The following is a 57,671-nucleotide window of genomic DNA, read 5'->3' as shown; positions in this document are numbered from 1 at the left end:
CCTACTTCATCAGTAATATTTTAAAATCTTATCTGTTAGATAAATTCTATTAGGTAGATTGGCCCCTTGGTGAACTTCTTCAATTAAACCATGATTCTTTAGCTTCTTTTTCAAAGAAATTACTTTACTTTTACCTGACTGAAGAGACTCCATTAGCTCCTCTATAGGGTAACATACAAAAGTATTTCCGTTTTCATCATATGCTTTTAATTCAAAGTCAACCGCTCCTCTTAAACGATTTAATAAAAGCATGTAGAGAAAAATGCCACTACTTTTCAAATCATTAAACTGTGGATTATCTATTATTGGACGAGGAAGAAAGAATTGTCCTGAATCTGTTGCTGCTGAAGAAAATTCTGGAATATCTGATAAATTTGATAAGTATTTCATTATTCCTTCTCCATTTCAAGTGATTTTTCATCTGAACTGGAGATATTAGACTCTGCCTCGTGCAACTTTCTAAGAAGTTCCTCTTTCTCTATCTTTTTCTTTTTTTTCATATCATGAGTATAATCTTTCTCTAGTTGTGGTTCTTCATCGTCATTATCATTTTTCTTCTTTATTTCTTTACTAAAATCTATCATGAAAATCATCCTTTCTAATATCTCATTGCTTAATTTTTCTCTGCATCTTTTCCCATTCTCTTATAATCAGATTCTCAAGATAAGATGAAGCTGATTTTTCACCGTGATACTCTACTAAAGCATCTAGCATATCGTATCGAACATTATGATGCAGAGAGAAAGGAAAACGTTGCTTTTTGTTATAGCTTTCAGGAGACTTTCTAGCCTCCTGATTTTGTTTTCTCGACGAAGGAGTCTTTTCTCTCTTTGGTGTACTCTGGAACGTTTGTTTTACTTGTGCGAATCGATTCTCTGTCATGCTACCTCTCCTTCTAACACACTCAAAATATTTTCATATACGTAGTTTATATTATCATAAAACTTTTGATGTGTCTCTTGTTGGTTAGCTGTCATCTCTTCATGCTGCTCAAAGACACTCTGACTGATTACAAGACTCTTGGCCATGAGTTCTTTCTCCTGGATAGATCCCAAGTAAGCCTGATCTTCTTCAACAACTTCTAAAAATTGTTTACAGGTGTCTGTTACATTGTTTCCAACGTACTTAATCTTATTTCCAATAAGATAAGGTTCTGCTTTAACATAGCTTTTCTTGGTAATAACTTCGATAGCTTCGCTCTTAATGAAGTCTACAAAATTTTTCAAAGATAACCAGGCACGAAAACCATTAAGAGAGGCATCAGAAACAGCCAAGACAATATCTGATACAGCAATAAAATTTGCTGTAACTAAACTCTCATCATTGTGCGTATCAATTAGAATGACATCAAATTGCGCTTCTAACTCTTCGTAATGTTCGCTAAACCACATAAACAACTGGAGATACTTGTTGTTTCGACTAGCAAGATCTAACTGCTCATCTGTCAAACGCTCATCGCCACAAATCAAACTGAGATTTTCTGATATTGGAACAATTTCATACTCTCCAGTTGTAAATATATCATAGACCGTTTTCTCACATTTTACATCAAATGTTCTTGTCAAATTACATTCCCAAGCTCCATCAATGAGTAGTGTTCTAAGTCCCTTAACACGTGCCAACCAATCCCCTTCATTAAAAGTATCTGTAGTCTTACCACCGCCACCTTTTCCTAAGTTTGTAGTCTGAATCTTCATGATTCCCTCCTTGGATAATTGTATATTTTGTTATATAACTTTTTATATACTTAATTATATCCAAAACAACTTTATTTGTCAACATAAAAGCACAAAAAGTTATATAACTTTTTGTGCAACTTGTTATCCGTATGTACCACCTATATTTCCGCCAACATAGGCTTTTAGCTGGATTTGTTGAACCGTAGTATTGAAATTTCCAACGAAATAGCTGTTCTCTTCTCCATTTTTAGTTAGAACAACCAAAAATTGAATCACATCATCTGATTCAGTTGGCATCACTTCCAATTGTTCAGGTTGAAAATCATACTGATTCGTCAGAAGAGCCATCGCAAAGGTTTGAATCATCGCATTCTGTGTCATAGATAAATGATTCTCAATTGTTCCCTTGACATTTGGCAGAAAATTCGTCTTTTTTATATCTGCTACTGCTTCTTCAAAGGCTTTTAACACTTCCTTTTTATCTTCCAGTGCTGCCTCTGCATAGGGACGTTCTAGTTTTAGCTTAGCTGTCCGATAATGCTTTTCATCTGCTGTTTCCTCTTTGGAAGACGGTTCGTTTTGAGCAGTTCCTGAAGAACTCACCTGAGCTGGTTCCTCTATTTTGGTTTGTTGAGATGGTCTGAAACTCGACACAATCCCTATTCCTGCCAAAATCAATAGAACACCTGCTACAATCGATACAACCATATTCTCTTTTATCCAATCAATCATCTTATATCCTCCTTTTAATTTGAACTTAATTTAGCTTCTCTGTCATCTGGATAAGCAAAAGAGATTACCTGTTCTTGCTGTTGTGATTTAGTCCAAATACGATAATTCCATGTATATGGAGTTTTGAACTGATCCCAACCACTCAGAGCTGTATTTTGTTCTACAAACAAGATGGAGCCATTCTCAAAAACATGACATACAATTCCAGTATGCCCATATCCTCCGCCTCCTACCTGTGAAGAAAAAATAGCGCCTCTTTTAGGTGTATTCTTAACTGAATTTCCAAATATTGCAGCCCATGCAGCCGCTTGATCTTTCCCGTTTCCCTGTACTGATCCAGAATGGCCCCATAAGTGATTTCCCATGCTAATTGTAAGATTCACACATTGACCAGCATCCTCGTCATTTCCAGGATTGTACCATCCTGTAGACTTGGCATAATCCATGCCTAAGCTCTTAGGATCAATAATGAATGGTTTCAAGCTATCTGGTAAGTCTTCTGGTTTATACCCCCACGCAGTCGCATCCGAAGGGACAGTTCCCGTTCCATCGGTACTGTTACCTGACTCTCCACATCCACTTCTTTCAGCTGAAGTAGATACCGCACTATCTGAAGAACTGATATCTTGTGCACTGGATCCTTCATAAGGTTTCTCGCCATGAGCAGCAATAGCTTCCTTATCAAGCCACTGATACTTCGTACCTAGCTTTTGATACATATCAGTTAGTTTGCTCTTATAAGTGCCATCTGTAGCCCATCCACCATTTGCTATAGCAGATAAGGTTGCAATACCATTTATATTGTTTATAGCCCCTTTATAAAGTGTCTGGTGAGCCATAAACTCAGCTTTCCCTACAATTCCTGCATCATAGCTAGAGAACCAAGTATAAGATCCCCCTGTACCGTCTCCAACGTTTGCTCCAGGCTTTGTTCCTGTGAGATCAATACTGTCTTCACCATACGTCGCAATAGTGACTGGAAAATCGCTTTTTCTTGAGGTTTTAACACCTCCCATGTTATGAGCCTTCCAGAAGGAAGTGCCATTAGGATTCGTAAAATTGAAGCCATTCTCTATCATTGTTTGAGTGATAGAGGCTGAAGGTAGGAAACCTCCTGCCTTCCAAGACAGGATATAGGCTTCCTTATGCTTTTTTACAAAGTCATCGATGGAACCATCAGCTGAAGAAACTGTTGAGTCGCTGGTTGAAGATGTTGTTTCGACGGCACCACAATCATTTCTTCCATTATTAGTTACAGCTCCCATTATCCCAACTAACATGGTTATCCCAACATTGATAATTAATAGGAGAGCCACAAAAGGAATGAGGATCTTCAGTTTAAATATTTTTTTCATGGATACCTCGCTTATTTACCACAATCCTAATATTGTTCGCAAAATTCCATAAAAAACTAAAAATACAATAAATCCTATTCCAATCTTCTTGAGTCCCTTCAAAAACTCCTTATCTCGTTCCTTTTGTGCTTCCAGGCGTTTTGGATCTGATTCTCCTTCTGAAGCGAAATAATCTCTTTCTTGTTGCATGCGATATTTACGAATCAACACATATTGATCAAATCTCTGCTTAGTCCTTGCAATCATTCCTAGTTTATTTTTGGCCATCCTGGTTTTCCTTCCTTTCTTATTCAATACCACCATAGCGCTCAACTTCAGGAGCTAACAGCTGTTGGTTAAAGACCAGGTTTCCTACTCCTGCAATATTCATGAATAACTGTCCTTTCGTCAGACGAGGCAAAGTCTCTAGTTCAGACTGATTCATTGATCCAGACAAGGCGTTAGCTAGTAGAGGAACACTGGTTTCATCCGTCTGAGCAAAAACTCTATATTGCATCAGACCAAAAATTCTCTGGACTGCCGTTACGTATGGATCCTTATGAGTGCCAATCCCTGTCTCAAACAGAATCCCTCGTAGAGAATTAACGGACAATACAACACCAGCAAAGTTTTCCCCCATTGTATCAATCATATCAGCCAGGAGATTAACACTACTTTCATGCTTTGGATTAATGAGTGTCTGTGCCCCACTAATATTAACAATATAGTGTTGCATATCCATCTCTGTTAAGCTAGGGTTCCTTTTCAGTAATTGCTTACAACGTTTACCATTATTAACAATATCTGCTGAGACAAGTGAAAGAACCGAGAATATTTGAACATTTAACAAATGAGGAGCATTCTTCAATCCTGAGAAATCAAATGTCACAACTTGCTCTGAAGAGATATCTTGGAATTCTGTTGTTCCCTCGAAAATTTCTGCATTTGTTGTCAATAGTTCGTTAAACGTATTATAAATACGCTTAACAGCTTTGATTTCAGCCATATCCGTGCTAGAACTTTGTTCTAGTCGACGTTTGTAGGCATCAACAAACAAAATAAAATCAGACAGAATAGGATACTGTTCCTTCACAATATCCGTCGCTTTCAGTTTTTCTGGATTCAACGAAGGATTTCGAGCCCACAAATCTTCTTCAATATAGAACTCATTCAAGAGAGTTCCAAATGTGATTAAATCATCTCCTGTCACTTCGTTATTCAGGAGTTTATAGATACTCTTCAGTTTCTCGATGTGAAGGTTGTAAGATTTCTTCTTATCAATTTCAGTTCCTGCTTCATTGGTTACTGTTGGAAATACCTGGAAGATATTGATACGGTTAGCTTCACCTGATAAATCAAGAATCAATCCATGTTGTTTTCGTGTCTGATCAAGAAATTGGCCAGTAGCATCAAAGTTACGAATATAATGCCCCTTCGCATAGAGACCGTCTGTGTGTTTCATAAGAAAAGATCGCTGTCCCATCTTTGGATTTCCAGATAGGATCATAAAGGATCGTGTTCTTTTCTCGTCACGTTCTAGAAAATTGAAATTTACCGCTCCATTTGTTGGAGTCCATCCCAGATAGAAACCTTTCTCATCTTCTAGCTTCGTATGATTAAAGAAATATCCACCAGCTATTGAGTGAGCTGGAGTCGGTATTCCTCTTCGATGATTGGGCAAATCAATCTGATATTCAGCTGGAATAAATGGGGAATGGTATTCAAAATCTAATTCTCCAGATAGAATAGTGGATTTGAATTTCGACGTTTTGTCTTTGACTTCTTCAACCCTCTTAAATAATTCTTCTTTGGTTGATGCAAACACAAAGACACGAATATACATCCCATACATAGCTATATTTCGCTTATCAATTTCACGGCTTAGTTTATTAAGATTATCAATCTCATCTAGTTCTTTCCGATTATTGGTTAGTTTGCTATTGTTTGTAATCCGTGTTGACTTCTCTTCAATAGAGTCCTCAATCTCTTTTTGAAGCTGTCTATTATCTTCCTTATACAGTGACAGGAAGGAACGTGTCCCAGGAATCAACAACAATTCAGAAAGCCAAAAACGATCCATCCCTTCAGTTGGATATTCATAATAGTGTAAGACTGTATGATATCCATCACCACTTATCCAGGAGCGGTCATCCTTTTGAAAATCAATATTTCCTTGCGGTTGAATCTGGCTAAGAAAGGCAAGGTCATATCCTTCATTTTTTAGTTGTCTTTGTCTACGTTTTGATAAATCAGGCATGCTATCTCTCCTACACTTTCTCATTCATATTGTTGTATTGCTTTATAATCTGAATTTTCTTCCTGTAGCTGATATCTTGCGGAACAAAATCATTATTGCCATAGGTTTTAGCCTTCCGAACCAATTCGTCCAATTCGGTTGTTGTAGGCGCAAATAACCACAATATAAACTCTGTATTATAGACCTCTTGTCGGATATTTTCTTCAACTTTAATTTGGATTTGAAGCCAAATCTCACGATCTTTGAGTTGTAAAAAACGTCTATCGTTTACTGATAACTTAGACATATCTTGTCGTACTAAATCCAAATGATGGCGCAAGTCAGAAATTTGCGTGTCTGTATTTGTTGGCAAAGTTGTCGTCTCCACTTGGATATTCGGTCCAAATCGAGTCAACCAAGTTTCAAAATTTTCAATAGTTCTCATAACCTCGTTATAAGACATCGATCCTAAATCTTTACCTGGTATCTCCATCAGCTGCAAGTAGCCATAATCAACTAACTGGATATAAGCCTGGCTGTTTGGAATGATTGATTTTACATCTAACAACTCAACGCAAGAATGTAAATCAAAATATTCCTGCGTTTGTTTCTTCGTTTCTTGAATACGTCCCAGCGGACGTTTCTCATTTTTGGGGGATTGAATTTGTTTAATCGCCATTATGGTTTTCTCCTTCTGATATAATTCAAGCTGATATAACGTTTTCTTCTTCGTCTGAAGAAAAGAAACATGCTGTGCCAATTCTTTTTGCCACCGTTGGCAGGCAACACAAGATATAAACTCATAACTGGTGTCAACAAAATGAATGCGAACATCTGTATCCACTGGCTTTTAGGAAAGATTTTTAAGCCAACGCTCAAAGCGATTACGCCAGTAATTCCTACAAAAGCAATATCTAGAATAAGAAGACCTATAATCTTGATTTTGGCATAGATATCTCTAGGTACACCGTATTTTTCACCGTACATTGATTTCTCCTTTACATTTGTTTTGACACTCACATTATAATGAATAATCGAAAATATCTTTTAAAGGGACAATAGCATTTTTGCCATTATCTTTCAGGAAGTAATTACACAAAAAGTTATATACTTTTTTGCACAATAAAAGAAGCCTCAATCTTGAGACTTCTTAACTAAATCAAAGAATGATTCTTCAGAAAGAAAAGTAATCAATTGGCCTTCTGATAGTCTTCTAAGCGCTGCATCATGCTTTTTAGACCTTTTATCTAGATCAAAAAGATTCAACTGCTTGTGTCCTAAAACCAATATATCTGTCCTAGAAGATATATAATTTTGAACGACAGCTCCTTTACTTTCTAAAAATCGTATGGCTTCTTCTCTAGTTAGAGGACGTAGGCTTCCTGTGATAACAATGTTCTTCCCTGTTAGATCCATAGTTCCGCCTATTCTTCTTCGTCGTCACTCTCAGCGCCAGTGATATGACGTCCTCCCTGCATACGCTGACCTGCTTGTTGCATTTGTTGGTTCATGTAGTTCATTTGATTCATACTCTGTTGAAATTTTTGTTGAGAAGAATCAGGCTGTGCTGGTGGTGGTGTCGATTCTGAAACTGGCGCATCTGCAGGTGGATTTGAATCTTGGATTGGGGACTCCATTCCTTCAGCTGAAGAAGTTGAATCAACAATAGGTGCATCCGTTGTTTCTGGATCGATTGGTGGCTCAGGAATGTCAACTGGTCCAAATTGATCAATTCCAGGAACCGCATCGTTTTTCAAAGCGTTATAGGTCGCATTTTGAGCAGAGGCGGCTTTATCATCCAAGTTATTTAAAGCATTGCCAACTGCACCTTTCGTATTTTGCATGGCTTCAAATGCTTTCCATTCTGCTAAATCAACCATATTACTTACACCACCTTTGGCCGCATTCATCAAGCCCTGGTCTTTTACAGAGTTCAAAGCACCTTGAATACCACCTCCAGTTCTTGCAAGGCTATTCCCCAGAATCTGACTTCCTTTAGACAGGGCGTCTGGAGCTTTTTTAGCCATATCCATACCAAATTGACCAAGCGCCATACCCCCATTAAAGACACCTCCTGCTCCAGCCGCAAAGGCATTGCCCATCATCATAGCTCCGAGCAGTTGTTGAGCTGTTTCACTATGACCCGTTGAAACTCCAAGCCAGCGCTCGATCATGGCCACTCCTTGCATTGCCGCAAAGAATACCCCCACATAGACAAAGGCAGCTGCGAGACACTGTTCCCACATGTTCAGCCCATCAAAGAATCCGCCAGAAAGCTTAGATACTGCTGAAACAGAAAGGATTGGCAAATCTCTGAAAATCTCAAGTGTTACACGCATAATAATAACTTCAAAGAAAATTCCTGCGAAGGCACCACCAATCGTTCTTAACAACTCTTTGTATTTCTTTGAGTTTGATAGGGAGCTATAACCAAGAATCGGAGAAATCATTGCTTCAATCAGAATATCAAAAACTGATTTGACGAGCTTAATGATCATGCTGACCAAGAGAATAGCTAGGATTATATACTGGAGGAACATTCCTATCCAGTTGACTTTATAACGCATATAAACCGATTCAAAAGCACTCAATTGATTAATGACTCGGTGTTCTGTAATGCTTTCAACCCCTGTATTATTGGAATTCAACTTATGGAGGAACAAGCCTTTAATTCCTGCTATTTTATCGTTTTTCTGTATATCATCTAACATTTTTGGATTTGTCGTACCATAGTTTGCCCCAAAATCAATCTTGGTCGCAAAATCTGCCGTATCCCGTTGGTCAGGGTTATCCGTGATATTATTGACAGGGGTAGAACCCTCCTGAACGGGCTTGATATAGCCATAATCATCCATTGGAAACAACTCTGTAGAAAAATCTTTGTATATCAAGACTTTTAGGTCTACTACATTATTTTTCATGGGCTGAAGAGCCAAGGAGGAAGTTGGTTGACTACCAGATGGCGCTTCGCTGGAGACTGTCTGGATAGACATGGCATCCTGTGCCACTGCTGTTGAGATGGTGGTCAAAGCTAAAGGCAAAACCGTGGTTACTGCAGTTACCAAAAGGAAATTAATAATAACCCCCTTATACTTTACTGGCTTAGTAAAAACGCCTGCGATAGCCGACACAACCAAAATCAGAGTAAACAAGGACGTTCCTAATATCTGAAACCAGTAGAAAAATTGACCAATGACTGTCTTCTGATCCCCCAAATATCCGAAAAGCCCAAAGAGCTTGAACATATTATTAAAAACATGTTCTAGACTGGAAATGATTTGATAAAAAGCTTTAACGATCCCTCCTGGTAAATAGGATAGATATGCCATAAATGCAGGAGTCGGTTCTAAATAGTTTCCCCAGTAGGAATAGAATTCCACCAGTTTTTTGGCATTCTCGCCTGTGATTTCACCATTGAGTTCCTTGACCTCATTCACCAAATCTGAAAAGGTTTGATAGTGCACTAAAGGTACCTTCTTTCTTTTTAAGATACCCCTATCATATTCGATAATGACAAAATCGTTTTTAAAGGGACAATGAAATTCTGACAACAAAAAAGCCTCAAGTAATTGAGACTTTTCTAAATTAATCTGCTGTTCCATTGAAATCATAGAAAGCATTATCTTCTTTATAGCCACGACGTAGCTCAATGATTCGGATTTTTTTACCACCCTCAGTCAAGACGACTTGATAATAAGCCTCTGCTTCTTCAGGCTTACCTATATCCCTATAATCAACAGCGATTGTAAAATTGTCTTTGCCTTTCAGTTGACTTTCTAAACTAACAATAGTTCCCCTGAAAGAGGCTGGAATTGCCTTAACTTGTTCTTCTGAAAGCACACTGTAGTTAATACTTTCACCGTCGTTATTTGAAATGGTTCGCTTTTCTTTGTCAAATTTTAAGGTAGTTCCTACTCCACCTTTAAAATCAAGACTCTCATAACCATCTTCCTGTGAAAAGCCTGTATAGCTATCTTTTAGCACATTTTTAGCAATAGAATCAGGTGATTTTTGACCACAAGCTCCAAGTATAATCAAGGCTAAACCTACTAAAACAATTCTTAAAAAGTACTTTGCTTTCATCATTTATCTCCTAACCATTCTTTATTTTATTATAGCAAACAGCTTTTTTTCTTGCAAGTATTTATATAACTTATTATATATCTTTTTAGATAACTTCATCCGCAAAGAAATCATCTCCATCATCATAATAATCATAGTCACCTTGAATGACACTAGCTACAGCCGCCTGGAATAGTTCATCTGTAGATGTAAATGATTGGGATTGTACCTTTTGTCCTTTACTATGACGACCTGATAGTTTAGGAGTTTCTCCATTGTTGCTGAGGAGAGGCATGGTCAAACGTTGCCTCCAGTCTATGATGTTGTTGAAGGCTGTACCTGCATCAACTGCGATCTCCTGAAGTTCTAGCTCACGGTGCGCACTTTCGACTGGAATATCCGCAAGAGTCATCGATGTATCAAACTCCTCTTGTAAAAACATGTACTTGTAAGGGAAGCTGTTCTTATCATGTGCGAAGATTGGATCCGTTGTGACCTTACGTCCAACATTATCCCGTCCCTTGACACCACGTAAGATAACTGCTTCTCCTTCCTGAAGTTTGGCCAATTGCGTTGGTGTCAACAATTCTTGTTTTGGATTCTCGACAGCTACGTTTGGATTGGCTTCGTCCAGGATATTGCTGGAGCGTCTTCTGCGAGTAATAGTTCGTGTACCCAACTCAGCACTAAATCTCTTATTGGTATCTGGAGACGTCGTTTTGACGTAAACTTTCAATGAACAGTTATCCAGAATCGTTTGCGCAACATTTTCACCATAGACATTAACCAATTGTTCCAAGTTTTGAATCCAAAGATAATAGAGAATGTTTTGCCCCAATCCGATAGAAATTTTCGTATCCATGTGAGGAATGGCTGGAATGTTTGTAAACTCATCCAAGATGTGAAGAATACGATTGATACATTTCCGCCCATTTGTTAAGGCAAGGTCATAGTTGGCATTGTACAACTGATCCAAGAACAAAGAGACAATCCCATTGTACTCTGTGCGGTTTGGTGGGGTTACCAGATAGATGATTCTTGGTTTATCGGAGTAAATCAACTCAATATCTGACTCTTGGAGAAGATTTTGGGTATCTTCTTTATCCTTTAAGACGGTTATATCGATATGATCTAAAATTGGCTTTTTGGTATACTCATCGAGTTCTAGCATTTCACCATCTCTTCGATAGACTTTCTCAGCTGAGAATTGGAAGACCCGATCCCGAACTGGAGACTTACCATTTTTCTTATGATTAAAATCAATCGTAACCGTAAACTGATCTGGAAGTTTAGGTTCGATGGCATAAGTCAGATAGCCTTCTCCATCAATAAGAGTTGTCGCTTGCTTCACATAGTCGACGTGCTTTTCAACTTTGCCCCATTTCTTCAAGCCTGTAATGGTTACCTTAGCAGTCTTATGCTTGAACTCATTTTTTAATTGACTGTTGGTGCTTGATCTGAACTTAACAGACAATCGACGTGGGAAGGCAAAAGACTCTAAATCAATCGAGTTTTTGGAAGTGAGCTTCGCCACGTTGTCTTGCAAGAACAGGTTGATTCCTGTCATCATGCTAGAGTAGACATTTCCTTTGGTCTCATCACCACCAAAGTCTGAAGCACGAAATTCGATATCCGCCATTTGTCTAAATTTCGAGAATTGTTTTTGATTGACTTGTCTCAAATTATCAAAATAGACTGTGATTTTTGACTTCTTCGACACTTGTTGTTCTCTAGTTGGATTCTCAACGACTTCCCCCGTTCCATCCACAAAGACTTCTTCTGATCCCATTGTCGCCAAGAATTTCGCAACGTTTGGGATGGTAATGGTGTCCCAGGCATCTTCTTCACCATTTTGAACGGTTTCATTAGCCCGATCCATCAAAGCCATTGTAAGGGCGTTAAACAAGGATATAGAAGACTTACGGAAGTATTCCGCATTTCCCTTCTCACCACCTTTTTGTTTGGGAAAAATGGATTCTGCGACTGCATTGACATAGGTTTGCGTTTTCTCATAGTAACCTTTCTTGGCGGCTGCAATAGCTAGAGCCAAAGGATTGTAGGACATAGACCAATCCATATTTTGGAAAGAAAGCACATCAACTTCATAGCCACGTTGCCTCATCGTTTTGTACGATGCTTGGTAGTGTTCCCCTTTCGGGTCTCCCAGAACCATCGATGGCTGCAACTCCGCACGACTGTTGATATCAATCGCTGTCGTAATCTGACCTTCCCCCTTACCTGAACGAGTCATCCCAATCCCTAACAGATTCGTCGGCTTATCTTCAATGTAATAATATCCCGAAGGAAAAGATTGCATGCCCAAAATACGCTCCGCATTGGTCACGTATCGACTGATTGTCTTATTTTGCCATAACATTTGCGTTCGGAGTGTTTGCCCTGCTAAATCATGAGTCAGTTCATGAAATACTGGAGCCCCACCTTCACCTGGATAAGTTAAAGCTTTATTCGGAATCTTTTTGTATTGACGACGAATTTCATCAATCGTCACAAATCGGTCATCTCCCTCTTCATTATTGTTATAGTCTCGAAACTGCTCGAAGTTTATCCAGGCAGATTTCCAGGCGATAACTAAACCCAATAGAAAGATTGGAAATGCTAAAATCGGTGCTATCAAGAAGACTTTAGCGTTCAATAAACTTTGAAATAAGAGGCTGTTTAAGTCAAAGTTTACGGCCTTACTAGCATCTTTGAACGACCAAATACTAAAATAGAGAAAGCGGATTGTAGCCCTCAAAACAGTAACCAGGTAATTGGTTAAGATAAAAGCAATAAAGCTAAAACCTAATCCCATATAAACAAAACTACGGTAACTTTTAAAATAAAGAATGGGTTTCATTTCTTTATCAAAACGTTTCCGTTCTCGTTTAACAAAAGGGAGGGTATAGAATATCCTGAAGAAAAGATTCCAAAGAATGAGAGAGACAAGCGCAAAGATTTTAGGTAAGAATGACTTCATCCCATTGAGTAGCCCTCTAACTGATTGTCTCCAAACTTGTTTCCAATCAATTCCTTTACGATTTTTCCAACCTATTTTTATTGCCTGGCTTAGACTACTCTTTCCTGCTAATAACCTTTGATAGCTTCTTAAAAAATACGGCTGGAAGAGTTTGAATAGGTAATAACCTGCTACCCCTAGAAAAAGGAAGGTAGTGAGCCAACTAGCTCGAATCGCTTGGATAAGGGTATAAAATACTACTTCAAATAACTCAAACAAACGACTACCCCCTTACACCTTCCAAAAACCATTCCATTTTTCGAGTATAGAAGCTCGAAAAGAGAAATATGTGAAACTGTAGCCTTGGAGAGGCTTTCTCATAACGGTGAAAGTAACTTTCTAACCATTTCTCTCCATCCAACTGAAGAACATTCAATCGACTGGATCGACTTTGTTCTAGGTAATTGGTCACCTGAAGAGATTCCGCAATCAATTCATCAGACAGATAATTGTATTTTTGTCTTGCCATTGTTGCACTCCTTTCTTATTATTTCTTAATTCCCCTCTATTCTAAAGGATAATATCAAATTCTTTGTTAAAGGGACAAAAGACATTGTTATATCATAAGTTATATAACTTTTTATACAATAAATGAACAACAAAAAAAGCACACAAATGTTCTTGTATGCTTTCAATCCTTTAGAATGGGGAATCCGCATCCATTGGTTCAGGATAGGATGTAGGAATAGAACTTGGTATCGGCTGAGAAAAGCCTTGTTGTTCCTGCTTACGTCGGTTCGATGCTTCCTTATTTTCAAGGAAAGTGATTCCTCCTTGTTGGTTTGGTGAAATAAACTGATACATCCGACGTTGGCCTTGTTCATCATTATATGGTCGTTGGATAATTTCTCCTTTTAAGAGGATTGGAGATCCTTTAGATAGGCTCTGAGCCATCAATTCCGCTTGTTTCCCATAAACTTGTACATGGAAGAAACTAGGGATTGGTTTATTTGTATCATCAGTCATACTCGAATCACAAACAAACTCAAATTTGAAACTGGTATGACCATTTTTGGTTCGATCTACTGCATCATTTGGAATGAATGCAACACGTCCAGAAGCGATAAATACTTGCATTTTTTCTCCTTTCAATAAAGACCACAAGAGAGTCTTTATTCAACTTGTGGTCATCCTTTCATTTTAGTTCGTCAAATTAGTTTTCTTTCGACTTACGAAGGCCTGCAAGACTCAACAATCCCAAAATCATTCCCACAACTGGAAGCATGCTTGCTGATGTTCCAGTGTTTGGTAAACTATTTTCTTGTTTCTTATTCCATGCACGATTATAGGAAACAGGTGATTGAGAAACAGTCTTAGGTTTAACTTGGTAAGATACAAGTTTACCAGTTGCATCATAGACTTCAATAGGTGTGTTACCTGCTTCAAGGATCGCTTTCTTTTGCGCTTCAAGTTCAGCTAAACGCTTAGCTTCTACCTGCTCGCTATATAAGGCGAAGAGTTTATCATAAGCCTCTTGGTCGATTTTCTGTTCTTTCAACAACTTGTCAAGGTTCTCTTGTGCCTCTTTCAAGGCAGTCACTTTCTCTTTAAGAGTAGTTTCTTTTTGAGCAAGGACTTCCTTAGTTTTAGCTAAGTTAGGCTCTGCATTGAGCAAGGTTTCAAGGTCAGCCTTGGCTTGTTCAAGCGTCTTATTAGCTTGTGCTACTTTTTCTTTAGCAAGGTCAAGATTGTTTTCTGCAGTCTGTACTAGTGCTTTGAGTTCAGCTAATTTACCTTGTTCAGATGCTAGGTTGTTCTTAGCATTAGTAAGGTTACGTTCTTTTTGAGCAAGGACATTCTTAGCATTAGTAAGATTTTCTTGTTTTATTTTCACATCAGCAGTCAAAGCCTCTAGTGCCTTCTCAGCATTTTCTAAGCGCTTGTTAGCATTAGCAAGGTTGTCTTGTGCCTTTTCAAGTTTGCTTTGAGCAGTCGGCGTTTTCAAAGGCGTAGCTTTAAGAGCATCCAATCGTTTTTGAATTGTTTCCTGCTCCCCTTTAGCCTTGATATTCGCAAGCGAAGCACTTGTTTTTTCACGTTGTGCCTGAGAGTTTACAGTCTGAGCATTTAATAAGGAAGTTTTAGCAGTATTATAGGCTTTTACAATGCTTTCTGCTGTATTATTGTTAGGTACTTCAGTTTTATCCAACTTGTTTCCAGTAACTTGATTATCAAAAACTGATATGAAGTGTGCGCTTGTACGTCCTAGATTCTTAGAAATATCTAAAGCAAAATATTCTTTAGTAGCACCTCGAACAGAAGATACACCTGTTAGGTTTTGAGCATGCATCCACTCCCAACCATTAAAAAGTAAGTTAGAAATACTTTTATAAACCCACTTTTTAGCATCATTCATTGTATGGATTTTATCACCATCATTGCTACTGTTGAGATTTTCAAGGTATTGTTGAGTATCATCCTCATAAGTAGGCAATCCATACTTACGAGCCACGTTATTTACTGCTTTACTATCGTGACCTTTTCCGAATCCCCAATCATCAGCTACGTAACCATCAGTCACTTCGTCAGCAACTTGAAGCATGCCTTTTGTTACAACAGTCTTAGGTGTTCCAAAGCGCTCACGGATTTGGTTAAGTAGATCACTCGCAAATAGAGAAAGCTCTGTCATTTGCTCTGTTGTCAAGTTATTAGCATCAACACTGATAACTTTATCATTGGCATTTTCTTTGAATTTATTCAAATTCAAATTTTCTTGGTTGACCGATTTTAAGATAGACTCTACTTTCTCTCTATGTTCTTTCCACTTATCACGTTCATCCAAAATGTCATAAGGATTATTTACATAGGATTTCAAGGCGTTAACATATTCATCAGTAACTTGGAAAGTGTTAATAGACTTATAGCTAGCTTCAGCTACAGTAAAGGTATCCTGTGCTTTTTCAAGAGCAGTTTGTGTCTGGTCAGCTTTATTAGTAGCATCAGTCAATGTAGACTCTGTGCTTGCTACTACATTACTAGCTTCTGTCAACTCGTTTTGGACGCTTGAAATTGCATCTTCAAGATTCTTGTCGTCTGACTTAGCTTGGTCCAAGTTCTCCTCTGCATTCGTCAACTGTGCCTGTGCTTGTTTTTGGAAAGCCTCAGCATTTTCCTTTTCTTCGACAACTTTCGCTTGACCTGTACCGTCCAAAATAGCTTGGGCATTATCTACATCTTTCTGAGCATCTTTAACCTCATTTAAAGCATCCGCTACTTTTTTCTCAGACTTATGAACTACATGTTCTTGGTCTGCGACAACTTCTTTTGCTTTGTCAAGGTCATTTGCTGCCTTATCTTCTTGGTTTTCTGCGTCAGTTTTACCTTTTTCAGCACTAGTAACTTCTTGCTTTTGTTTTTCAATGTTTTCTGGAGTCGCTTTATCCTTGGCTTGTTGAGCATTATCTACTTCAGATTGAGCATTACCTACTTCAGTCTGCGCTTGGTCTTTTTCAGTCTGCGCTTGGTTTTTCTTAGCTTGTGCATCTTCTACTGCTTGGGTAGATTTATCAAGTTTATCCTTGGCCACGTCAACTTGTTCTTTAGTGACTTCCTTTTTGACTTCAGGTTTTGTTTCTTCCTTAGAAACAGTCTGGTGATTAGTTGTCGGTGCTACTGTCGTTACTTCCTCTGCATGTACGTTCGTAACACCTAAACCTAGAGCAAGGGCAGATGCTCCTACTACTGCAATTTTCTTATTATCCATATAATTCTTTAATCCTTTTCGTAAGTAACCTAAATAAATTGTAATTCCAAAAGTTCGCTTATGTCTGAAATATTCAAAGCACTAGCGATTTTTGCTAAATATTCCTTATTGATTGAGATTCCTTGCCCCCTTGCAAACGTGCTAACAGCAGTTTCAGTTAGGTTTGATAACTTAGCTAGTTCACTCTGCGTCATGCCACGTTCTGCTAAAACTTCTTTTAGCTTTATCTTGACAACTACTGACATCTAACCCCTCCTTGTTTTTGAGAATTTTATGATTTAATTATATAATAATTAAATTATTTCCGCAAGAGAAAGGGACATGATTTTAAAAATAAAGAGTTAGCACATGCTAACCCTATATTCTACTTAGTTTTCTTTGCGTTTCACAGTAACTACATAGCCAGAAGTTGCAAGTGACAAAATCAATCCTGCTACACCTAACATACTTGAACCTTCTCCAGTATTTGGCAGTTCATTTTGAGTTGGTGGAGTTGGTGGAGTTGGTTTTGGCTTACTGTATGTTTTAACTTCATTAGAAAGTACAGGTGTTCCATTTACAAATAGAGTGTATTCGTTGAATACTTCACCGTGCTTAATACGTTTAACTTCTAGGAAGGCATCAGCTCCAAATTCGCTAGTTCGAGGAATTGAAGCTAAGAAATCTTTAGTGAAGCGTGTTTCAAACAATCCAGTTTTAGCATTGTAGATTGTTTCAGTGTAACCTTTGAGGTCATCACCAGCTTTAATAACTTTACCATTTGGCAGTACCAAGTCTTTAATAGCTTTGATTGTAAATCCTTGGTACTCATCATGTTCAACATCGAGTGTGTCTACAAAACGATACTCAAACAAGTCATAGCCACGTCCTGCTGGAATAACCCAACCTTCTAGCTTGTAAGTGATCGTATCGCCTAGTTGAATTTCTTTTCCGTCAATACTTTCACCCTTCGCATTCAATACATCTTTATGAACTTCTGGTTTAGGAAGATGGTTGACTACCTTGTTTCCTGCATATCCGTTACCGAAGTCAATTTGGTGAACTGCATTCACAATGTCGCCTTCAGTGAATGTTTTCTTAATCTTGAATGAAAAGTTATAAGTAATATCTAAACCTTTCTTCAGGTAGGCTTCATAGAATGATTCTGGATCTTTCGCAGCCCACATATAAAATTCACCTACTGGTGAGATTCCTGAATCCGTAATAATTTTACGCAATTTTTCGCCCAATGATTCCATTGAAAGAACACGGTACATTTGCAACAATTCAGATACATCTTTATTACCAGCAGTAATAGACTTGACGTGCATTGTGCTTGTATCAAGGGCATTTTCGTCTGGATCATCAATCATCAAGAAGTTTTTCATGATCGCTGACTTAGATGCTTCAATCCCTTTGTAGTTTGAAAAGTTTTGAGTAAATTTATAGTTCAACTCTGTTGTAGGAAGAACCGACTTACCGTTGATTGATACGCCTTTATTATCAACTACGTCTTTGACTGGTTTTGAACCTGAAGTCTTAACTTTAGGTGTGTTAGATGTAACTGTGTACTTCTTTTTAGACTTAGTTGTCAAAGTCATAGAGTAAGTATTGTTATAGAAACCATTGTCATTCAAGACTGTACCAATCAATTTAATTTGTGGCATAACGTAGTCTTTGTCAAGGTTTGCATTTACTTTGGCAAGTTCTCTAGCACCGAATTTAATAAGTGTTCTACCTTGTCCGTTGTGAGTAAACTCAAGCGTTGGATTTACTTTAGCAGTTGCTTTTGTGTCCAAAAGGTAGCCAGATTCAAGTGGATCATTCAACTCAATAGCAGACATTACTTCACGGCCAGCTTTAAGCATACCAGTATTAAGAGTCCAGTTTACAATCGAACCTTTAGGAACGAGTTTGCCATCGATATTAACATTATCATCATTCACTACTCCTTTGCTGATTTTCGGAGCGTACTTCACGGCAGTCTTATGATATTCCACTGAAATTTTCTTTTCATCTGGAACTGGCACATAAGGTTTAAGAACTGGATCTTCTGGATCAGGGTCAATTAGTTTAGGTTCAACTGGTTTTTTGAGTTCAACTGGGTCGGTTTTTTTAGGTGTAAAATTCGGATCTTCAACTTCTTTGATAGAAATTGGTTCAACATTTTCCTTCACTTCTTTTTGAGAAGCACGTCCGAAGAGACCACCGACGATTGAGTAAGAAGTGTCAGAAGTGTTAATATGGTCGAATGAAAAGTTGATTTTCTGACCTTTATCTAAACTCCAACCAATACCATTACTGTCAAGAACCCCTGCCGTACTTTGAGATTGTGCGGAGTTGTTAGCAGTAAATGTATTACCACTTTGGGTAATATTTTTCCCTGTTGTGATTTTAGCACCATCGATTGTTGAAGCCTTAATAACTTGGTTACTATCTACGTCATTGACAGTTACCTCGCTAACATCGTCAGCATCAGTAATCACTTGAACATTCACTTGTTTAACCCAACCTTGACGGTCATTTAGATATGCGCCGCTAGCTCCGTAGCCACCGCCTTGACCATCAACTCCTCCTCCACCGTTAGCTTCTCCTGCTCCGGCAGAAATGAATACACCATAACCAATCCCTCCATCTTCTGCAGCCCACAAGGCAACATATGAACGGATAAATCCAGATTCTGCAGAAGGTGTCACCGAATCAAAGTTAACAGTAACATCGCCGTGTGAAGTGTTTTTAACTTTGATAGTTGCAGTTCCAGTTTTATAATCAAACAAGAATACATTGTCAAACTTAGCGTCTAAGTTTGTATTCCTTGCATAACCTTGAATAACATTTTGAACATAGGCTGGTGGTGTGACTTTAGATGCTCCAGCGACTGCTTCAAAGGTAGTATCTGCAGTTGCAGTCAAACCTGTCTCTTTGGTTGTGATTACCCTTACACCAGCATTTTCTTTATTCCACTGATCAACCGCTGCCTTATCGGTTCTCCAAACACCTGTATATGTAAGCCCTTTGGCTTCCATAATAGCTCTGTTTTTATCATGAAGAGCTTGAGCTTGACGTCTTTTCTCTTCTAGTTCTTTCAGACCACTTTCGTTAGATAATTTCGCTCGAACAATATAATCAGCAATAGCCTTTTTATCTTTTTCAAGATCACCTGTGTAAGTTAAACCAAGGGCTTCCATTTTCGCCTTGTTTTCGTTAGCGATTTCTTCGTTTAGCTTTTTAACACGCGCCACTTCCTTTTCATTAGCTTGTTTAACACGTGCTTCGTCCTCTTCGTTTAGCTTTTTAACACGCGCTTTTTCATCTTCATTGTCCTTTTCAATTTGCGCATTTGTGTCATTGGCGTTTTGGATCGCTTCAGTATTTTCAATTTTTTCAGCTTTTGCTTCCTCAATAGCTTTAACTTGCTTCTTTTCATCATCTTTGGCTTCAGCTAGCGTATCGTAAATAACTTGTGGTTTTTCTGTAACCTCAACTCCTGCACCTTTCGCTTTTTTTACTGCATTGTCAAGTTCTGGAGTTTCAACAGACGTTACGATCTCTTTCCCTGCCTTGTTAGCGTTGTTTGTCATTTCAACGTGTTCAGCAGTAGGCTCTGGTTGCTTTTCAGTAAGATTTGTTGAAGGATAACCAGTTTCAGAAACCACCTCAACCTTAACTGGTGCTGATGTTGTTTCTTGAACTGTATTAGACACACTTTGTCTTGCTACCAGCTCGTCAGCAGAAACTTTTCCTCCTGAAAAAGCTATCGCAAGAGCGGCCATTCCCAAAATAACACCACAAGCACCGTATTTCTTAATTTTTCTGATTGATCCAAGTACCTTTGTTTCTTGTGTTTTAAACATTTATTTTCCCCTTTACTTAATTAAAATGATTTTTTCTTATAGAAGTAGCTAACTGCTGTCATCAACATGCTACCAATAGCGCCTAGAATGCTTTCTGCTGTCCCTGTATTTGGAAGTGTTTTGAGCTTGCCATCTTTGTCAGTAACAGAGATAGTCTTGTCTTCGTTAACTGTTCCACCAATTTCTTCTGGGGCTACTACAGAACCATCTGAAAGAACTACGCTTCCGTTTTTGGTGCTAACAATAGTCGAACCTGTATTTGTTTCAACGGGCTCTTTAGATACATCATGGACAACCTGTCCAGTTGATGTAGATGTTGTTCCAATTTGTGACTTTCCTTGCTGGTTCGCTTGATCAGTAGTTTTTGGCTGTTCATCTGGAACACCATCTAGGCTACCCGCGTTATCCTTATCTTGTGCCTTATCTGAAGGCTCTGGTTTATCAGCTGGAACTCCGTCAAGACTTCCTGCGTTATCCTTGTCTTGCGCCTTATCTGAAGGTGCTGGTTTATCAGCTGGAACTTCGTCAAGGCTACCTGCGTTATCCTTGTCTGAGGGAGCTGTTGGATCCACTGGAGTAACTGAAGGCTCTGTTGGCTGATTTGCTGGAGCCTCTGTTTCTGTTGAAGCGCTTGGTGCTGTCGGCGTAACTACTTCTGTTGTTGGAGCAGAAGAATCAATTGGCGCAAGTTCATCTGCTGATACATAACCAGCTTGTGCAAGTGCGAGTGTTGAAAGCGCAAGTGTGGTTAATAGTTGTTTATTCATTTTGCTTTTTCCTTTTCTAATTTTTAAGATAATTTGATTCCTTTGGTTCTGTTTCTACAACAAATCCATATTTTGAAGAATCAGAAGCTTTTACATCAAAAGTTAATCTAACGCTAGATGATTTATCCCCTCTTTTGACAGACAGGATATAGGAAACCGTATATCTTTGAGTTTCTGAATCATAATTCAATTTCTCTAAAATAACGGACTGTAAAATCCCTTCTTTTGGTTGGGTAAATTTTGCATCACCTTCAGAAAGAAAATCCACTAGATTTTCTTTTTTACCTGAGTAATAAGAAGGTAAGAAATAGCGACTAAATACATCAACTTCATTTTTCGTTGAAATGATTAGTTGAGTATTTTTTTGTTCCTGATATAAGAAATTTACTTTTTCTGACTGGTTTGATAGTTGAGCGAAAGCAAAAAATACGCAAATGATATTTATTGCTAACAACACTCCCAATGCACCTATGAATAGATAAAATTTCTTCAGAGAAGTTGACCGCTTTTGAGATACAGGATACGCAACATCTGTTTGATCCCTTGCTTTTGGAACAGGTGGTAGGCGATTGGATTGTGAAACAGCTTCTGTCTCACCTTCAGCTGGGAAAAGTGGAAGAGAAGAATCGGATAATCCCAAACTTTGTTTATATACAGGATAAATCTGGTTCTCAAAATACTCCCGTTTTTCTTGATAGCTGTAATTCGCAAATTCAGAGCGAGTAAGTATCGCTTGAATGAGAGGAAGCAAGAGGTTTTCATAGTCTTCTGTAATGCGGAATGGACTAGCATAAACCTCCCCTTCTGTCACCACGTTTTTCCCTTCCAGATGGGCAATTGCTACTTTTTTCAGCTGAAACTGACCATACATCTGTTTCAACTCTCTAAATAACAACTCGGCCTGGTGAAATGTTAGGTAGGGCAAACTTTTTGAAATCGGCTGAGAAAAATCATAAAGATGATCCAATGCCTCAATGATAGCAAGTAACTCACTATCATCCTCTGGTCCTCTTGCATCTTCCCAGATGATTTCTAGAAATAAGTCATCTGTAATCATACAGCGGCCTTTATTAAAGAGCGCAAAAGCCATAATTCACCATCCCTTAACTTTTCACGAAATCAAAAATCCATTCAATGATACTTGGTCCCGCTGAAACACCAATAATTGCAATTGCAATTGAAATCCAATGTTTTTTCATTGAGGCTTTTAACTCTCGTCCACCAAACGCATAAATGAGCGAAGTGACAACGGCAGCTAGACCAAATAGCGCAACACTGACTAGCTGAACTTTTGTAATTCCTTGTTTCGCCAAGTTATCCGACTTAACAAATGGATCGTCCGCATAGACTGTAGATCCTGTTAGGAATAGGGAAAGGCTCAATAAAAACATCTGTGATTTTGTTTTTACTTGCTGAAGTTGTCTTGTCAAATAATTTTTCATAGAAATCCTCCTTTGTTATTTTGACAATATTAGTGTAATAGATAATTGAAAAAAATTTTTTAAAGGGACAATCATTTTTTTATTGGTAGTTTTAAGAAAATAATGCTTCACCAAATGACTTCTTTTCAGCTTCGACGTCGAACAATATTTCTCTTTTATCTTCACGGTGATGCTCATCAGGCGCATCACCTTCTACCCAAAGATGAAAATGATACTCTTGGTTGTGATCTGATAAGTTCAGAAACTCTTTAGAAATTAAAGGAAGCACCTTATGCTTAATCACTCTTTCCAGAGGTCGTGCACCATCCTTTATATTGGTTCCTACATCCAATAAATAAGTAACCAAACTTTCTTCATAAGAGAGAGTCAACTTTTGATTCTTCATTCTTTCTTTAATTTCTGATAGTTGTTTGACAATAATTTCTTTATTCACTTTCTCGTCTAACATGTTGAAAATCACTTTATATTCAATTCGATTGAGAAATTCTGGTCTGAATCTAGTTTCTAACTCCAACGTCATGCTCTTTTCAAACTGAACTTTATCCCTATCTGTTAATTTTTTAAAATTCCCTTTCAATTCATACTGCTTGATAATTTTTTCAGCACCAATATTCGTAGTAATAATGACGATCGTATTCTTAAAGCTCACTTGCCTTCCAGTTGAATCAGTCAAGCGCCCTGCATCAAGCACTTGCAAAAATAAATCTACAACTTCGGAATGTGCTTTCTCCACCTCATCGATCAGAATAACGCTATAAGGTTTTTGTTTAACCTTCTCAGTCAATTGTCCTTTTGTTCTAGTTTGACGATCACCAATCAGCTTTGTTATATCTCCCTTTTGTTTATACTCAGACATATCAAAGCGAATGATTGCCTCTTCATCATCAAACATTCCCTCTGCTAGTGCCAATGCAAGCTCCGTTTTTCCAACCCCAGAAGTTCCTAGAAACATAAAGGAGGATAGGGGCTTTCTTTGATCCTGTAAACCAGCTTGTGCAACAGTTATAGCATCCACAACAGCATCTACAGCCTCATCTTGGCCTTTAACACGTCGTGACAGCTTTTCTTTTAAACCGTCTAATATTTCCTTGTCACCTTTCAAAATCGTCGTAACAGGAATGCCTGTTTTATTTTTCAGCACCTCTGCAATTTCTTGCTTCCCGACATGAAACAATCCATTTGTAGAACAAATAGTCGCTGCTTCATCTATTAAGTCAAAAGCTTTATCAGGTAAAAATTGATCAGGTATGTAGCGGACAGATAGCAGTACAGCTTGTTTTACAGCATCAGAACTAATAGACACCTGGTGAAAGTTTTCGTAAATAGTTTTAGCTTGTTCAAGAATTTCAATCGCTTGAGTAGTTGTTGGTTCAGAAACCATAATCGGCTGCATCCTTCGCTCCAGCGCTCGATCCATTTCGATATATTCATGAAATTCATCTAAAGTAGTTGCGCCAATCAATTGAATCTCACCACGTGACAAAACTGGCTTAATAATATTTCCAGCATCCAGAGCGCCTTTATCTGAACCACCAGCTCCAACAATCGTATGAATTTCATCAATAAAGAGAAGATTTTCTCCTTTGGTTTTTACCATCTCCTCAATAATTTTCTTAAACTTAACAATAAATCCTCCATCCTCATCTGACATTAAACTAGATAATTCCAGAGAGCGTACGGTCAAGTTTTTTAATTTTGGAGATACCTGGTTTCGTAAAATGGCTAAAGCAAATCCTTCAACAATAGCTGTTTTACCAACCCCAGCTTCTCCTACCAAAATTGGATTGTTTTTGGTTCGTCTGAGAAGGGAGGTTTGAACAGCTCCTACTTCTTTATCACGTCCGTATACCTGATAATCTTCTGCTTTTTTGGAAACTTTTTCTGTCAGATTATCTGTATAACGATCTAAATAGGGTGTTTTTTTCTTTTCTTCAGTAGTCACACTTAATCACCTCTTTCTTTGACCTCCTTGATTTGAAGAGTGAGCTTGTCTTTTATTGCATCCACAAATTCTCGTGGATTGATTGTCCCTTCTCCTATTTGAGATAGGAACATTTCCCAGCCTCCTGTTGTCTCTGGATCAGAGAACTCATTGTCGTATAGATAATTGATAAGTACATAGGCTTTATTGGTAGGCGTTAGTTGACCTGTTTTTTTATCTTTGACAACATAGCCCTTGCTCTGAATTTTTTTAATGATTTCTCCTCTAGTAGCCTGTGTTCCCAAGCCATATTTAGGAAATATTTGGCCAATCAATTGGCTCTCAGTTAATCGTTTAGGTGGTTTTGTTTCCCCCTTTACAATCTGGACTTGTGTCTCAATTCTATCTCCTACTTGATAATCAGGAACTTCAACAGGACCTCGTACCTTTCGTGAACTCCATTCAGCCCATCCTAATTTATGAAGCGTTCTACCCTTTGTTTTAAAAACAAGACCATTATTTTCTACTTCAATAGTTTTGGTTGAATAATAACAATCATCCGCAAACATCAAGATTGCCTGCTTCACAACTGCTTCATAAATCAGTCGTTGATCAGTTTTTAAATTTGAAAGGTTTGGAATTCTTTCAGTCGGAATCAAGGCTGAATGGCTCGTACCAGATACTTTTTCATCATTGACATAATCTTCCCTAGGCTCCAAAAACGCTGGCTGAAAATGACAATTAATAGCCTTTTGATAGGCAGATAGGTTTTCTTTTAAATCATCAAATTCAAAACGACTGATATATTCTGAGGTTGGTCGTGGATAGGAGAGAAAACCTTCCAAATATAGTCCCTCAACAATACTCTCTGTTTTATCTGAGTCAAATTTCCAGGCACTTGCTGCAAAACTTTGTAATGCAGACAAGGTAAATAGTTGTGGAGCGGATTTCTGTTGATTTTCTACCTCAACTGAAGAAATAACAGAGGTGGTTGATAACTCCCTTGAAGAGGCTAAAATAGCCTCACTATCTTTAGTTTTATCTTTGGTAGTAAAGAATACCCCATTTTTCTTATCCTCCAACTGAAGCTTCCAATATTTTTCTGGAGTAAAGTTGCGAATCTCTAAATCATTCTCACAAACTAGTCTGACCGCTGGTGTTTGCACTCGGCCAACCGATAGACTGCTACCTTTTGTTCGAGGGAGTTGTCCTCTTGCTTGAAGATCAAGTGTTGCAAGAGGTGATAAGTTCATTCCTACCAACCAATCACTTTGTGCACGTGCTTCAGCTTCCAAATAGTAATCATAGGTCTCTGAAGGTTCCTTCAATTCCTGAAAAGCTTTTTGAAGAGCTTTCTTTGTCATGGAGCTTCCCCAAAGACGTTTCCAAATTTTCTCCTTCCCTCCTGGTATATGCGATAAAATAGAGTACGCAATACGCTCTCCTTCTCTATCAGCATCCGTCCCAATAATCACTTGATCCGCTGCTACCACTTCATCATAGATTCTCTTAAATTTTTCTCTCGAATCCTTGTCCTCTTTCAGATGTTGCTTAAATGAAACATTTGTTAGGGGTAATTTATCAAGTGACCAGTTGTCTGGTTCACTGTATTCAAATAGGTGCCCTTCAGCAGCCACCACATGTACTTCAGCTGGAAAATAGAGTGACTGCCTAATGACATAGACACCTTTCTTTTTACTAAATTGTCCCAAAGCTGTAGCATAAGCTTCTGCCTGTTTCTCTTTTTCAGCCAGAATAACTATAACCATATCATTCTCCTTCTACTTCATTTTCTGTCATTGTAAGCTATAATTAAAAAATATTTTGTAAAGGGACATTGACGAAGAGTAGAACGAGTTCATATCAAAGAATAACACAAAAAGTTATATAACTTTTTACACAAAAAAGAGGCTCAAAAAGAGCACTCTTTCTAGACTTTAAGCCCCTTCTTTGGGCTTTGGATAAAATTTTGGTTCTGTACCACCTGTCTGTTTAACTGGTAAGGTTTTGTATGTTGTTCAACACTTTTTATAATCTTAGATACTGTTCCATGAATCCGTTTCATAGATTGCGCTAGTTGTTGATCATCAAGAGATGTCAAATTATCAGTCCAAATTGCCATATAGCGAATGGCTTTCTCAGAGGTATCTAAGCCAAAATGCTTAGAAACGAGATAACTTGTCATCTCAGCTTCAAGCTCTCTACGATCTTTTGAGACATCCTCCTTATACGAGTTAGCAAATTTAGGATTATGTAGACTAGCATGCGCTAACTCGTGAATAGTGGTTGCAACGACTTCCCCAGGAGTATTATCTGGATTCAAAAGTATCTTTTGTTCATCTGGATAAAAAGCTCCTTTCGCACTTCTCAACTCTTTTGCATCGTCTTGATAGATTGTTACCCCAATACCCTTAGCATAGTCTGAAAGCCCTTCAAGTACCTCTTTTGTACGAATATGATCCATATTAAAGTCATAGTGACGATTTGGCATCGCTTTGGGATAAAATTCAGGTTTCAAGGTTGTTTGAGACAACTCAAATACTTTATACGTAGCGAATTTAGCTAAGCCTGTGTTTGAATCTCTTTCCTGGAAGAAGCGAGATTTCAATTTTCCTTCTTTCTTTAACGCCTTTTCTTCAGGTGTCGCTTCAGAAAGTCTTTTATATTTTGGATTGCCTTTTCCATTTTTTACCTGGTTCCCATTTTCATCCAATACAGGAATCATTTCAACCATCATAGGTCTAAACAAGGTAATATGTGATTTTTCTCCAGTCTTAACCGAAAGATTGTTATGGACAACTTCTCTTGTTCGACCTGTTTTTTTATTGGTATAGGTATTTCTAGTTTCAAATACCTGATCTGAAGTAATTCCAAGAACTTCCCCCATCGATTGCCATTGATTATAGGTTGCGACTGCACTTGCTCCTGGCCACTGTTCCTGAATCAAAGCGACATTTCTAGGAGAAAGTTCTGGAAACTTACTCATGAAATTCAGATACTCTTCTAACCGTTCTGGTGTTTCTGTGTACTCTCTCACTTTTTGGAAAGCAACCTCACTCAATTCATGAGGCGTTAAAGTAGCATAATCAATACTACTTGAGTTTACTTCAGGAGTCTCCAAATCTGAAATAGGTTTCTCTTTCAGAATCTCCTCTACACGCTGAAGCAAATTATTTTTAGTTTCTTGCTTAGAAGATTGAAAAGCCATCGTTTCTCTTGTATCAATAGTTTGACCTTCTCCCTCTTCCGTCAATTGAGACGATTCATTTGCTTCCTGGGAAATTTCCTTATTCACCTCTTTATTTTCCAGCTGAGAAAGAATTTCTTCATCCATCGATGCTAGTATAGATTGACCGTTGAGTCGACGATATCCTAACCCTAACATTTGTGAAATTGGTTTAGTCTCATCTCCAACATCATATCGAATTCCCTCTTTAATCACTTCACCACCTGGAGCATAAATATCAAACTTAATTTTGGCAGGAGGGACATAGCCTTCAGTATTGCCCGCTGTTACTTGTTTCATTCCTTCTTGATGAATTGGATAAAAGTCCTGATTGGCCTTGTATAGCTCTCTAACAAAATCTTGATAAGATATCAGTTCTGTTTCTTTAAAGGTCAATATAGGGCCTTCTGGCCGCTCCTCAGACCATTGAAGGCGTACATGGTAGTTTTCCTTATAGATATGATCTTGCTGCCATTCTTTATAGAAGTCTGTATTTATATCTAGGAGATTATCTTCTCCAGCAGCTGCAACAATCTGATCAAATTTACCATTATACTGTTTTGCATAGTCAAGATACTGATTCCAGGCTTGATGAAATTCTTCTGGAGTCTTTGAAATATCACCTGGTACACCTAAATTATAGACAGTATCTAAGACTTGAGTGAACGTAACCGAATCAAGTGAAGTTTTATACATCGTATTTACTGGAGCTAGTGGTTCAGATTCTTTAGGAATCTCTTCATACTGCTTATTTTTTAAGACAGATAACATTTCCTCGCCACCATCTTTAACATATTCCTCATTGATTGACAGTTGCTCAATGTGACCATCTCTTTCTCTGTAGACACCGAGAATTGTACCTTTATCTATATCTTCCAGTTGTTTACTTAAATCACCTTTCACCCTCATTAAAGATGCAGGGACATGAGTAAATTCCTTTTCTTTGAATAATAATAGCAAATCAGTATCTTCTGGTCTAATTGCTTTTGAAAGATCCAGATTATTAAATTTCTTTACAGATGAAAGATCGTTAAACACAAAGGAGTCTGACTCTATCACCTCAGGTAATAAGTTCAAAACTTTTAGTTTATCCGACATTCCATTCGCAAATTTTAAATCTTTGAAATGCCCTTTCCCAGCTGCAACATCTTCAACGAATGACTCAGACAAATGTTCTACCCACTCATTATATACAGGTGTTACTCCGGTTAAGTGCATCCAATTTTTCTTGTCAAATTTAACATTTAGAATTTGGAATTGCTTTTCTTCTGGATTCTTATAAACATAATGGATACTTGTCCCTGACATTTCTTTTAAATACCATTGAGCCGAGTCCCTCATTGCGTTTGCATATAGATTTAACGTCCGCATGTTTTTTCTGAATTTTTTATTTGACATTCGATCCTCATCGATGGTAAAATGAAGACGAACATTGGCAGGAAAATCAGGTTGAGAATTTTTCTCAACGGGCTGCGGTGCTGTCCCTGGAGTTTCTACTCCTAAAGAACTGGAATTGCGATTTAATAGTTCGCCCCCAGTGTTAGTCTCTTGATAATTATCAAGGGACTTTTCTTTTTCTTCTGATTCAACTAACTCTAATTGAATATTTTCCTCAGCTGAAATCTGAGACTGATAGTCATGATCTGCCTTTTGTGCCTGTTCTAAGTAAGAGCTTGGAAGAACTTCTCCCAATTGTGTTGAAAGATCATTTTTTTCACTACCAATGTCATATCGTAAATCATCTGTCAGACGATTCCCCTCCTCATCTTGCAACGCAAAATAAGTTTTATCATATCCCAGACTAAGCATTCTCAAATTATTCTCTTCATACAATTGAGCTATAAAATCCTTATATGGAATCACATCTCCTGATGAGAATTTCTGAGACAGATTTGGATTTTCTGTAAAATCAAAGGCTACAAATAACTCTGGAGGTACTGAGCTTCGCTCTTCCTCTATCATCTGTTTTACTCCAGCATTTCCTTGCGCTTGTTTGGCAAGCAATTCATCCACCTTCAGTCTTTCTTCATCTGTTTTCGGATGATACTTGGTTTGTGAAGATAATTGAAACTCTCCTTCTTCAGTCAACTCCAGGGCAACTCTTCGTAACCCTTTTACAAAATAAGTATTTGGTTGTTTTTGCCACTGATTCACTAGGTCCTCATCAATTAAGGCTTGAGCTGCTGGCTGAATGCTCGTTTTACCCATTTGTTCAGATATAGCTTCAAGTCTAGTCAACTCTTCTCGATAGCGTTTGAGAGTAGCTTTAGTAAAGAACGACTCCCCACGTTCAGCTTTCGCTAGCTCTTCACGGATTCGAGGTATATTTTGAACACTCATCTCCAGACCACTTCCCTGACGATTCAATCCCATCTCTTTCAAACGTTGTTGATGCTCCAGGCGTTCTACTAGCTCTTCCTGTTGTCTAATCTCATCCATCTTTGAGAAGACTTGACCTTCTATTTGTTCTTGCTTACGCATAAAGCTAGCACCGTCTCGCTTATCATTCATGGGTTGCCCATTTGTTAGCGCTTGGTGGGAATACGCTCTTGAAATAGCATCGTCTTGTTCACCCCTTAGTCTTTCCAATTTTCTACGCGCCTGGGCAAGACGACTGTTATCAGGTTTGTCTTCCTGTTGATTCTTTAGAACATCATTCCAGTCAGTTTTATCTTGTCCTGGTCTTAGTTCTGGTAGATCTGAATTGATAACAGCTCCTTTTGCTTCTAATTCTTGAATGAATGTTCTACCTGCTTTATCATTATCTAAAGCTAGAGTAATCAAATCGGCATTCTTCCCATCTTCAAAAAAGTGATGATCAATAGCTACTTGAAGTCCATCTGCCAATTGTTCAGGTGTCCATATTAGCGCTTTTCCTGACATTTCAGCCTTAATTTGAGATAGATGACGGCCTATAGTAGATTCTTTCAAACCATCCATAGAAACTAATCTGACGTCCTGAAGACTATCTTTGTGCAATTCATAGTAGGACATTAAATCAATTGGACTCTCAGTGAAAATCAATCGTTTTGGACTGCCAATATCAACATGAATACCTGTCATAGGATCGGAGTTTTTCATAATCACTTTAGCATATCCATGTTTTGGCCACTTCTCCCAATTCTCCTGGATTCCTTGTAAAGAGGCTCCAACAACTTCACCTGAAGAAGAAAGGGACTTGAATACAATAACTGGCTCAATCGCATTTGTTGTAACTCCATCATTGCCTTCCGCAAAGTAGTCAAGTTTGGCGTTAGCTTGGGCTAAAACACCCTGTTCCAAAAAATAATCAATCGTTTCGTCTGATAGCCCACGTTGATTCCGTAGATAATCTCTTCCAGCTGAAAACGGCTGCTCGTATTTCTCAAGATAGTATTTAAAATCTTCTTGAGGTCTTTCAACCAGTTGAAACTCTTTAAAGTTTCCATCATTTAAAAAATCTACAGATTGGTTAAAACTTACTTCCTTTATCGTCTCAACCAAAGAAATCGCATCTCCACCTGTATTTCTAGAGAACCATTTCCATAAATTTTTATCAGGTGAAATAACTAGGCTATCATGTTCTTTCCATCGATAGTCTCGTCCGGAGCGAACCAGCTCCATCTGAAGCTCATTTGCAACATCCAAAATATCTCTAGAACGTGCAAATTCAACACGTTCTCTACGACTTTTACCACGTCTTGATTCTTGTTCTGTCATATAAAATCTCCTTAAAATCCTTCATACTGTGGTTTGTACGGCTCATTCTCTGCTTGTAGAAATGATTCTGGATCTAAGTGAACCAATTCCCCTACTGAAAAAGATTCAAATAGCTCAGAATTTTCCTTAAAATCTAGAACCATTTCTAAATCAGAATTTCTTCCTTGACCTTCAAAATGCACTTGCTTATTATCGGCATTCATTGCCGTAATTAACCATTCAGCTGAAAAGTCAAAGTCTTCAACTGCAACATCTGGAAATAATAGCTTCATTTTTCTTCTCCTTTCCCTTTTTATCCTTCTATTCTATGTAATAATCGAGAAATCACAGTTAAAGGGACAATAGATTTCCATTTTCAACAAAAAAAGTCATTGCTTTTACAATGACTCTTATATACTGTGTCCCTTCTCCTCCAGGTCTTGTCTCTCATCACTTCTCTCACGTTCCATGAGGGCTTTTTTATTTGCACGTTGAGCCCTTTGAAGAGAGTTTGTCAAATTTCTCATAAAATCTGTATTGATGATTGCTTTACCTTGGGATTGTTGGACGTTTTTTCTTTGCAGGTTCTTCCTTTCTTGCATTTTATGTGAAACAGCTTGAGCTAGCTGACTTTTCTGATTACTTTCCTCCTCCGGCAATAATTTTTGATAGAGTGATTTGAGCTCAGAAAATCCTTTCGCATTCGCCTGTTTTAATTTTTGAATAGTCGCTTGATCAGTCGTTTGTGAAATTTCCTTGTTTCGACTGTAAATCTGATGTTTCAGCTGAAAAATTGAGATATGGGTTTGTAACTCTTCTATATAGCCATCTTTCGTAATAGGATAGCCCTTTAGAATAGTTAGCACTCCTTCATCTTGAAGAGGTTGAACTGCTGCTAATTCTCCCTTCAGACGTTTAATAGGTGCTTGAATTGTTAATGAATCAGCCTTTTCTACTGAAAATGAAACACTATCTTCAAACTGGTTGGCAAGAGATTGTTTTAGAGATTGGTCTGCTTCACCTAGTTTATAATTTGGAGTCAGTTGCAATTCAGTCAGCTTCAGTCTTTGTTGAATTTCTTTCTTTTTCAATTCAACAAATGGCTTATCGGTTTCAAGTGGTTGAATTTGATCAAAAAGAGTTTTACGTACTAATAGACTACTCTGCTTTTCTTCCAATAAACTCAATTTTAAAGCATAGCGAAATGTTCCTAGCTCCTGGCGCTCTTTTAATGATCGATCACTTTTCTTTTTAGCTGCTTCTACAAGTTCTTTCAAATCAGCTGAAGAAAATAGCGACAAGTCTCGTAAACTAAGTTGCTTCTCCAGCAAGTCTTCTTTCATCTGACTCACATCATAAACTAATTCCGTAACATATTCAGGACGTCCCAAACCTGTTCCGTGTTTATCATAAGCAGCATAGACTGGTTTTGTGATTTCAAGAGGTTTTGCCCCATCTTTCAAATCATAACCCAGTTTTTTCCAAGCATCTAGTGTTTTGATGACACTTGCATTGGGATCCTGTTCTAAAATCATTTGTTGATTCTTTACTGAGAAATTGGCCAAATTTTTTTTCAGCCGAACATCAGCTATTTCAGGAGCATTCTCACGAAATAGGTGCAAGATCTTATTTGCTAATCGTTCTCTCAACTCCTTCTCTCGATTCGCTATTAATTGCTGCAGATGATAGCCTGCAGCCTCCTGTTGTGTTTTCTCAACACGACCATCAAGTTTTCGAATCTTCTCGTAGGTTGATTTTTTTCCAGCCGAATAAACTCCTCTATAGGTTTCTAGGAAGTCCTTCGTTTCTTTCAGAAATTCTTGATAGAGCTCTTTCCCATCATTTTCTAAATAGGAATCCAGATAGCGATCAAGGAAGAATTTACTGACTGCAAAATCTCTTGCATTTGAGCCATAGCGCCATTTTTTATCCATTGGTAAATGGTTGTAAGCCTGCTCCAAAAAATTTTTTTCAGCTGAAGAACGCACCGTCTGATCTCTAAATACAGAATTGATCAACTCACTTCTGATATTGGCCAAGATTTGTTCTCGTCGAACAATCATTCCTCTAGTCTGTTCATTCAACAGCCCATGAAAAACATCGCTTTTAAAACGCTCAATGGTTTTTTGGGAAAAGTTCCCTCTAAATTCCATTCGTCCACGAGGTCGATAGAAAATTTTTTCTCTTGCAGATTCAACTTCAGATAAACCAAAATGCACATGAATATTATCCGTATTCAAGTGAATGTTAGCCCACCAAAATGATGAATCAGATAAGCCTTCTTTTTCAATCAACCTCGGCAATGCTTCACGTATGACCGACTTGATAGCTTGCTGATCAACTTTCCCAGTTTCCAGATCATATAATCCCTCTTTGGCCAAAAAATCATTATCAAAAGAGATAACACCCTGCCATAAAAGAGAGCCATTTTGATAAGCCTGTTCTAACTTACTTTTCAATTCAGTTACTTTGCTACGCTGCAAGTAATTGGCTTCTTTTGTAAAAATCGCTGTCATTTCTTCATTTTGATTTTCAGTAGCATAAGAACGATTCATATAATCAATGTATTCCTGAAAATTTAGTTTCGTTTCTGGAACTTCAGCTTGAATTTTTTGGATTTCATCTTCAGTTAGAGACTCGATATTTTGTCTGTGTGTTTCTAAATTTAATTCATTGTCAACCTCAACAGCTTCGTCTCTATTTGTGTAGTCTACAAAGCCACTATTTGCTTCAGTGTATTGCAGCATGAAGGTAATACTTGGACTAGAAGATACGTTCATTATTTTCCTCTCTTTGAATTAAAATAATCCATTTTCCCTTAAAAGAGCATAGTCTTTTAATAAGGGTTGTAATTCTTCAGGTTCAACTTGAAAATCATTGATCCACCGTCCTGATTGAGAAATATGTAATTCTTTTTGCTCTTCAACGAATTGCATGGGAATCAATAAGATATTTGGTTTTTCTAACTCCGAACCACTTTCTCGTTCTAAAAAGGCGACAATAAAATCTTGATTTCCTTTTGTCCTCAATTGCCAGTGATGGGAGTTCCCATTTTTCCTTTTATACAATGAGCTATATTTTACATCAATCGTTAGACCATCTAGCCAAAAATCATATACTGGATTATTTTTCTTGAAATACTTATTCGCATCCGTTGCATCTGGAACATACTTTTGAAAAAGCTCCTCGGCCATCCCCCCGAGTTTAGCCGTCCTGGAACCATACTGAATTTTATCTTGAATTTTCAGACAGCCACTCTTAATCAATTTCAAATGAGCTATATGAGTAGGCAACCCTGACTGTCTCACCGCTTCATGAAAATCTCCTGTTTCTAAATAGATCTCAACAACATCTACCATTTACTGTACCTCAATGAGAATGTTTGATTGTTTGACCACGTGCAATATCTTCTTGAATGACATCGTTGATTCTTGCCATTAATTCATGCTGTGTAGGATCCAATCGTGAATGAATAGATTCCAATTCTTGAACATCAAAATCATCTTTCGTAATAGCATGAAAATTGGTTAGTGTTAAATAGAGAATTTGATCAAGTTGACGATGAATTGCCTTGTTGTCATTTCCAGAATCAAAGCTACCTCCAAAATTTTTTTCCAGCTGAGTCAGTCGCTCATAAAAATTTTTTCCTTCTCCTAATTCAATAAAGAGTTTATAAAAAACTTCAATCAAAGTGACAAGCGTTGCTGAATTATTTCGATACTGTTTCTGCAAAGCAGACGATTCTTTCAAGTAGGATTTTATTTCCTTAAATTTTTCATGTGTTTCTTCGCTAAAATATAAGCTAAGTCTTGGATTCATTTTTCCCTCCTCAAATTTTCTGAGATGATCCTGTCAAATAATTGATTTTATATCCTGGTTGAATATTAAAGATATATACATCAAATGAGATCTCATCATCTTCAATACTCTGTGCCTCAATACGAACTCCTCTAGCAACTAATTCCACATTTCTAAAGATGGGAGTTACTCGATATCGAACATGGTGGTTCGTATTTTTTATGTAGTTAGCAATTTTATTTTCATAGTAGACCATTGATGATTGTTCATCTTCAAAATTTGCATTTAAAGCACGTGTACCTGTAAATAAATTTTTAGCATTCGCATTTTCTCCACTTAATTGAAAACCGATTAAGTGAGAACGATTATATAAATAATCTTCTTTCCCGTTGAAAATTATTTTTTTATTTTTCCACCCTGTCGGTGTGACAGATGAAATAGATTCTCTGTCTTCTGTTGGCATCAATTCTTTTCCCAACATCGCTTCAGCAATTCCTACACGGTTTAAAAAATCTAGATCAGAATATTTTTCCCAGCTGCCATTTTCTAAACTCAATTCGTCTTTTGTAAATTGTGATTTTTCATTGACGACAATCACTTGATTTTTTTCATCATACTCCTTCGATTTCAAATCATCATTTTTCAGAGTAGGATTCAAATTTGAGTTGGAATTTTTTTCTTCAGCTGAATCGGCTATGTTCAATTGATTTGGGATATCATTTTGTGTCAAGCCAGATTTGATAGCATTAAAATTGTTAGGTTGTACGATAAAGATCGCAAGAAAAATGAGAATGATGAACAGTGATTTATTCTTCTTCATTTTCAAACACCACCTGACCGTCGTTCAGCTTCAAGTGCTGATACATCATCCATAAAATGTAACCAATTTGTGGTTAGTTCGTTTACAATATCTTGTTTAACATTTAAAGCTGAAAGAGAAATTTCATTCTTCAACATCAATTCTAAAATCTGACTTTGTTGTTGTTTGATATCAGATAATGTTTCTGCAAATTGATTATTGTACAAATTCAATCCGTCATTCATTACGATATTTTGAATTTGCGATAACATAAACTCATTGAAACTTGAATAGTTATATTTTTTTGAAATAGCCTGAAGTTGTTCAAACATATCATCAGGAACATTTCTAATTAAAAAATTTTTAGTCATCACTTTCCACCTCCCCTTCATACTCTAACCAACGTGAAATATGATTGCCATAACGATCCATTTTTTCTTCAAATTCAGATAGTATCCTTGTCTGTTTTTTCATTTGTTTCAGAACATGGTCAGAAGCTAATTTCATATTTTCTAAATGAGCCACATACAAATCTTGAGCACGATTAAATTTTCCATACTCAATTTTTTCACGACAGATTGAGAGCAGAAAATCATTAAATGACTTGGCTTTATTTTTCTTAGCTAGAGCTTTTAGATAGCTAACCTCTTCCTGTGTTAATCCTCTAATGAGAATGTCCATCTGTATCCTCCATCTTATTATTTATTGTCCCAAAAGCAGGACTTCTTTTTTCTTTTGTCGAAGCAAAAGCAAAAAGAAGCAAAAAAGAAAACTTCAACCTCGCAACATCACGAACCGATACGGTTCTATTTTTGCGGTTTTTCAACACACTAACACACACAGAGGGACTAAGGTCCTTTTTAGGTGTGTTGTGGTAGAAAAGAGCATAAGGGAAACTGATATCACGTTCCGTGATATGTTGATAGTATCAACGTTTCCAATGATATCAATTTTCTCGGTTTCACCTACTTACACACACAAGCTATACTTACCTTTACACACTTTATAGGTGTTATACTTACACTGTTTTTATTCTTTACATACTTTTACATACACCATTTTTGACTTTATTTAGAAGTTCAAAACTCAAAAATTAAGACTGATTTTCAGCTGGAAGAGAGCCTTCTTCACGATTTTTCTTCGCTGCTAAACGTTGTTCTTTTTCCTCTTCTTTGATGAGACCTAGTTCCATTTTTAACTCTTCAAAAATCGATTCATACGACTGATTTTTATTTTTCTTCAATTGAATTTGAACATAGATTTTACCAATTTGTTTTTGAAGATTCTCTTCTGCTTCTTTACGTTCCTTTTCCAAAAGGGCAACTTTTTTCTTTGCCTCTTCTAGTTGATTATCAATTTTTGTTAAATCATTTTTAGCCATGATTACTTCTCCTTTTTATTTAATTAATCCAATTGTAACCGAAAATCTCAAATTATTTTTTAAAGGGACAATCATAAAAAATAAATCCCCTTAATTCAAAAATTAAGGAGATTTTTGACTGCTATTTGTTGGTAAACACAAACTCGCTCATCATCGAAAATGCGCTCTTTGTTTCACTTTTTTAATTCATTTCTACAGTTTCAATAGGATTTGAAAATTCAAATGTTCCATCTTTGACTGCCTGTTTTTTCTTATCCAAAGACTCTAATTTAGCCTTTAACTTCTCAATGTTTTTATAAGCTGTTTCAATAGTTCTGTTCTTCGTTTCGATATTTGTATCCAGCGTAGCAATATTCTTTTGATTGGCTTCGAGATCATCACCTGTTAGATATTTTGCTTCCGCTTGAAGACTCGCTTTTCGTGAATTATCATCTTCAATTGATTCCTTTAATTGAGCAATTGAGGTTGTCAATTTTTGAGACTGTTCATTCTGGAAATTGATCTCTTTTTCTATTTCCTGAAGAGTAAATTCTTCTCTGGAGACAACCTCAATAGCTTTAATTTCAAGCTGAGTATTTTGAGGAGTTACAAAAAATTGTACAGTGTCATCTTCTTCAGATTTCTTCTGAGAAACCTTTTTAGAATCACTGGATGGCGATGAAATATTCACATCAATTGAACTAGAAGCGACTGTCTGATTTGTCACATCGATCGCAAATGCACCAAAATTTTTCGGAACTCCTTTAATAATAACTGATACTTTATTATCAATGATTGGGACAACATCCATTTCTATTTTTGAATCTTTATGTTGCGCATAAAGTTTCCATTTCAATCGTTTGGCATCGATGCCCCGATCTATCGAAGTCGTAGCATCTTTCGTCTCAAATTGTAAAACAATAATTCCAGTATCTGGTGAATATTCCTGGCTGACCAGTTTCATCTCACCACTGCCATTCGCAAAAATCTGCTTTGTTTTGAGTTGTTCTGAAGTATAAGTTTGTCTTTGTGGCGAGAAAATTGCTCCCATCAAAAGGGTCAACCAGGTCACAAACAACATTGAGAAAATAACTAGTTTTCTCTTAATAATATTCTCTTGAAACCAAACTTTAATCTTAATAAATGGTTTCAAAATTGGGCTAGATTTTATCTTTTCAATCCATCGTTTTGCTGTCTCTATCATGATAGATTTATCCTTTCTATTCTATGTGAAATAATGATAAAATAAAATAAAAATTATTAGTGAGGTAATTATTTATGTCTTTTCAATCTGCTTATAGTTTAGAATTAAAACAACACGTAACTCCAAAAGAAGCCTTTGATTTTTCCTGTTCTCTAATCGGAACTCCTAATCATTTAACTGATGCCAAAAAATTTCAATGTGGAGAAAAATGCTCCTTCAAATTAACCTTAGCTAACTTCAATAATCCAGACTTTAATAAAACTCCCTATTTTACTCCTGGGGCAAGAAATCAAAAACATGACCCTAATAATTGTCAACGTATGATTGAACATTATCAACAAAGGGAACAAGAAGTAACGTCTGAAAATCATATCTCTTTTTATCGTGAGAAAAATAAACTGATTATTGACTTAGACCTTGTTAAAGGGAGCTTGGCTACTATAACTAAACCTAGACAGAAAGACGAATCCAATTTTTCTTCTGAGTCAAATAAAGATGAAATTCATCGTCAGAGCTCTCATTCCTCTCGTACTGATGAGGACAAGCGGACTTTCCGTAGCCATGTGAAACAACTCAGAGAATTAGTCAATTATTTTTTAGAATACCAGTCTGGAGAGAAGTATACATTCTATGATAAATATAAAAGAGAAATCCAACTCGAAAGATACTTTGTCAATCTAAAAGAAGCAAACCAAAGAGGAATAAACCTAGAAGATGTTCATATCTATTATGATACTGCAACAGTAAAGTCTATTGACAACAAAGAGAACCCTGAAAAAAGTTATTTTTTAGTTAGATTCCATAGTTTATGCACAATTGAACAAGACTCTAATTATCCAACTATAACGATTAACAAAAGCCTCGCTAGCCATCATGGAGTTAAAGGAAAGCTGAAAATATTAGAAAAAGCATCAAAAGATAAACAACCTCTTAAACTATTTTACTTTGGAAAGTTTGTTAAGCATAGTTCTAAGAAATACATTAATCCCGACGTAAGCTATGAAGATATTTTGGACTATTTAGTCATCAGTTAATATTTCAAAATCTAACAATTCTTGATAAGTGAACTCTATAATTTTGTATGAACCAATAAATCTAAAATTCTCTAGAAAATGATTTTCAACAGCTTCCCTAGCTTCCTCAAAACTATTAAAAACTCTTGTACCGCTGATTTCGTCTGACCAAGCTAATTGACCATTTTTTTGTTGGACTAACCAGACACTTTTTCCAACATTGATTTGCATAAGAACAGCGTAATATTTTTGTTCCATATTCTTATTTTCACCTTTCTAATTCTACATAGTATCTATTTATGGTTTTATAATAATGGCTTATCTCTGATTCCCATGCTTCTTATATCCTTTCCAAATAAATGAAACCTTACTTTTCGGCCAAACACTTTTTAGTAACATTAAGAACGCTAATGGCAGCCTTTTCGTTTTAATTTCATTTCCAAAGTTATCACATATAGTTATCCTGAAGAGCGGTACAAACCAGATCGCAATCAAGATAGTTCCAACCACGCCATGCGCAATAGCATTTAAAATTTGATACATACTGTCTCCTTAAATACAACCTAACTTTTCAGGTGCCAAATCCAATGTTAGCCAAAGAGCCTCATCTTGAGAAATATGTGTTAGTCTTCCTCCCTCATCATTAAAACGATGTAGGGTAAACGTTCCATCTGATAATTTTCCTAAAACAACCATTCCTTCATTTGTCCTAGTACGCCATAGTTCACAATCATTTTGAAAGGCTGTCTCGGCCCATTTACTTAGCTTTACCCTTTTAGTCATTTATGGCCTCCTGAATACTTTTCTCATCTGCTACAATCTTTTCCTCTGAATCTCTTGAAGCATATAGATATTTCTTTATTTTTCCCTTACGAATCTTAATGATAGTTGCAGCTTTTTCAACCTGGTATTTTTCTACCAACTTTTGACCTTCTTCTGTCTGAGTGTCAATGTAAAATGTAGGATAGGAACCTTTATTGGCTGCATCTACAACCACACTTTTTCCAACCTGACAGTAAGGACAATCTTTTTTATAAAATACTAGATTTACATTTTGATCAAGTACAGTATTCTGGTATTCCTTCTGAGTAAGGTGAGGATCATAATCTAAGATAAAATAATCTTTATACAGCCTATATCCTCCTAAAACTGCGAGACTCACAAGTAAAATGACAAGAAGAGTCCCTAGAGCTAACTTAACATGCGTAAAAAGCTCTTTCATCCTATCTCCTCCTCATCCATAAAATCAAATATGGAACCTTGAACATAATCAATCTTGGCCAATTCTTTTATTTCTAATTTCAAGTTAGTGAACGTTGTCATCACTTCTTGAAAGAGTAAAGGATCAAATTCCTCGGAATCCAATACACGGACAATTGGCAACATTGGATAATGATCTCTCAACTCCTCCTGCAGGTAATCTGAAATCATTTTATCATTCGAGATAACACTATCTACTCTAATGATCGCTGGAATGCTAGAAATACTCTCCTCGTTTTGATAAAAAGTTAAAGCCACATCCCCTGCAGAAACAGACTCAAATTTTAAATTATCCGATGAAAGCTTAAAATAATAAGCCAATGGTTCCTGACCAACCCCTGTTAGGTAGTATCCTCTAATGATTTTGAATAACTCTGACATCGACCTTTCTCCTTCCTAACAAACTTTTAAAAGTCTAAACGGAGCTTGATACACGTCAGGATAGTGAATCAATCTCTTTTTTCTTTGTTCAGGAAGTGGTTTACGGTAATGTTTTTGAAGATACTGAAAAGCTAGTCCCAAGGTATCAAAAACTAAAACTTTATTCTCCCCATTACAAATATAGTCACCTAATTCAAAACTGAAAATTACGTACTTCATTCTTCTTCTCACTTTCTATTTTGGCCAATCATTGCCAATCGATCTGTCTCTAATTCAGAATCATATCCGTTTTCAAAACGAACTTGTTGACGAATCCCTATAAGTGAGAGAACTAAGAAAAGTCCTCCTACAAATATAAGGCTAAAGAATCCAACTAAAATCAAAATCATATCATTCCTCCATAGATTATTTTATATACATTTATATCTGAGCAATAATCGTAGATATAAATGTAAGGCAGATTGCGGGTTTTTAAAATTATCCAATATCAAGCTCAAATAAAGATAGTTGTTGTGTTTGTTTAAAGCCATCTTTAACCCTTTCTATCACTCTCTGAGTGAACTCTATACTTTCTTCAAAGAAAGCAGCAATATTGGCCATATAAGCCTCCTGACGTTCTTTCTTCACCTTGATAAGGGAAAGCAAGATTGCTTTGATAGAGGCTAATCTGATGCCTCCTCCACGGCCGTGTTTGACTGTGAAGAAGATCTTTTGTTCTGTTTTGAGAACCTTCAATACTTTGTCTAATGAGCGCTCAGGAATGTTCAACTTCTCTCGTATCTCTTTTTTCGTCGTCTGGATAAATGGATCCTCGGATTGATAGAAACCTTCTAAATAAGCCATTACGTCTGTTTTCCATTCATAGAGATGACTATTCTTCCTGTCAGCACGTTTCTTCTTAAATTTGTACCAACGTTGCTTCACAAAGAGATCTGAAGCCTTGAGTTCCTGATTGACCCATGCTTTACATAAAGTCATCACATAATCACGACTAGCAGCTTCATATTTTCCTGAGTAGGCGCTTGTGATAATCTTATGATATTCAGCTGAAGAGAGTGGCTCGTCTAGATTCGCATTAAAACTAGAAAGAACCTCCTCACACTCTTCCTGATCGATTCCTGAAGAGAAGTTGGCTAAAGCCAGCGTGAAAAGAACGTTGTTTCTTCCCATCAAGGCTTTTCCACCTTTGATATTCCCCTCTCTCATCAGCAATTGATACCAGGGCTCATCAATCTGTTTCACCCCTTCAGAGCCCGAAATAACCGTCAAATTGGGCTTTTTACTTGGGAAAGGAAGTTCTGATTGCTTCATTGACCAATCTAACCACTCCTGGAATGAATAGGTATAGTCAGGTTCAAAGAATTCGACATTATCGGTTCGAGGAATACGAGCAATCCCAAAATGGTTACAAGTCAAATCTACTGGTAAAGTTTGAGCAAAGTAATTTCTCAAATTTTGAGAGATAGCTTTAGCCACCTTTACCACTCGAAATTGGGAATGAGCTGTGACATAGGCCGATTCTGATAAGACAAAATAGGCTTGAAATCCCTTATCAGATTTTAGAATCAACGTTGGCATAAAACCTAGCTCCAGAGAAGCGGTTAAAATATCTCCTGTCGTCATTTCTTCAGCTGCAGAGGTAATATCGAAGTCAATGTAGAATGTGTTAATCTGTCTAAGATTATCTTCAGAGTGCCCACGTGTAATCCGTCGACCAGCATCGCTATAGCTTCCATAGCAATATACGTTAGGGGTCCAGTGTGTAAACTGATCCTGATTCTCCAGCAATGATTCGATAGAGGTTAAAACAACACCACGTGCCTTCACCATATTCGCTTTTGAACGATAAGCAAATACAGAGCCTCTTCTTCCTTCTTCAGCTGAAGAGATGAGCTGTAGATGACTATTCTTAAATTTTTGTGTTCTTAATCCGTCTTTTGTGATGATGGATAAGCATTTTAATAAATCAATCTTTTTCATGGTTTTTAGGACTCTCATATCCCTTCACTAGTTATAGTTTGAAGTCAAGTACACTTATAATATATGGCGCCAACTCATTATATGAGAAGTAAATCATTGCCCCTCCTACCAAAATTAAAAATATACTTAACATCCATTCCCAAGGACTTAGAGACAAAAAGAAATCTTTCTCACCACTCCAGCCAAGTCTAATGTCTGTATTTTTAGCTATGATAAATACTCCATTGAACGAAATGCACACTCCTATAATAAACAATACAATAAACAACAAAATCATATAATTTCCTCCTATGTTCATTCTCATTTATTCAACAATTCTTCTGATAACAACCTGGTCTGTAATAAACTTTTGTCTGACAAGATTCATCATTAAATCCATAAAAACAGTGACTACACAGCGTTCTGTTTTTATCTACCCACCAGCAAGGACCATACTTTTCATCGATACAAGGTGTAACCCAGTTGCAAGCACATCGTCTACAAATTCCAGTTTCCATTTTCTATCCCTCGTTTATTCTCATGCTTTTAGGTAGCTTTTTACTCGGTAAGCAGCAACCTTCAGATAAGTCCCCTTTGCTATAAAATTCAGGACTACTTGTCATTACATGGTCACTTCTTCTCCAGCCTCTACGAAGTTGTTTGTAAGATAAAGAAACACGCTTCTCAATTTCTTTAAAACTAAATCCCAACTTCAAATATGTTGTTACAATAGTAGTAGCATGTTCTTTGGACTCTTCGCTTCTTGTTCTTCGCTGAAAGTTAATCTGCTTATCTTCTTCATTTAATGCTATCTGATAATCAATAAACAACTTCCGCATTTCCATAATTTTATGTTGCCAGGCCAAACTGTAAGGCTGCCCTGAATATCGATTCACTAAGTCCTTCACGGGTTGTTTAAATTTCAGCTGAAGAGGATCGAATTCCCCAAGGTCAGAAAAGGGATCAATGAAACCTAATGGTTCGCTTTGAATTAATTCATTGTATAGCGCTTCTCTGTCCATCCTAATATATCTCCTTCTGTTAAATGCACGTCATTGAGTCAAATAAGCTTAACTGGATGGTTGTAGGCGCTTGTTCGCTGTTTCCATTCTTATCATGATCGATAACGTCAAAGATTTCTAACGTGTCTAAATTCATTACAATCTCTAATCCTAACATCGTTGAACTCCTTTCAAATAGAATTTTAAGCGAACAAAAAAGAGAACAGATTTCTCTGTTCTCCTAAAAATATTGAATTATTTGATTTTCTAAAAACTCTTACCACTTACCCAATAGCAGATATGATAGTCTTTCCCATAAAAAACTCCTATATTAGTCAGTAATAAATCAGCAGATTTTAGGGAAGCACAGACACATTAATTTAGCTATCGCTAGTGGGTAATGTCGAACGTAGGAAAGCATTTTACTCCTCCTCAAAACGTAGTTACAAAGTAATTTCTAACTGGAATTCAGTGACTACTTCCATGTAGAGTATAACATACTATACTTTACTTCGTAAAGTGTGGGCTCTCCGAAGGGGCTTGCAGACAGCTACTCGGCATTTCAAGCCGAGTAGCCACGCACCTTTATGGTGTAATTAGCTGATACCATTTGAGGTTTTTGTAGTCTCCAAAATTCTGACCTATAAAACCTCAATAAAAAAGCCCTCTGAAAACCAGAGAGCTAATTTGAGATTGGGATAAAATCCTAGTGAAAAAGATGAAACTCCTTGCATTGATCGAACACTGTGTCATTTCCCTATTTTCATACGGATTTCTTACACCCTTAGCATCATGATTCTTGCTGGATAAAACGTTTATAGACTAGGCGATGAGGCGAAGATTGTACAAAATTTTTAGTGAAACAAAAAAATCTCCCCGAAGGGAGAATATCTGGTTTATTTTACCTTACAGTGCTAGGAACCGTAACCGAAGATTATACTTGAGTATATCGAGGTAAGATGACAAAAATAAAAAGCTACTCAATAGAGTAGCCTTATTTTCAAGATGTGCTCAATTGAACACGGCCTAAGCACTTGGCAAAAAAGATAAAATCTCCTAGAAACTGAAGTTTCTTCGTCAATTTTCCTATTTTTGCTTTGTGCTTTTGACGGCCTTTGTATCTTGAATTAACGACGAAGTCCAAGAGAGTTGATCAACTCACGGTAACGGTTAACGTCGTTTTTACGCAAGTATGCAAGCAAGTTACGACGGCGACCGATTTTCTTCATCAATCCACGGTATGTAGCGTGGTCTTTTTTGTGTTGTTTGATGTGTTCGTTAAGGTGGTTGATTTCCCAAGTAAGGACAGCAACTTGAACCTCTACTGAACCTGTATCACCTTCGTGACGTGCATATTGTGCGATGATTTCATTTTTTTTCTCTTTTGAGATTGCCATGATGTTTCTCCTTTTTATTTGGCTTCATCCGAGTGACAGGTTGGCATGCCTGTAACCAAGAAGAAGTTATTTGTCTCTACGACATTACTTATTCTACCAATAACTAAGTTCTTTGTCAACTGATTTACTATTTTTACCGCAAAAGTGCTATAATAGTTATAGGAAGGATATCTAAGTAGACATCTTGAAAAGAGAGGTGATTACCATGCGTAAATTCCCGCAATATCTCCCCTACTATCTGGTCGTATTTTTCTTTTATTGGCCACTTTATGAGCTGTTATTACGGACTATTACTGAAAACTATATCTTGAAGGAACTCACCATCGGCAACGTTATTATCTTCTCTCCACTGGTGACTTTCATAGCATCACTATTCTACTCTTATCGTTTCAAGTTCTCAGTTTGGTGGTTAATTGGAGTTGGCTTGCTCTTTTGCTTTACCATCATTACCTTCGGAGAATTTATCCTTCTCTGCTTCCTAGCCTATGAAATCTTTGCCCTCGCAGGTATGGCTATCGGTGCCGCTATTAAGAATCTAGTGCAAAAACTGAAAAGGAAAAAACTTTCACAAAAACCTTGAAAAATCTCACAATCATGCTATAATAATGCATAGAGACAAGTCACTTAGAATCTTTCTTTTAGAGAGTGCGTGGTTGCTGAGAACGCATAGGGAGTCTAAACTGATACTACTCTACTAACTTTTATGCAAACATAAAACGGTGGCCACGTTAGAGCCAATCAGAGGTGTCAACAGTTTTTGTTGTACATAAATGAAGGTGGAACCACGTTGCGACGTCCTTTCGAGGAGGTCGCTTTTTGTTTTTCTTGATTTAAAACTGCAAAATAGGGAAACACTTCTGCTATAAAAATAATTGATAACTAATAATATAAGGAGAAAACCATGATTAAAATTACTTTCCCAGATGGCGCTGTTCGTGAATTCGAATCTGGCGTTACAACTTTTGAAATTGCCCAATCTATCAGCAATTCACTAGCTAAAAAAGCTCTTGCTGGTAAATTTAACGGCAAACTCATCGATACTACTCGTGCGATTACTGAAGATGGAAGCATCGAAATCGTGACACCTGATCACGAAGATGCCCTTCCAATCTTGCGTCACTCAGCTGCTCACTTGTTTGCCCAAGCCGCTCGTCGCCTTTTCCCAGACATTCACTTGGGAGTTGGTCCAGCCATCGAAGACGGCTTCTACTACGATACTGACAACACTGCTGGTCAAATTTCTAACGAAGACCTTCCTCGTATCGAAGAAGAAATGCAAAAAATCGTCAAAGAAAACTTCCCATCAATTCGTGAAGAAGTGACTAAAAACGAGGCACGTGAAATCTTCAAGAACGACCCTTACAAATTAGAATTGATTGAAGAACACTCTGAAGACGAAGGTGGTTTGACTATCTATCGTCAAGGTGAGTATGTAGACCTCTGCCGTGGCCCTCACGTCCCATCAACAGGCCGTATCCAAATCTTCCACCTTCTCCATGTAGCAGGTGCTTACTGGCGTGGAAATAGCGACAACGCTATGATGCAACGTATCTATGGTACAGCTTGGTTTGACAAGAAAGACTTGAAAAACTACCTTCAAATGCGTAAAGAAGCTAAGGAACGTGACCACCGTAAACTTGGTAAAGAGCTTGATCTCTTCATGATTTCTCAAGAGGTTGGTCAAGGTTTGCCATTCTGGTTGCCAAATGGTGCGACTATTCGTCGTGAATTGGAACGTTACATTGTCGACAAAGAGTTGGCTTCTGGCTACCAACACGTTTACACTCCACCGCTTGCTTCTGTTGAACTTTACAAAACTTCTGGTCACTGGGATCATTACCAAGAAGATATGTTCCCAACTATGGATATGGGAGATGGTGAAGAATTCGTCCTTCGTCCAATGAACTGCCCACACCACATCCAAGTTTTTAAACACCATGTTCACTCATACCGTGAATTACCAATCCGTATCGCTGAAATTGGGATGCAGCACCGCTATGAGAAATCTGGTGCTTTGACTGGTCTCCAACGTGTACGTGAAATGTCTCTTAACGACGGTCACCTCTTTGTGACTCCAGAACAAATCCAAGAAGAATTCCAACGTGCCCTTCAGTTGATTATTGATGTATATGGGGACTTCAACCTAAACGAATACCGCTTCCGCCTCTCTCTTCGTGACCCTCATGATACTCACAAGTACTTTGATAACGATGAGATGTGGGAAAATGCTCAAACTATGCTTCGTGCAGCCCTTGACGAGATGGGCGTGGACTACTTTGAAGCAGAAGGTGAAGCTGCCTTCTACGGACCAAAATTGGATATCCAAGTTAAGACTGCCCTTGGTAAAGAAGAAACTCTTTCTACCATCCAGCTTGACTTCTTGCTTCCAGAACGCTTCGACCTTAAATACATCGGAGCTGATGGTGAAGAACACCGTCCAGTTATGATTCACCGTGGTGTTATCTCAACTATGGAACGCTTCACAGCTATCTTGATTGAAAACTACAAGGGTGCCTTCCCAACATGGCTTGCACCACACCAAGTAACTCTTATCCCAGTTTCTAACGAAAAACACGTGGACTACGCTTGGGAAGTAGCTAAGAAACTCCGTGACCGTGGTGTTCGTGCCGATGTGGATGAACGCAATGAAAAAATGCAATTCAAGATCCGTGCTTCTCAAACTCAAAAAATTCCTTACCAATTGATCGTTGGTGACAAGGAAATGGAAGAGAAGGCTGTAAACGTTCGCCGTTATGGTCAAAAAGAAACTGAAACTATGCCGGTAGACGCATTTGTAGAATTGATTCTTGCTGATATTGCTAACAAATCACGTGTTGAAAAATAAACGATAAAATATGGGATAATATTTCTAGCTAGTTAAAAAAGCAACAACTGAAAACGTTGTTGCTTTTTTATTTAGCCTGAGCTAGTAGTGATTGGACAAACTTCCACAAATGGCATCCTCGTCAACAATTCTTTCTATCCACTAACTTTGGGATATAGGATATACTCCTAAGATTTGCTTCCTCGAGTTAGAAAAGGTCAATATCCTCAGTCCTTGTCTGCCTCAATTTCTTTTACGATGTCATCTTGTGAATCTTTTTCAGAGAGTTTTTGGTCGATATACTTGTCAATGTTTTCGTAAAATTCCTTTATCGTCTCACTATCTAATTTTGTCGAATTGTTGAATTGCTTGACTTTCAATTGAACAGATTGAATACCGTAAGAGGCTTGTTTTTGGCGGATTGTTTCTAATTCTTCTTCTGAAATCGGATCTCCAACAACTGTCAAAACCAATTCATTGTCCCTAGACTTATAGACTTGATTAATGACCGTATGATTGGCGAACTCTTTGCCTACAAACTGTTTAATCCCTTCTTTTCGTGCTTGATCTATCGTCAGAGTGACTGCTGAATAGCTGGCTGGAAGAACCAATAATACAATTAAGGATATCAACCCAATTCTCATTTTAATGTTTAGCTCTTTAAATGAACTTAAAGGAGATTTTCTCATTAAAATTCTAGTTCCAACAATATTGGTTAGCATGATAAAGACACAGTTGATCAAGAAAAGATAGAGAGCCCCCAATAAAAATCGTACATTTCCATTAGCTAAACCATAACCTGCAGTACAGATAGGTGGCATCAGAGCTGTTGCAATAGCTACTCCTGGCACAATATTATTTGCTTCTTTTTTCCTTGAACCAATTACACCTGCTATCCCACCAGCAATAGCAATGAGAACATCCCAAATTGTTGGAGAGGTTCGTGCAATCAACTCGCTACTTGCATAAGATAAGGGAGAAATCCAGAAATACAGAGTCGAGACAAGCAAACTGACTAATACTTGAGTCAATAAAACCTCTAGAGATTGCTTGATTAAACGCGTATCAAAAATAGCTAAACCGAATCCTAGTCCCACAATCGATGTCATAAGAGGGGAAATCAGCATGGCTCCAATAATAACAGCTGTTGAATTCATGTTTAGACCTATAGAGGCAATAAAAATCGCACACATTAAAATTACTGTATCTCTTAATCGAACATGAAGATCATCATATAATTTCTCACGGTATTCCCGTGTTGAATAATTGGCAGTCATTTGTCCTCTCCTCTTTCCTTATTTAAATCGGTATAATAATTAATAATAACAGCTGATAAACAGCCAAAAAATATGAGCCCATAAATCGTCAAGAAGACACTGGTAATCCTTCCAATCAAGGTCACAGCTAGGAGATCCCCGTAGCCGACAGTCGTCGAAGTCACAAAAGCATACCAAAGACCGTCTCCGTAATTTGTGATAGCAGGTTCAACTAGGAAAAGCACGCCTCCTGACCCAAAAACAAAGGTCACAAAACTCAGAGCAAACCGAGTAAAACCCGTAACCTGTATAATATGCCATAACATTTTTAAACGTCTCATTTGTTCTCCTTATTCATACTAGCTCCTGACCGAGCCGTTTTTTCCAATAATCAAAGTGAAGATAGGACATGATCTCCATCAGAGAAAGATAGACAAACTGATAGATCTGATTTAAGCTGATTATCAACTGATATTGTTTGAAAAATGACTGGAAGAAAGACCAGATATGACTGTCTTGAATCAGTCCCTTCTTAACATTATATCAAAAATTTTACAGTCTTTCTCTGAAGAAATCAATTAATTTAAAAGATAGAGAAAGGAAGAAATTTTTGTATCCTTATCCGAAGAAGAAAAAACGTTATCTCCTCTGAAAGAAGATAACGTTTTAATGTTTAAACATGATGAGTGTGTTTGGCTTTCCAATTTTGCATCATGCAAATCGGTCAAGGTATTGCGATCCCCAAGGTAAACCCGCAAATTATGGCTACTAAGATAGAGTATCCAATATAATCTAGGATTCCTCCGTCAAAATAACTTTCTGACTTTACATTATATCCTTTATTTTTATATTTGAACAATCTTGCGATAGCTTCTTGAAGTTATCATAAAGATTAGTACATAAACTAAAGCAAAGATACCACAAATAGAAAGTGTTACACTTAACATCATGGCTGAATCAACAACACCAACGACCTTGAGAATCAGGCTCAACATGTGATAAGCAAAAGCCAGATGAAGGAAGGCAAAGGCCAGAGGTAGGAAGAAAACAGTCAAGACCTGCTTGTTAATGGTTTGCTTGATTTGTTTTTGATCCAAACCAACCTTTTGCAGAATGACAAAGCGTTCACGGTCTTCATAACCTTCTGAAATTTGTTTATAGTAGATAACGAGTACAGTACCTACCATAAAGATGATAGAGAGAAAAATACCGATAAAGAGGACTCCACCAAAGAGAGCGTTCATTTCGACAGTTGACTCACTCGCAATGTTTGCACCGTAAACCATACCATCCTCGTTCTTGAGATTGTGACTGAAATTATTCACATACGCATCGAAATCATCAGATAGCTTTAACTGTTCCTCTTTACTTGCTGTCACATCCATTCCACCATATAGCTGAGTGTATATAGCAGAATCCTGGTATTTATCTAAAAAGTCCTGCAAATTTGAGACAACAAGGTAGTTATAATCTGAGATCAAAAGTACATACTGGTTAGCAACATGGTCTCTGAGGAAATCTTGCTGGATTTCTTGCTTGATCGTATAGTTCTGATTGTTCAGACTGAATGCTTTTTGACCTTTAAGGCCATCGTTCTTAGCGAATAGTCCCACCTCATTATTCGTAAGGTTCAGCTTTTGTCCAGTCATTTTTTCATAATCCTTTTGATCAAAGACTAGGAAAACTGTCTTGGGCATAACACTATTTTGACCTTTTGCAAAGGTGGTTAATTTGGTACCATCTTGACTAGAAAGGCCGAAACTTGCATAGCTAAGAACATCCTTAGTGCTGATTGTTAGGTTCTTTTCCTTAGCATACTGAGTTAAAAGTTGGTCTAAATCCTCAACTTCTACATTTTGTCCTGAAATTGACATATCGTGAGGATACAGGAGTTTTTTAATATTTTCAGAACCATTGTAAATACTGGTTGCTGCCGACATGGTGACCAAAACCATGGTGGAAAGGATGGCGATAGTCGCTAAACCAACCGCATTTTTCTTCATACGGAAAATGAGGTTAGAAACAGAGATGAGATTGTTAGGTTTGTAGTAATATTTCTTGTTTTTCTTGAGCATTTTCAAGAAAACTGTAATCCCAGCATTGAACAAGAGATAGGTTCCTAAAATGACCAGTATTACAGCTAAAAAGAAGGTAGAAATAGCTAATAGAGCATTTGTTACGCTTTGAGCTAGATAATAGCCACTACCTAAAGAGAGTAGTCCCAAGATTGTCTGAAACACTAGGAAACGGCCCTTCTTCTCACCTTTTGCTTTCTCACGAGATAGTTGGAGAGCATCCATACGGATAATGCGGATAGCATTTAGGATGACAATGACTAAAAAGATAAAACCAAATACCAGAAGGATGGAAAGGACTACGGACCATTGGAATGTGGCTACTAACTCCACTTTCATCTTTGAAAGTTTGAGCAATAAAGCGAAAATCAGATTATCAAAGAGGGCACCAATTCCAATCCCTGCAGTGACTGTTACTAGCCCAAATATCAAGAGTTCCTTAAAGGTCATACCAATCAAATGGCGTTTTTCTAAGCCCAACATGCCATATATACCCAGTTCTTTGGAACGATTTTTCATGACAAAACTATTGGCATAAAGTACGATAATGGCAGATGCAAGTGTCACTACGATCAGACCTAGTTGAAGGGTAAATTGAATAGAAGATCCACCCCGCATTTCTACCATTTTAGGATTAAAAGTTAATGAATAAAATAGATAGCTGATAGTAACTGCAAGGAGAACTGCTAGTGCAAAAGGGTAATAGAGTTTGCGGTTTTTGATTAAGTTGGAGATGGCCAACTTATTGGTTAGTCGAAACATATTAGTTCACCTCACTTGCCATAACAGTCAAGGTGTCAGAGATTTCTTGGAACATCTGACGTTCAGTTTTTTCACCACGGTAGATTTGATTGTAGAGAATGCCGTCCTTGATGAAAATGACACGTTTAGCACGGCTGGCTGCAGCTGTTGAGTGGGTTACCATGAGAATGGTTTGACCTCGCTCGTTAATCTCATCGAAGACATCTAGCAGTGCTGCAGATGACTTAGAGTCTAGGGCTCCTGTTGGCTCATCAGCGAGGAGAATTTCTGGTTCTGTGATGATAGCCCGTGCAACTGCAACCCGTTGTTTTTGCCCTCCAGAGATTTCATAAGGGTACTTCTCCTGCAATTGATTGATGCCAAGATTTTCGGCCGTCACGACCAATTTTTTCATCATTTCTGTAATAGGTTTTCTAGACAATACCAAAGGGAGTAAGATATTGTCTTTAACAGAAAGCGTATCTAACAAATTGAAGTCTTGGAAGACAAAGCCTAATTTTTCACGACGGAAGCTTGATGCTTCAGAATTTTTAATGGTAGCTGTGTCAGTTCCGTTTAGGAAGACCTGCCCACGCGTTGGCTTGTCAAGCATAGCAAGAATATTGAGTAGGGTTGATTTACCAGAACCAGACTCACCCATGATAGCAACGTAGTCGCCTTTTTCAACGGTAAAGTGAATATCTTTCAGGGCTTCTACTTGGTTGCCTTGAAAGCGAGTTTTATAAATCTTTTGAACGTGTTTTACATTTAATAGTGTCATTTTAACTTCTCCTTTTTAATATCCCATTAATTGAAACTGAGCTTGCATCATTTCGATGCCAAGCTGAACTCGCTCGATATCCTTTGGACTCGGCTTACTTGTTTGTTTCTTTTGTAAAATTGTTTTCATGGTTTCTCTCCTTTTTCTTTATGCTCTAAGTTTACTCCAAAAAAAGATGGCTTGCCATAACATAACCTTACAAAAGAGGCCTTTAATCTTACATTTTTGTAAGATTACATTTTTTATCTAATTGAAGCCGTTTTTCTCACCATATCAAGGTCTAAAGAAGAGCTTGAAAGGTTTCTTCCAAGCTCTTCACAATTCTTTTCATTCAATCAGTAAATTCACTTCAGAGAACTTAATCCTCACAGTTGTTCCTTGCCCAAGCTCGGATTCTATTTGAATTTGATGTCCTAATTCTTGGCTGATTTTCTGGGTTAGATAGAGCCCAAGTCCAGATGACTGCTGGGTCATTCGACCATTATATCCTGAAAATCCACGTTCAAAGACTCGCAACCGATCACTATTTTTGATACCAATCCCAGTATCTTTGATGCAAAGTTCCTGACCTTCCATGTAGATTTCAATTCCACCTACATTTGTGTACTTGAGGCTATTTGAAAGGATTTGTTCAATAACTACCAACAGCCATTTCTTATCCGTCACAATGCTCCTGTCTAAGTCATGCAGATTAATACTTAGACCTTTCTGGATAAAGAAAAGGGCATATTTGCGAATGACTTCCTTGACCAGATCTTCTATATTTGCTTTCTTCAAAACCAAATCATCATGGAAGCTTTCTAAGCGTAGATATTGGAGTACGAGATTGGTATAGGAATCAATCTTAAAAATTTCCTGCTCCAACTGTTGTTTCAGTTGGCGATCTGCCACCTCACTTACAAGGAGTTTACTGGCTGCAATTGGTGTTTTTATCTGATGCACCCAGAGAGTATAGTAGTCCACCAAATCATTATAGCGGTTTTCAGCATCTGATTTCTTTTGATAGAGTTCAGATTCACTTTTCTCTAATTTTTCAGTTAGAAGGACTTCCATTGGTGACTTAGCTTTTCTTTCGCCATAGAGCAATTCCTTACGATAACGTTGCAATTCTATCAAGAAATCATATACCAAAAACAAAAATGTCAAAAATGTAGATAGAAAGAAGAAATAGTTAAAGTAGGGCACTTGACTAACAAATAGGACATCAAAAAGAAAGATGAGACCCGTCAATAACAGAATAAAAGCAAAAAAACGGCTACGCGAACGGATATAAGCTAGAAAAAAACTTTTAAGTTCAAGCATGTTTCAATCCGTACCCTATCCCTTTCTTAGTTTCGATAAAACCAATCAAACCTTCTTCCTCTAGTTTCTTGCGCAAGCGAGCGACATTAACAGATAAGGTATTGTCATCGATAAAAAAGTCACTGTTCCAGAGTTCCCGCATCAGGTCGTCACGCGCTACGATATTTCCAGCATGCTCAAATAAAACTCGTAAAATCTGAAATTCATTCTTGGTTAGGCTGATAGCTTTACCATTGACATGCACATCCATAGACTTGGTATTGAGAATAACTCCAGCATACTCAAGGAGACTCTCATCCCGTCCAAACTCATAAGAGCGGCGCAATAAGCCCTGTACCTTGGCTAGAAGAACCTGCTGGTCAAAAGGCTTGGTTACAAAGTCATCCGCTCCCATATTGATAGCCATAACGATGTCCATGGCCTGGTCTCTCGAAGACAGAAACATAATGGGAACTTTAGAAATCTTGCGAATTTCCTGACACCAGTGATAGCCATTAAAGAGAGGCAAGCCGATATCCATGAGAACTAGATGAGGCTCAGACTGAACAAATAGTGTTAGAACCTCCATGAAGTCTTCTACCATGACTACCTCAAATCCCCATTCAGAGAGCATTTTCCCAACTTGTTGACGAATAACTGGATCATCTTCTACTAGTAAAATCTTATGCATCTGCTCCTCCTTTTTCTATATTATAGCAAAATTCTCCTCACTACTAGCGAAATTGATGCAAATCTGATAAGATAAAAGTTAAGAAAGGAGTTCCCATGGCCAATATTTTCGACTACCTAACTGATGTTCAATACGATTCTTTTTATGATCTTCCCTTAAATGAACTGGATATACTTGCTCTGACAGAGCTGACCTATCTTTCTTTTGATAATCTATTGGACCAGCCTGTCAATCGTTTAAGCGATGTCGCAACACGTGTTCCTCGTGAGACTAACATGTTGACCAATAAAGAACGTCTCCAGCTCCTCGATCAGTTATCCCAACACAAACGTTTTAAAAATAGCAAACTCTCTAACTTTGTCAACGATATTGATACGGAGCAACAGAAACAGTTCGCTGCTATGACCTATCGCCTTGATTTAGATACTTATCTGATTGTCTTTCGAGGTACAGACGATAGTATTATTGGTTGGAAGGAAGATTTCCACATGACCTACATGAAGGAAATCCCTGCTCAAAAGCACGCTCTTGAATACTTAGAAGATTTCTTTACCCAACATCCAAAACAAAAAGTGATTGTTGCTGGACATTCTAAAGGTGGGAATCTAGCCGTCTATGCTGCCAGTCAAATCCAGCCTGAATTGCAAGACAAGATATCTGCAGTTTATACCTATGATGCCCCTGGTTTGCAGGCTCATCTGACTGAGACCACTGGTTATCAAGATGTTATTACAAAAATTCACCGTTTTGTCCCACAAGGTTCTGTCATTGGCATGATGCTGGAAGTTCCTGATGCTCCTATCGTCGTCAAATCTACGGCTCTCGGAGGAATCGCCCAACACAGCACCTTTAGTTGGCAAACTGAGGATAATCACTTTGTCCAACTAGAGTCAATCAGTAGTGAAAGTCTACAAATCAAAGACACTCTTAAAGAATGGGTGGATAGTGTTCCCGATGAGGAACTGGAGCTCTACTTCGATCTCTTTTTTGGTACCATCCTAGAATCTGGAATTAGCTCCATTAATGAACTGTCTTCTAAAAATGCAATTGACCATGTTCGACAACTTGTTTCTCAAGCCCAGACACTGGAACCTGAACAAGTTGAAATCTTAAAAAATCTGTCACAACTCCTACTGGATGCTCGCTTCCAAGCCTGGAAAAATCATTTTTAATGTCTAAAAAAGTCTCTTCTTTTATGGAGGGACTTTCTTCTTGATTCCTTATTTTATTCTTCTGTGTTATACTAGAAACTGTAAATCTTTGAAAGAGGAAATCCTATGAAAATCCATAAAACTGTGAATCCTGTCGCCTATGAAAATACTTATTATCTTGAAGGGGAGCAACACCTGATTGTAGTCGATCCTGGTAGCCATTGGGAGGCCATTCGCAAGACTATCGAGAACATTAACAAACCAGTCTGTGCCATTCTTCTGACCCACACTCACTACGACCATATTATGAGTCTTGACTTGGTCAGAGATACTTATGGAAATCCTCCAGTCTATGTGGCAGAAAGTGAAGCATCTTGGCTCTATACTCCTGTCGACAACCTTTCAGGACTCCCTCGACACGATGATATGGCGGATGTCATCTGCAAACCAGCTGAACACACTTATGTCTTTCATGAAGAATACCAGATTGAAGAATTCCGCTTCACAGTCTTACCAACGCCAGGCCACTCTATCGGTGGAGTTTCATTGGTTTTCCCAGATGGACACTTGGTCTTAACGGGAGATGCCCTTTTCCGAGAAACCATTGGTCGGACAGATTTGCCAACTGGTAGTATGGAACAACTCCTTCATAGTGTCCAAACCCAGCTCTTCACCCTTCCAAACTACGATGTCTATCCAGGACATGGTCCGGCTACGACCATCGCTCACGAAAAAACTTTCAATCCATTTTTCTAGCAAGAGAAAAGAGGCTGATCAAAAAGTCTTTAAAATCAGAAAAACGCATATTATCAGGTGTTGAGAAACCTTGATAATATGCGTTTTATCATGAAAAGATTTTCTAAATTTTTCCTCAAATAATTGATGGATAAATTATAGGTTGTGATTATTTTTCTTTCTTGCGATAGCTAAACAATCCAGCATTTAGAGTCAATACTCCAAATAGTGTAGTGAGAATTGAGCTATTTTCACCAGTATAGTCATTTAGTTTTAAAAAAGCGCTCTAAACATTCAAAGATATTTGGAACTTCCCTTAATAAATTTGTCACTTT

General features: G+C 37.6%; 56 protein-coding genes and 1 pseudogene. 5 read left to right on the top strand and 52 right to left on the bottom strand.

All coding sequences use genetic code 11. The features are described 5' to 3' along the window. Nucleotides 1-9: 9 nt before the first annotated feature. The 34 genes from M1R56_RS03135 to M1R56_RS02970 all read right to left on the bottom strand — a co-directional run bounded on the left by M1R56_RS03135 (nucleotide 10) and on the right by M1R56_RS02970 (nucleotide 38,790). Nucleotides 10-390, bottom strand: coding sequence for a replication initiator protein A (locus M1R56_RS03135; protein WP_248034573.1), 381 nt, complete (start codon nucleotides 388-390; stop codon nucleotides 10-12). Then, nucleotides 390-584 carry a hypothetical protein gene (locus M1R56_RS03130; protein WP_248034572.1) on the bottom strand — a complete coding sequence of 65 codons (195 nt, stop codon included), beginning with the start codon at nucleotides 582-584 and terminating at the stop codon, nucleotides 390-392. The genes M1R56_RS03135 and M1R56_RS03130 overlap by 1 nt, the downstream gene beginning before the upstream one ends. Nucleotides 585-606: 22 nt before the next feature. Further along, the gene (locus M1R56_RS03125) at nucleotides 607-882 is read right to left on the bottom strand and encodes a hypothetical protein (RefSeq protein ID WP_248034571.1); all 276 of its coding nucleotides are present in this window, start codon (nucleotides 880-882) and stop codon (nucleotides 607-609) included. After that, on the bottom strand, nucleotides 879-1,697 hold the full coding sequence (locus M1R56_RS03120) for an AAA family ATPase (protein ID WP_000701737.1): 819 nt from the start codon (nucleotides 1,695-1,697) through the stop codon (nucleotides 879-881). Before M1R56_RS03120 ends, M1R56_RS03125 begins: the two co-directional genes overlap by 4 nt. 123 nt (nucleotides 1,698-1,820) lie before the next feature. Next, nucleotides 1,821-2,411, bottom strand: a complete 591-nt coding sequence (locus M1R56_RS03115) for a hypothetical protein (protein ID WP_248034570.1) — start codon at nucleotides 2,409-2,411, stop codon at nucleotides 1,821-1,823. Nucleotides 2,412-2,425: 14 nt separating this feature from the next. Next, nucleotides 2,426-3,766: a CHAP domain-containing protein gene (locus M1R56_RS03110; RefSeq protein WP_248034569.1), complete on the bottom strand. Its 1,341-nt coding sequence runs from the start codon at nucleotides 3,764-3,766 to the stop codon at nucleotides 2,426-2,428. 15 nt (nucleotides 3,767-3,781) lie between these two features. Beyond that, on the bottom strand, nucleotides 3,782-4,033 hold the full coding sequence (locus tag M1R56_RS03105; RefSeq protein ID WP_050240246.1) for a hypothetical protein: 252 nt from the start codon (nucleotides 4,031-4,033) through the stop codon (nucleotides 3,782-3,784). Nucleotides 4,034-4,052: 19 nt separating this feature from the next. Next, a complete protein-coding gene (locus M1R56_RS03100) occupies nucleotides 4,053-6,002 on the bottom strand; it encodes a virulence factor (protein ID WP_248034568.1) in 1,950 nt (649 codons plus the stop codon). Nucleotides 6,003-6,012: 10 nt separating this feature from the next. Next, a complete protein-coding gene (locus tag M1R56_RS03095; protein ID WP_248034567.1) occupies nucleotides 6,013-6,660 on the bottom strand; it encodes a hypothetical protein in 648 nt (215 codons plus the stop codon). Beyond that, nucleotides 6,660-6,968 (bottom strand): DUF5592 family protein, encoded by a 309-nt coding sequence (locus tag M1R56_RS03090; RefSeq protein ID WP_006154524.1) that lies wholly within the window; start codon nucleotides 6,966-6,968, stop codon nucleotides 6,660-6,662. Before M1R56_RS03090 ends, M1R56_RS03095 begins: the two co-directional genes overlap by 1 nt. A gap of 147 nt (nucleotides 6,969-7,115) precedes the next feature. After that, nucleotides 7,116-7,397, bottom strand: a complete 282-nt coding sequence (locus M1R56_RS03085; protein WP_248034566.1) for a BRCT domain-containing protein — start codon at nucleotides 7,395-7,397, stop codon at nucleotides 7,116-7,118. An 8-nt stretch (nucleotides 7,398-7,405) separates the two neighbouring features. Then, the gene (locus M1R56_RS03080; protein ID WP_248034565.1) at nucleotides 7,406-9,445 is read right to left on the bottom strand and encodes a pLS20_p028 family conjugation system transmembrane protein; all 2,040 of its coding nucleotides are present in this window, start codon (nucleotides 9,443-9,445) and stop codon (nucleotides 7,406-7,408) included. Between the two features lie 121 nt (nucleotides 9,446-9,566). Then, on the bottom strand, nucleotides 9,567-10,067 hold the full coding sequence (locus M1R56_RS03075; protein ID WP_080982883.1) for a hypothetical protein: 501 nt from the start codon (nucleotides 10,065-10,067) through the stop codon (nucleotides 9,567-9,569). 82 nt (nucleotides 10,068-10,149) lie between these two features. Beyond that, a complete protein-coding gene (locus M1R56_RS03070) occupies nucleotides 10,150-13,278 on the bottom strand; it encodes a VirD4-like conjugal transfer protein, CD1115 family (RefSeq protein WP_248034564.1) in 3,129 nt (1,042 codons plus the stop codon). 4 nt (nucleotides 13,279-13,282) lie between these two features. Next, entirely contained in the window at nucleotides 13,283-13,528 is a 246-nt protein-coding gene (locus M1R56_RS03065; RefSeq protein WP_000113751.1) for a hypothetical protein, read from the bottom strand. Between the two features lie 170 nt (nucleotides 13,529-13,698). Beyond that, complete coding sequence (locus M1R56_RS03060) at nucleotides 13,699-14,136, bottom strand: single-stranded DNA-binding protein (protein ID WP_248034563.1); 438 nt, start codon at nucleotides 14,134-14,136, stop codon at nucleotides 13,699-13,701. Nucleotides 14,137-14,212: 76 nt separating this feature from the next. Continuing rightward, nucleotides 14,213-16,762, bottom strand: a complete 2,550-nt coding sequence (locus tag M1R56_RS03055; protein WP_248034562.1) for an SEC10/PgrA surface exclusion domain-containing protein — start codon at nucleotides 16,760-16,762, stop codon at nucleotides 14,213-14,215. Nucleotides 16,763-16,791: 29 nt separating this feature from the next. Then, nucleotides 16,792-17,007: a helix-turn-helix transcriptional regulator gene (locus M1R56_RS03050; protein WP_248034561.1), complete on the bottom strand. Its 216-nt coding sequence runs from the start codon at nucleotides 17,005-17,007 to the stop codon at nucleotides 16,792-16,794. 123 nt (nucleotides 17,008-17,130) lie between these two features. Then, on the bottom strand, nucleotides 17,131-20,595 hold the full coding sequence (locus tag M1R56_RS03045; protein ID WP_248034560.1) for an SspB-related isopeptide-forming adhesin: 3,465 nt from the start codon (nucleotides 20,593-20,595) through the stop codon (nucleotides 17,131-17,133). A gap of 20 nt (nucleotides 20,596-20,615) precedes the next feature. Continuing rightward, a complete protein-coding gene (locus tag M1R56_RS03040) occupies nucleotides 20,616-21,362 on the bottom strand; it encodes an LPXTG cell wall anchor domain-containing protein (RefSeq protein WP_248034559.1) in 747 nt (248 codons plus the stop codon). Between the two features lie 16 nt (nucleotides 21,363-21,378). Continuing rightward, nucleotides 21,379-22,452, bottom strand: a complete 1,074-nt coding sequence (locus tag M1R56_RS03035; RefSeq protein WP_248034558.1) for a hypothetical protein — start codon at nucleotides 22,450-22,452, stop codon at nucleotides 21,379-21,381. A gap of 13 nt (nucleotides 22,453-22,465) precedes the next feature. Then, nucleotides 22,466-22,804 carry a conjugal transfer protein TrbC gene (locus tag M1R56_RS03030; protein WP_248034557.1) on the bottom strand — a complete coding sequence of 113 codons (339 nt, stop codon included), beginning with the start codon at nucleotides 22,802-22,804 and terminating at the stop codon, nucleotides 22,466-22,468. Nucleotides 22,805-22,895: 91 nt separating this feature from the next. Next, nucleotides 22,896-24,746 carry an ATP-dependent Clp protease ATP-binding subunit gene (locus M1R56_RS03025; RefSeq protein WP_248034556.1) on the bottom strand — a complete coding sequence of 617 codons (1,851 nt, stop codon included), beginning with the start codon at nucleotides 24,744-24,746 and terminating at the stop codon, nucleotides 22,896-22,898. Nucleotides 24,747-24,748: 2 nt separating this feature from the next. Beyond that, a complete protein-coding gene (locus M1R56_RS03020; RefSeq protein WP_248034555.1) occupies nucleotides 24,749-26,494 on the bottom strand; it encodes a DNA topoisomerase in 1,746 nt (581 codons plus the stop codon). A 161-nt stretch (nucleotides 26,495-26,655) separates the two neighbouring features. After that, nucleotides 26,656-31,650 (bottom strand): LPD25 domain-containing protein, encoded by a 4,995-nt coding sequence (locus M1R56_RS03015; protein WP_248034554.1) that lies wholly within the window; start codon nucleotides 31,648-31,650, stop codon nucleotides 26,656-26,658. Nucleotides 31,651-31,661: 11 nt separating this feature from the next. Then, the gene (locus M1R56_RS03010; RefSeq protein ID WP_084850881.1) at nucleotides 31,662-31,922 is read right to left on the bottom strand and encodes a hypothetical protein; all 261 of its coding nucleotides are present in this window, start codon (nucleotides 31,920-31,922) and stop codon (nucleotides 31,662-31,664) included. A gap of 117 nt (nucleotides 31,923-32,039) precedes the next feature. Then, a complete protein-coding gene (mobP2, locus tag M1R56_RS03005) occupies nucleotides 32,040-34,409 on the bottom strand; it encodes a MobP2 family relaxase (RefSeq protein WP_248034553.1) in 2,370 nt (789 codons plus the stop codon). A gap of 18 nt (nucleotides 34,410-34,427) precedes the next feature. Further along, nucleotides 34,428-34,988 (bottom strand): hypothetical protein, encoded by a 561-nt coding sequence (locus tag M1R56_RS03000; RefSeq protein WP_248034552.1) that lies wholly within the window; start codon nucleotides 34,986-34,988, stop codon nucleotides 34,428-34,430. A gap of 10 nt (nucleotides 34,989-34,998) precedes the next feature. Further along, nucleotides 34,999-35,448 carry a hypothetical protein gene (locus tag M1R56_RS02995; RefSeq protein ID WP_248034551.1) on the bottom strand — a complete coding sequence of 150 codons (450 nt, stop codon included), beginning with the start codon at nucleotides 35,446-35,448 and terminating at the stop codon, nucleotides 34,999-35,001. Between the two features lie 10 nt (nucleotides 35,449-35,458). Then, on the bottom strand, nucleotides 35,459-36,247 hold the full coding sequence (locus M1R56_RS02990) for a DNA/RNA non-specific endonuclease (RefSeq protein WP_248034550.1): 789 nt from the start codon (nucleotides 36,245-36,247) through the stop codon (nucleotides 35,459-35,461). 2 nt (nucleotides 36,248-36,249) lie between these two features. Further along, on the bottom strand, nucleotides 36,250-36,597 hold the full coding sequence (locus M1R56_RS02985; RefSeq protein WP_248034549.1) for a hypothetical protein: 348 nt from the start codon (nucleotides 36,595-36,597) through the stop codon (nucleotides 36,250-36,252). Beyond that, nucleotides 36,590-36,907 (bottom strand): hypothetical protein, encoded by a 318-nt coding sequence (locus M1R56_RS02980; protein ID WP_000353213.1) that lies wholly within the window; start codon nucleotides 36,905-36,907, stop codon nucleotides 36,590-36,592. Before M1R56_RS02980 ends, M1R56_RS02985 begins: the two co-directional genes overlap by 8 nt. Before the next feature lie 412 nt (nucleotides 36,908-37,319). Next, entirely contained in the window at nucleotides 37,320-37,607 is a 288-nt protein-coding gene (locus tag M1R56_RS02975; protein ID WP_001096995.1) for a hypothetical protein, read from the bottom strand. Between the two features lie 181 nt (nucleotides 37,608-37,788). Continuing rightward, on the bottom strand, nucleotides 37,789-38,790 hold the full coding sequence (locus M1R56_RS02970) for a hypothetical protein (protein WP_000573156.1): 1,002 nt from the start codon (nucleotides 38,788-38,790) through the stop codon (nucleotides 37,789-37,791). Nucleotides 38,791-38,864: 74 nt separating this feature from the next. Between M1R56_RS02970 and M1R56_RS02965 the strand changes: the two genes are divergently transcribed. Then, nucleotides 38,865-39,824, top strand: a complete 960-nt coding sequence (locus M1R56_RS02965; protein WP_248034548.1) for a hypothetical protein — start codon at nucleotides 38,865-38,867, stop codon at nucleotides 39,822-39,824. On the opposite strand, the gene M1R56_RS02960 is transcribed toward M1R56_RS02965, so the two are convergent. The 11 genes from M1R56_RS02960 to rpsO form a co-directional block, all read right to left on the bottom strand. Then, nucleotides 39,810-40,061 carry a hypothetical protein gene (locus M1R56_RS02960; protein ID WP_000436118.1) on the bottom strand — a complete coding sequence of 84 codons (252 nt, stop codon included), beginning with the start codon at nucleotides 40,059-40,061 and terminating at the stop codon, nucleotides 39,810-39,812. The genes M1R56_RS02965 and M1R56_RS02960 overlap by 15 nt on opposite strands. Nucleotides 40,062-40,121: 60 nt before the next feature. After that, on the bottom strand, nucleotides 40,122-40,346 hold the full coding sequence (locus M1R56_RS02955; RefSeq protein WP_000284341.1) for a hypothetical protein: 225 nt from the start codon (nucleotides 40,344-40,346) through the stop codon (nucleotides 40,122-40,124). Nucleotides 40,347-40,355: 9 nt separating this feature from the next. Next, nucleotides 40,356-40,586 (bottom strand): hypothetical protein, encoded by a 231-nt coding sequence (locus tag M1R56_RS02950; protein ID WP_000167063.1) that lies wholly within the window; start codon nucleotides 40,584-40,586, stop codon nucleotides 40,356-40,358. Next, nucleotides 40,579-41,025 (bottom strand): thioredoxin domain-containing protein, encoded by a 447-nt coding sequence (locus tag M1R56_RS02945; protein WP_000661092.1) that lies wholly within the window; start codon nucleotides 41,023-41,025, stop codon nucleotides 40,579-40,581. Before M1R56_RS02945 ends, M1R56_RS02950 begins: the two co-directional genes overlap by 8 nt. Next, on the bottom strand, nucleotides 41,022-41,444 hold the full coding sequence (locus tag M1R56_RS02940; protein ID WP_001292117.1) for a hypothetical protein: 423 nt from the start codon (nucleotides 41,442-41,444) through the stop codon (nucleotides 41,022-41,024). The genes M1R56_RS02945 and M1R56_RS02940 overlap by 4 nt, the downstream gene beginning before the upstream one ends. Before the next feature lie 15 nt (nucleotides 41,445-41,459). Next, nucleotides 41,460-41,663, bottom strand: a complete 204-nt coding sequence (locus tag M1R56_RS02935) for a hypothetical protein (RefSeq protein ID WP_000878299.1) — start codon at nucleotides 41,661-41,663, stop codon at nucleotides 41,460-41,462. 8 nt (nucleotides 41,664-41,671) lie between these two features. Then, a complete protein-coding gene (locus tag M1R56_RS02930) occupies nucleotides 41,672-41,833 on the bottom strand; it encodes a hypothetical protein (protein ID WP_000600806.1) in 162 nt (53 codons plus the stop codon). 88 nt (nucleotides 41,834-41,921) lie between these two features. Then, complete coding sequence (locus M1R56_RS02925) at nucleotides 41,922-43,424, bottom strand: primase C-terminal domain-containing protein (protein WP_248034547.1); 1,503 nt, start codon at nucleotides 43,422-43,424, stop codon at nucleotides 41,922-41,924. A 31-nt stretch (nucleotides 43,425-43,455) separates the two neighbouring features. Further along, entirely contained in the window at nucleotides 43,456-43,701 is a 246-nt protein-coding gene (locus M1R56_RS02920) for a hypothetical protein (RefSeq protein WP_000601796.1), read from the bottom strand. 223 nt (nucleotides 43,702-43,924) lie between these two features. Continuing rightward, nucleotides 43,925-44,425, bottom strand: a complete 501-nt coding sequence (locus tag M1R56_RS02915) for a hypothetical protein (protein ID WP_000373371.1) — start codon at nucleotides 44,423-44,425, stop codon at nucleotides 43,925-43,927. 1,106 nt (nucleotides 44,426-45,531) lie between these two features. Further along, on the bottom strand, nucleotides 45,532-45,801 hold the full coding sequence (gene rpsO / locus M1R56_RS02910) for a 30S ribosomal protein S15 (protein WP_001018251.1): 270 nt from the start codon (nucleotides 45,799-45,801) through the stop codon (nucleotides 45,532-45,534). Nucleotides 45,802-46,006: 205 nt separating this feature from the next. On the opposite strand from rpsO, the gene M1R56_RS02905 reads away from it, so the two are divergent. After that, a complete protein-coding gene (locus tag M1R56_RS02905; RefSeq protein WP_248034546.1) occupies nucleotides 46,007-46,381 on the top strand; it encodes a hypothetical protein in 375 nt (124 codons plus the stop codon). Between the two features lie 321 nt (nucleotides 46,382-46,702). Continuing rightward, nucleotides 46,703-48,646, top strand: coding sequence for a threonine--tRNA ligase (gene thrS, locus M1R56_RS02900; RefSeq protein WP_248034545.1), 1,944 nt, complete (start codon nucleotides 46,703-46,705; stop codon nucleotides 48,644-48,646). A 206-nt stretch (nucleotides 48,647-48,852) separates the two neighbouring features. Here thrS and M1R56_RS02895 read toward each other — a convergent pair whose 3' ends face one another. From M1R56_RS02895 to M1R56_RS02865, 7 genes and pseudogenes are all read right to left on the bottom strand, one after another. Further along, complete coding sequence (locus tag M1R56_RS02895; RefSeq protein ID WP_248034544.1) at nucleotides 48,853-49,902, bottom strand: DUF389 domain-containing protein; 1,050 nt, start codon at nucleotides 49,900-49,902, stop codon at nucleotides 48,853-48,855. Then, nucleotides 49,899-50,222, bottom strand: a complete 324-nt coding sequence (locus M1R56_RS02890; RefSeq protein ID WP_001253404.1) for a potassium channel family protein — start codon at nucleotides 50,220-50,222, stop codon at nucleotides 49,899-49,901. The genes M1R56_RS02895 and M1R56_RS02890 overlap by 4 nt, the downstream gene beginning before the upstream one ends. 242 nt (nucleotides 50,223-50,464) lie before the next feature. Then, a pseudogene (locus M1R56_RS02885) lies at nucleotides 50,465-50,740 on the bottom strand (hypothetical protein). Beyond that, nucleotides 50,727-52,718: an ABC transporter permease gene (locus M1R56_RS02880; protein WP_248034543.1), complete on the bottom strand. Its 1,992-nt coding sequence runs from the start codon at nucleotides 52,716-52,718 to the stop codon at nucleotides 50,727-50,729. Before M1R56_RS02880 ends, M1R56_RS02885 begins: the two are co-directional and overlap by 14 nt. A 1-nt stretch (nucleotide 52,719) precedes the next feature. Continuing rightward, complete coding sequence (locus M1R56_RS02875; RefSeq protein ID WP_248034542.1) at nucleotides 52,720-53,478, bottom strand: ABC transporter ATP-binding protein; 759 nt, start codon at nucleotides 53,476-53,478, stop codon at nucleotides 52,720-52,722. 327 nt (nucleotides 53,479-53,805) lie between these two features. Beyond that, on the bottom strand, nucleotides 53,806-54,780 hold the full coding sequence (locus M1R56_RS02870) for a sensor histidine kinase (RefSeq protein ID WP_248034541.1): 975 nt from the start codon (nucleotides 54,778-54,780) through the stop codon (nucleotides 53,806-53,808). Beyond that, nucleotides 54,773-55,450, bottom strand: coding sequence for a response regulator transcription factor (locus tag M1R56_RS02865; protein WP_000548968.1), 678 nt, complete (start codon nucleotides 55,448-55,450; stop codon nucleotides 54,773-54,775). The genes M1R56_RS02870 and M1R56_RS02865 overlap by 8 nt, the downstream gene beginning before the upstream one ends. Nucleotides 55,451-55,545: 95 nt before the next feature. On the opposite strand from M1R56_RS02865, the gene M1R56_RS02860 reads away from it, so the two are divergent. Both M1R56_RS02860 and M1R56_RS02855 read left to right on the top strand, forming a co-directional pair. Beyond that, nucleotides 55,546-56,622: a DUF2974 domain-containing protein gene (locus M1R56_RS02860; RefSeq protein ID WP_248034540.1), complete on the top strand. Its 1,077-nt coding sequence runs from the start codon at nucleotides 55,546-55,548 to the stop codon at nucleotides 56,620-56,622. Nucleotides 56,623-56,727: 105 nt separating this feature from the next. Continuing rightward, nucleotides 56,728-57,357 (top strand): MBL fold metallo-hydrolase, encoded by a 630-nt coding sequence (locus M1R56_RS02855; RefSeq protein ID WP_248034539.1) that lies wholly within the window; start codon nucleotides 56,728-56,730, stop codon nucleotides 57,355-57,357. Nucleotides 57,358-57,671: the final 314 nt, after the last annotated feature.

It is taken from the genome of Streptococcus sp. oral taxon 431 (assembly GCF_023115445.1).
Lineage (GTDB): Bacteria > Bacillota > Bacilli > Lactobacillales > Streptococcaceae > Streptococcus.
Note: the sequence above shows the minus strand (reverse complement) of the source record. Positions and strands in the feature narration are given on the sequence as shown.

Excerpts from the sequence above, each read along its gene's own strand:
- M1R56_RS03135 (WP_248034573.1), bottom strand. The coding sequence starts at position 390 with ATGAAATACTTATCAAATTTATCAGATATTCCAGAATTTTCTTCAGCA.
- M1R56_RS03130 (WP_248034572.1), bottom strand. The coding sequence starts at position 584 with ATGATAGATTTTAGTAAAGAAATAAAGAAGAAAAATGATAATGACGAT.
- M1R56_RS03125 (WP_248034571.1), bottom strand. The coding sequence starts at position 882 with ATGACAGAGAATCGATTCGCACAAGTAAAACAAACGTTCCAGAGTACA.
- M1R56_RS03120 (WP_000701737.1), bottom strand. The coding sequence starts at position 1,697 with ATGAAGATTCAGACTACAAACTTAGGAAAAGGTGGCGGTGGTAAGACT.
- M1R56_RS03115 (WP_248034570.1), bottom strand. The coding sequence starts at position 2,411 with ATGATTGATTGGATAAAAGAGAATATGGTTGTATCGATTGTAGCAGGT.
- M1R56_RS03110 (WP_248034569.1), bottom strand. The coding sequence starts at position 3,766 with ATGAAAAAAATATTTAAACTGAAGATCCTCATTCCTTTTGTGGCTCTC.
- M1R56_RS03105 (WP_050240246.1), bottom strand. The coding sequence starts at position 4,033 with ATGGCCAAAAATAAACTAGGAATGATTGCAAGGACTAAGCAGAGATTT.
- M1R56_RS03100 (WP_248034568.1), bottom strand. The coding sequence starts at position 6,002 with ATGCCTGATTTATCAAAACGTAGACAAAGACAACTAAAAAATGAAGGA.
- M1R56_RS03095 (WP_248034567.1), bottom strand. The coding sequence starts at position 6,660 with ATGGCGATTAAACAAATTCAATCCCCCAAAAATGAGAAACGTCCGCTG.
- M1R56_RS03090 (WP_006154524.1), bottom strand. The coding sequence starts at position 6,968 with ATGTACGGTGAAAAATACGGTGTACCTAGAGATATCTATGCCAAAATC.
- M1R56_RS03085 (WP_248034566.1), bottom strand. The coding sequence starts at position 7,397 with ATGGATCTAACAGGGAAGAACATTGTTATCACAGGAAGCCTACGTCCT.
- M1R56_RS03075 (WP_080982883.1), bottom strand. The coding sequence starts at position 10,067 with ATGATGAAAGCAAAGTACTTTTTAAGAATTGTTTTAGTAGGTTTAGCC.
- M1R56_RS03065 (WP_000113751.1), bottom strand. The coding sequence starts at position 13,528 with ATGGCAAGACAAAAATACAATTATCTGTCTGATGAATTGATTGCGGAA.
- M1R56_RS03060 (WP_248034563.1), bottom strand. The coding sequence starts at position 14,136 with ATGCAAGTATTTATCGCTTCTGGACGTGTTGCATTCATTCCAAATGAT.
- M1R56_RS03055 (WP_248034562.1), bottom strand. The coding sequence starts at position 16,762 with ATGGATAATAAGAAAATTGCAGTAGTAGGAGCATCTGCCCTTGCTCTA.
- M1R56_RS03050 (WP_248034561.1), bottom strand. The coding sequence starts at position 17,007 with ATGTCAGTAGTTGTCAAGATAAAGCTAAAAGAAGTTTTAGCAGAACGT.
- M1R56_RS03045 (WP_248034560.1), bottom strand. The coding sequence starts at position 20,595 with ATGTTTAAAACACAAGAAACAAAGGTACTTGGATCAATCAGAAAAATT.
- M1R56_RS03040 (WP_248034559.1), bottom strand. The coding sequence starts at position 21,362 with ATGAATAAACAACTATTAACCACACTTGCGCTTTCAACACTCGCACTT.
- M1R56_RS03035 (WP_248034558.1), bottom strand. The coding sequence starts at position 22,452 with ATGGCTTTTGCGCTCTTTAATAAAGGCCGCTGTATGATTACAGATGAC.
- M1R56_RS03030 (WP_248034557.1), bottom strand. The coding sequence starts at position 22,804 with ATGAAAAATTATTTGACAAGACAACTTCAGCAAGTAAAAACAAAATCA.
- M1R56_RS03020 (WP_248034555.1), bottom strand. The coding sequence starts at position 26,494 with ATGGTTATAGTTATTCTGGCTGAAAAAGAGAAACAGGCAGAAGCTTAT.
- M1R56_RS03015 (WP_248034554.1), bottom strand. The coding sequence starts at position 31,650 with ATGACAGAACAAGAATCAAGACGTGGTAAAAGTCGTAGAGAACGTGTT.
- M1R56_RS03010 (WP_084850881.1), bottom strand. The coding sequence starts at position 31,922 with ATGAAGCTATTATTTCCAGATGTTGCAGTTGAAGACTTTGACTTTTCA.
- mobP2 (WP_248034553.1), bottom strand. The coding sequence starts at position 34,409 with ATGAACGTATCTTCTAGTCCAAGTATTACCTTCATGCTGCAATACACT.
- M1R56_RS03000 (WP_248034552.1), bottom strand. The coding sequence starts at position 34,988 with ATGGTAGATGTTGTTGAGATCTATTTAGAAACAGGAGATTTTCATGAA.
- M1R56_RS02995 (WP_248034551.1), bottom strand. The coding sequence starts at position 35,448 with ATGAATCCAAGACTTAGCTTATATTTTAGCGAAGAAACACATGAAAAA.
- M1R56_RS02990 (WP_248034550.1), bottom strand. The coding sequence starts at position 36,247 with ATGAAGAAGAATAAATCACTGTTCATCATTCTCATTTTTCTTGCGATC.
- M1R56_RS02985 (WP_248034549.1), bottom strand. The coding sequence starts at position 36,597 with ATGACTAAAAATTTTTTAATTAGAAATGTTCCTGATGATATGTTTGAA.
- M1R56_RS02980 (WP_000353213.1), bottom strand. The coding sequence starts at position 36,907 with ATGGACATTCTCATTAGAGGATTAACACAGGAAGAGGTTAGCTATCTA.
- M1R56_RS02975 (WP_001096995.1), bottom strand. The coding sequence starts at position 37,607 with ATGGCTAAAAATGATTTAACAAAAATTGATAATCAACTAGAAGAGGCA.
- M1R56_RS02970 (WP_000573156.1), bottom strand. The coding sequence starts at position 38,790 with ATGATAGAGACAGCAAAACGATGGATTGAAAAGATAAAATCTAGCCCA.
- M1R56_RS02965 (WP_248034548.1), top strand. The coding sequence starts at position 38,865 with ATGTCTTTTCAATCTGCTTATAGTTTAGAATTAAAACAACACGTAACT.
- M1R56_RS02960 (WP_000436118.1), bottom strand. The coding sequence starts at position 40,061 with ATGGAACAAAAATATTACGCTGTTCTTATGCAAATCAATGTTGGAAAA.
- M1R56_RS02955 (WP_000284341.1), bottom strand. The coding sequence starts at position 40,346 with ATGTATCAAATTTTAAATGCTATTGCGCATGGCGTGGTTGGAACTATC.
- M1R56_RS02950 (WP_000167063.1), bottom strand. The coding sequence starts at position 40,586 with ATGACTAAAAGGGTAAAGCTAAGTAAATGGGCCGAGACAGCCTTTCAA.
- M1R56_RS02945 (WP_000661092.1), bottom strand. The coding sequence starts at position 41,025 with ATGAAAGAGCTTTTTACGCATGTTAAGTTAGCTCTAGGGACTCTTCTT.
- M1R56_RS02940 (WP_001292117.1), bottom strand. The coding sequence starts at position 41,444 with ATGTCAGAGTTATTCAAAATCATTAGAGGATACTACCTAACAGGGGTT.
- M1R56_RS02935 (WP_000878299.1), bottom strand. The coding sequence starts at position 41,663 with ATGAAGTACGTAATTTTCAGTTTTGAATTAGGTGACTATATTTGTAAT.
- M1R56_RS02930 (WP_000600806.1), bottom strand. The coding sequence starts at position 41,833 with ATGATTTTGATTTTAGTTGGATTCTTTAGCCTTATATTTGTAGGAGGA.
- M1R56_RS02925 (WP_248034547.1), bottom strand. The coding sequence starts at position 43,424 with ATGAAAAAGATTGATTTATTAAAATGCTTATCCATCATCACAAAAGAC.
- M1R56_RS02920 (WP_000601796.1), bottom strand. The coding sequence starts at position 43,701 with ATGATTTTGTTGTTTATTGTATTGTTTATTATAGGAGTGTGCATTTCG.
- M1R56_RS02915 (WP_000373371.1), bottom strand. The coding sequence starts at position 44,425 with ATGGACAGAGAAGCGCTATACAATGAATTAATTCAAAGCGAACCATTA.
- rpsO (WP_001018251.1), bottom strand. The coding sequence starts at position 45,801 with ATGGCAATCTCAAAAGAGAAAAAAAATGAAATCATCGCACAATATGCA.
- M1R56_RS02905 (WP_248034546.1), top strand. The coding sequence starts at position 46,007 with ATGCGTAAATTCCCGCAATATCTCCCCTACTATCTGGTCGTATTTTTC.
- thrS (WP_248034545.1), top strand. The coding sequence starts at position 46,703 with ATGATTAAAATTACTTTCCCAGATGGCGCTGTTCGTGAATTCGAATCT.
- M1R56_RS02895 (WP_248034544.1), bottom strand. The coding sequence starts at position 49,902 with ATGACTGCCAATTATTCAACACGGGAATACCGTGAGAAATTATATGAT.
- M1R56_RS02890 (WP_001253404.1), bottom strand. The coding sequence starts at position 50,222 with ATGAGACGTTTAAAAATGTTATGGCATATTATACAGGTTACGGGTTTT.
- M1R56_RS02880 (WP_248034543.1), bottom strand. The coding sequence starts at position 52,718 with ATGTTTCGACTAACCAATAAGTTGGCCATCTCCAACTTAATCAAAAAC.
- M1R56_RS02875 (WP_248034542.1), bottom strand. The coding sequence starts at position 53,478 with ATGACACTATTAAATGTAAAACACGTTCAAAAGATTTATAAAACTCGC.
- M1R56_RS02870 (WP_248034541.1), bottom strand. The coding sequence starts at position 54,780 with ATGCTTGAACTTAAAAGTTTTTTTCTAGCTTATATCCGTTCGCGTAGC.
- M1R56_RS02865 (WP_000548968.1), bottom strand. The coding sequence starts at position 55,450 with ATGCATAAGATTTTACTAGTAGAAGATGATCCAGTTATTCGTCAACAA.
- M1R56_RS02860 (WP_248034540.1), top strand. The coding sequence starts at position 55,546 with ATGGCCAATATTTTCGACTACCTAACTGATGTTCAATACGATTCTTTT.
- M1R56_RS02855 (WP_248034539.1), top strand. The coding sequence starts at position 56,728 with ATGAAAATCCATAAAACTGTGAATCCTGTCGCCTATGAAAATACTTAT.